54 protein-coding genes (2 of these 54 cut by a window edge) are annotated in these 57,671 nt (G+C 34.2%); 33 read left to right on the top strand and 21 right to left on the bottom strand.

The features are described 5' to 3' along the window. From DPQ89_RS07590 to DPQ89_RS07580, 3 genes are all read left to right on the top strand, one after another. Positions 1–32, top strand: the 3' portion of a protein-coding gene (locus DPQ89_RS07590; RefSeq protein ID WP_127716326.1) for a phosphatidylserine/phosphatidylglycerophosphate/cardiolipin synthase family protein. It extends 1,405 nt beyond the left edge of the window; only the last 32 of its 1,437 coding nucleotides appear in the window; the start codon falls outside the window, past its left edge; it ends in the stop codon at positions 30–32. Positions 33–159: 127 nt separating this feature from the next. Next, positions 160–579, top strand: a complete 420-nt coding sequence (locus tag DPQ89_RS07585; RefSeq protein ID WP_164848301.1) for an SRPBCC family protein — start codon at positions 160–162, stop codon at positions 577–579. An 81-nt stretch (positions 580–660) separates the two neighbouring features. After that, positions 661–1,335 carry a glutathione S-transferase gene (locus tag DPQ89_RS07580; RefSeq protein ID WP_127716324.1) on the top strand — a complete coding sequence of 225 codons (675 nt, stop codon included), beginning with the start codon at positions 661–663 and terminating at the stop codon, positions 1,333–1,335. Positions 1,336–1,342: 7 nt separating this feature from the next. Here the strand turns inward: DPQ89_RS07580 and DPQ89_RS07575 are convergent, their stop codons facing one another. Further along, positions 1,343–1,846: a hypothetical protein gene (locus DPQ89_RS07575; protein WP_127716323.1), complete on the bottom strand. Its 504-nt coding sequence runs from the start codon at positions 1,844–1,846 to the stop codon at positions 1,343–1,345. A gap of 373 nt (positions 1,847–2,219) precedes the next feature. Further along, positions 2,220–3,731 (bottom strand): bacteriohemerythrin, encoded by a 1,512-nt coding sequence (locus DPQ89_RS07570; protein ID WP_127716322.1) that lies wholly within the window; start codon positions 3,729–3,731, stop codon positions 2,220–2,222. Between the two features lie 240 nt (positions 3,732–3,971). On the opposite strand from DPQ89_RS07570, the gene DPQ89_RS07565 reads away from it, so the two are divergent. From DPQ89_RS07565 to DPQ89_RS07555, 3 genes are all read left to right on the top strand, one after another. Beyond that, positions 3,972–4,373, top strand: a complete 402-nt coding sequence (locus tag DPQ89_RS07565; RefSeq protein ID WP_127716321.1) for a hypothetical protein — start codon at positions 3,972–3,974, stop codon at positions 4,371–4,373. A 16-nt stretch (positions 4,374–4,389) separates the two neighbouring features. Further along, complete coding sequence (locus DPQ89_RS07560) at positions 4,390–4,860, top strand: hypothetical protein (RefSeq protein WP_127716320.1); 471 nt, start codon at positions 4,390–4,392, stop codon at positions 4,858–4,860. 108 nt (positions 4,861–4,968) lie between these two features. Beyond that, positions 4,969–5,316: a hypothetical protein gene (locus DPQ89_RS07555; RefSeq protein ID WP_127716319.1), complete on the top strand. Its 348-nt coding sequence runs from the start codon at positions 4,969–4,971 to the stop codon at positions 5,314–5,316. 61 nt (positions 5,317–5,377) lie between these two features. On the opposite strand, the gene DPQ89_RS07550 is transcribed toward DPQ89_RS07555, so the two are convergent. Together DPQ89_RS07550 and DPQ89_RS07545 are read right to left on the bottom strand one after the other, a co-directional pair. After that, entirely contained in the window at positions 5,378–6,022 is a 645-nt protein-coding gene (locus DPQ89_RS07550; protein ID WP_164848300.1) for a Fic family protein, read from the bottom strand. Next, the gene (locus tag DPQ89_RS07545; protein WP_127716317.1) at positions 6,015–6,527 is read right to left on the bottom strand and encodes a hypothetical protein; all 513 of its coding nucleotides are present in this window, start codon (positions 6,525–6,527) and stop codon (positions 6,015–6,017) included. The genes DPQ89_RS07550 and DPQ89_RS07545 overlap by 8 nt, the downstream gene beginning before the upstream one ends. A 101-nt stretch (positions 6,528–6,628) precedes the next feature. Between DPQ89_RS07545 and DPQ89_RS07540 the strand changes: the two genes are divergently transcribed. Further along, positions 6,629–7,522 (top strand): LysR family transcriptional regulator, encoded by an 894-nt coding sequence (locus DPQ89_RS07540; protein ID WP_127716316.1) that lies wholly within the window; start codon positions 6,629–6,631, stop codon positions 7,520–7,522. A 552-nt stretch (positions 7,523–8,074) separates the two neighbouring features. Here the strand turns inward: DPQ89_RS07540 and DPQ89_RS07535 are convergent. Next, entirely contained in the window at positions 8,075–8,908 is an 834-nt protein-coding gene (locus tag DPQ89_RS07535) for a hypothetical protein (RefSeq protein ID WP_127716315.1), read from the bottom strand. A gap of 243 nt (positions 8,909–9,151) precedes the next feature. Between DPQ89_RS07535 and DPQ89_RS07530 the strand changes: the two genes are divergently transcribed. Continuing rightward, positions 9,152–10,345: a DcaP family trimeric outer membrane transporter gene (locus DPQ89_RS07530; RefSeq protein ID WP_127716314.1), complete on the top strand. Its 1,194-nt coding sequence runs from the start codon at positions 9,152–9,154 to the stop codon at positions 10,343–10,345. 41 nt (positions 10,346–10,386) lie between these two features. Then, complete coding sequence (locus tag DPQ89_RS07525) at positions 10,387–11,160, top strand: phytanoyl-CoA dioxygenase family protein (protein WP_127716313.1); 774 nt, start codon at positions 10,387–10,389, stop codon at positions 11,158–11,160. Here the strand turns inward: DPQ89_RS07525 and DPQ89_RS07520 are convergent. Both DPQ89_RS07520 and DPQ89_RS07515 read right to left on the bottom strand, forming a co-directional pair. Then, the gene (locus DPQ89_RS07520) at positions 11,144–12,073 is read right to left on the bottom strand and encodes a hypothetical protein (protein ID WP_127716312.1); all 930 of its coding nucleotides are present in this window, start codon (positions 12,071–12,073) and stop codon (positions 11,144–11,146) included. The genes DPQ89_RS07525 and DPQ89_RS07520 overlap by 17 nt on opposite strands. A 141-nt stretch (positions 12,074–12,214) precedes the next feature. Continuing rightward, complete coding sequence (locus DPQ89_RS07515) at positions 12,215–15,247, bottom strand: LamG domain-containing protein (protein WP_241558809.1); 3,033 nt, start codon at positions 15,245–15,247, stop codon at positions 12,215–12,217. Positions 15,248–15,642: 395 nt separating this feature from the next. On the opposite strand from DPQ89_RS07515, the gene DPQ89_RS07510 reads away from it, so the two are divergent. Beyond that, positions 15,643–16,620 carry a S8 family peptidase gene (locus tag DPQ89_RS07510; protein ID WP_127716310.1) on the top strand — a complete coding sequence of 326 codons (978 nt, stop codon included), beginning with the start codon at positions 15,643–15,645 and terminating at the stop codon, positions 16,618–16,620. 56 nt (positions 16,621–16,676) lie between these two features. Here DPQ89_RS07510 and DPQ89_RS07505 read toward each other — a convergent pair whose 3' ends face one another. Then, positions 16,677–17,654, bottom strand: a complete 978-nt coding sequence (locus DPQ89_RS07505; protein ID WP_127716309.1) for an HAD family hydrolase — start codon at positions 17,652–17,654, stop codon at positions 16,677–16,679. A gap of 116 nt (positions 17,655–17,770) precedes the next feature. After that, a complete protein-coding gene (aspA, locus tag DPQ89_RS07500) occupies positions 17,771–19,189 on the bottom strand; it encodes an aspartate ammonia-lyase (protein WP_127716308.1) in 1,419 nt (472 codons plus the stop codon). Between the two features lie 308 nt (positions 19,190–19,497). On the opposite strand from aspA, the gene DPQ89_RS07495 reads away from it, so the two are divergent. Further along, the gene (locus DPQ89_RS07495) at positions 19,498–19,965 is read left to right on the top strand and encodes a hypothetical protein (protein ID WP_127716307.1); all 468 of its coding nucleotides are present in this window, start codon (positions 19,498–19,500) and stop codon (positions 19,963–19,965) included. Positions 19,966–20,127: 162 nt separating this feature from the next. Next, complete coding sequence (locus tag DPQ89_RS07490; RefSeq protein WP_127716306.1) at positions 20,128–22,923, top strand: CHASE domain-containing protein; 2,796 nt, start codon at positions 20,128–20,130, stop codon at positions 22,921–22,923. A 3-nt stretch (positions 22,924–22,926) separates the two neighbouring features. Here DPQ89_RS07490 and DPQ89_RS07485 read toward each other — a convergent pair whose 3' ends face one another. The 4 genes from DPQ89_RS07485 to DPQ89_RS07470 all read right to left on the bottom strand — a co-directional run bounded on the left by DPQ89_RS07485 (position 22,927) and on the right by DPQ89_RS07470 (position 25,109). Continuing rightward, complete coding sequence (locus DPQ89_RS07485; protein ID WP_127716305.1) at positions 22,927–23,298, bottom strand: hypothetical protein; 372 nt, start codon at positions 23,296–23,298, stop codon at positions 22,927–22,929. Then, a complete protein-coding gene (locus DPQ89_RS07480) occupies positions 23,285–23,635 on the bottom strand; it encodes a hypothetical protein (RefSeq protein WP_127716304.1) in 351 nt (116 codons plus the stop codon). Before DPQ89_RS07480 ends, DPQ89_RS07485 begins: the two co-directional genes overlap by 14 nt. Then, complete coding sequence (locus tag DPQ89_RS07475; RefSeq protein WP_127716303.1) at positions 23,632–24,462, bottom strand: TIGR02147 family protein; 831 nt, start codon at positions 24,460–24,462, stop codon at positions 23,632–23,634. Before DPQ89_RS07475 ends, DPQ89_RS07480 begins: the two co-directional genes overlap by 4 nt. A gap of 161 nt (positions 24,463–24,623) precedes the next feature. Further along, positions 24,624–25,109 carry a hypothetical protein gene (locus DPQ89_RS07470; RefSeq protein WP_127716302.1) on the bottom strand — a complete coding sequence of 162 codons (486 nt, stop codon included), beginning with the start codon at positions 25,107–25,109 and terminating at the stop codon, positions 24,624–24,626. A 317-nt stretch (positions 25,110–25,426) separates the two neighbouring features. On the opposite strand from DPQ89_RS07470, the gene DPQ89_RS07465 reads away from it, so the two are divergent. Together DPQ89_RS07465 and DPQ89_RS07460 are read left to right on the top strand one after the other, a co-directional pair. Further along, entirely contained in the window at positions 25,427–27,448 is a 2,022-nt protein-coding gene (locus DPQ89_RS07465; RefSeq protein WP_127716301.1) for an ATP-grasp domain-containing protein, read from the top strand. A gap of 7 nt (positions 27,449–27,455) precedes the next feature. Then, positions 27,456–28,553, top strand: a complete 1,098-nt coding sequence (locus DPQ89_RS07460) for a P1 family peptidase (RefSeq protein WP_127716300.1) — start codon at positions 27,456–27,458, stop codon at positions 28,551–28,553. A 47-nt stretch (positions 28,554–28,600) separates the two neighbouring features. On the opposite strand, the gene DPQ89_RS07455 is transcribed toward DPQ89_RS07460, so the two are convergent. The 3 genes from DPQ89_RS07455 to DPQ89_RS07445 are packed head-to-tail and all read right to left on the bottom strand — an operon-like array spanning position 28,601 to position 30,244. Continuing rightward, positions 28,601–28,903, bottom strand: a complete 303-nt coding sequence (locus tag DPQ89_RS07455) for a hypothetical protein (protein WP_127716299.1) — start codon at positions 28,901–28,903, stop codon at positions 28,601–28,603. Positions 28,904–28,922: 19 nt separating this feature from the next. After that, complete coding sequence (locus DPQ89_RS07450) at positions 28,923–29,594, bottom strand: hypothetical protein (protein ID WP_127716298.1); 672 nt, start codon at positions 29,592–29,594, stop codon at positions 28,923–28,925. Beyond that, positions 29,591–30,244 (bottom strand): response regulator, encoded by a 654-nt coding sequence (locus DPQ89_RS07445; RefSeq protein WP_127716297.1) that lies wholly within the window; start codon positions 30,242–30,244, stop codon positions 29,591–29,593. Before DPQ89_RS07445 ends, DPQ89_RS07450 begins: the two co-directional genes overlap by 4 nt. A 147-nt stretch (positions 30,245–30,391) precedes the next feature. Between DPQ89_RS07445 and DPQ89_RS07440 the strand changes: the two genes are divergently transcribed. Next, on the top strand, positions 30,392–31,264 hold the full coding sequence (locus tag DPQ89_RS07440; RefSeq protein WP_127716296.1) for a mechanosensitive ion channel domain-containing protein: 873 nt from the start codon (positions 30,392–30,394) through the stop codon (positions 31,262–31,264). Between the two features lie 8 nt (positions 31,265–31,272). On the opposite strand, the gene DPQ89_RS07435 is transcribed toward DPQ89_RS07440, so the two are convergent. After that, a complete protein-coding gene (locus tag DPQ89_RS07435) occupies positions 31,273–31,662 on the bottom strand; it encodes an Rrf2 family transcriptional regulator (RefSeq protein WP_127716295.1) in 390 nt (129 codons plus the stop codon). A 101-nt stretch (positions 31,663–31,763) separates the two neighbouring features. Here DPQ89_RS07435 and DPQ89_RS07430 point away from each other — a divergent pair, with 101 nt between their 5' ends. Beyond that, positions 31,764–34,058, top strand: coding sequence for a nitric-oxide reductase large subunit (locus DPQ89_RS07430; RefSeq protein ID WP_127716294.1), 2,295 nt, complete (start codon positions 31,764–31,766; stop codon positions 34,056–34,058). 49 nt (positions 34,059–34,107) lie between these two features. Here the strand turns inward: DPQ89_RS07430 and DPQ89_RS07425 are convergent, their stop codons facing one another. Beyond that, entirely contained in the window at positions 34,108–35,007 is a 900-nt protein-coding gene (locus DPQ89_RS07425; RefSeq protein ID WP_127716293.1) for a LysR family transcriptional regulator, read from the bottom strand. 92 nt (positions 35,008–35,099) lie between these two features. On the opposite strand from DPQ89_RS07425, the gene DPQ89_RS07420 reads away from it, so the two are divergent. The 5 genes from DPQ89_RS07420 (at position 35,100) to DPQ89_RS07400 (ending at position 40,332) form a co-directional block, all read left to right on the top strand. Then, entirely contained in the window at positions 35,100–35,378 is a 279-nt protein-coding gene (locus DPQ89_RS07420; protein WP_127716292.1) for a DUF1330 domain-containing protein, read from the top strand. Between the two features lie 155 nt (positions 35,379–35,533). Beyond that, on the top strand, positions 35,534–36,469 hold the full coding sequence (locus DPQ89_RS07415; protein ID WP_164848298.1) for a DUF2817 domain-containing protein: 936 nt from the start codon (positions 35,534–35,536) through the stop codon (positions 36,467–36,469). A 184-nt stretch (positions 36,470–36,653) separates the two neighbouring features. Further along, on the top strand, positions 36,654–38,879 hold the full coding sequence (locus tag DPQ89_RS07410; protein ID WP_127716290.1) for an ATP-binding protein: 2,226 nt from the start codon (positions 36,654–36,656) through the stop codon (positions 38,877–38,879). Then, positions 38,876–39,280, top strand: coding sequence for a response regulator (locus DPQ89_RS07405; protein ID WP_164848297.1), 405 nt, complete (start codon positions 38,876–38,878; stop codon positions 39,278–39,280). The genes DPQ89_RS07410 and DPQ89_RS07405 overlap by 4 nt, the downstream gene beginning before the upstream one ends. Then, a complete protein-coding gene (locus DPQ89_RS07400) occupies positions 39,277–40,332 on the top strand; it encodes an ATP-binding protein (RefSeq protein ID WP_127716288.1) in 1,056 nt (351 codons plus the stop codon). The genes DPQ89_RS07405 and DPQ89_RS07400 overlap by 4 nt, the downstream gene beginning before the upstream one ends. A 10-nt stretch (positions 40,333–40,342) precedes the next feature. Here the strand turns inward: DPQ89_RS07400 and DPQ89_RS07395 are convergent, their stop codons facing one another. After that, positions 40,343–42,742: a hypothetical protein gene (locus DPQ89_RS07395; RefSeq protein WP_127716287.1), complete on the bottom strand. Its 2,400-nt coding sequence runs from the start codon at positions 42,740–42,742 to the stop codon at positions 40,343–40,345. Positions 42,743–43,107: 365 nt separating this feature from the next. Between DPQ89_RS07395 and DPQ89_RS07390 the strand changes: the two genes are divergently transcribed. From DPQ89_RS07390 to DPQ89_RS07380, 3 genes are all read left to right on the top strand, one after another. After that, positions 43,108–44,112 carry a hypothetical protein gene (locus DPQ89_RS07390; RefSeq protein WP_127716286.1) on the top strand — a complete coding sequence of 335 codons (1,005 nt, stop codon included), beginning with the start codon at positions 43,108–43,110 and terminating at the stop codon, positions 44,110–44,112. Between the two features lie 219 nt (positions 44,113–44,331). Beyond that, complete coding sequence (locus DPQ89_RS07385; protein ID WP_127716285.1) at positions 44,332–47,376, top strand: AAA family ATPase; 3,045 nt, start codon at positions 44,332–44,334, stop codon at positions 47,374–47,376. Next, positions 47,366–48,178 (top strand): mechanosensitive ion channel family protein, encoded by an 813-nt coding sequence (locus tag DPQ89_RS07380; protein WP_127716284.1) that lies wholly within the window; start codon positions 47,366–47,368, stop codon positions 48,176–48,178. The genes DPQ89_RS07385 and DPQ89_RS07380 overlap by 11 nt, the downstream gene beginning before the upstream one ends. A gap of 86 nt (positions 48,179–48,264) precedes the next feature. Here DPQ89_RS07380 and DPQ89_RS07375 read toward each other — a convergent pair whose 3' ends face one another. Next, the gene (locus DPQ89_RS07375) at positions 48,265–48,837 is read right to left on the bottom strand and encodes a DUF4136 domain-containing protein (protein WP_127716283.1); all 573 of its coding nucleotides are present in this window, start codon (positions 48,835–48,837) and stop codon (positions 48,265–48,267) included. Between the two features lie 89 nt (positions 48,838–48,926). Next, the gene (locus tag DPQ89_RS07370) at positions 48,927–50,093 is read right to left on the bottom strand and encodes a BamA/TamA family outer membrane protein (protein WP_127716282.1); all 1,167 of its coding nucleotides are present in this window, start codon (positions 50,091–50,093) and stop codon (positions 48,927–48,929) included. Between the two features lie 466 nt (positions 50,094–50,559). Here DPQ89_RS07370 and DPQ89_RS07365 point away from each other — a divergent pair, with 466 nt between their 5' ends. From DPQ89_RS07365 to DPQ89_RS07325, 9 genes are all read left to right on the top strand, one after another. Then, positions 50,560–50,817, top strand: a complete 258-nt coding sequence (locus DPQ89_RS07365) for a DUF2999 family protein (protein WP_127716281.1) — start codon at positions 50,560–50,562, stop codon at positions 50,815–50,817. Positions 50,818–50,894: 77 nt separating this feature from the next. Next, the gene (locus tag DPQ89_RS07360; RefSeq protein ID WP_127716280.1) at positions 50,895–52,532 is read left to right on the top strand and encodes a protein-glutamine glutaminase family protein; all 1,638 of its coding nucleotides are present in this window, start codon (positions 50,895–50,897) and stop codon (positions 52,530–52,532) included. Continuing rightward, positions 52,526–52,786: a hypothetical protein gene (locus DPQ89_RS07355; RefSeq protein WP_127716279.1), complete on the top strand. Its 261-nt coding sequence runs from the start codon at positions 52,526–52,528 to the stop codon at positions 52,784–52,786. Before DPQ89_RS07360 ends, DPQ89_RS07355 begins: the two co-directional genes overlap by 7 nt. Positions 52,787–52,851: 65 nt before the next feature. Beyond that, entirely contained in the window at positions 52,852–53,973 is a 1,122-nt protein-coding gene (locus tag DPQ89_RS07350; RefSeq protein WP_127716278.1) for a hypothetical protein, read from the top strand. After that, positions 53,945–54,412 (top strand): hypothetical protein, encoded by a 468-nt coding sequence (locus DPQ89_RS07345; RefSeq protein ID WP_127716277.1) that lies wholly within the window; start codon positions 53,945–53,947, stop codon positions 54,410–54,412. The genes DPQ89_RS07350 and DPQ89_RS07345 overlap by 29 nt, the downstream gene beginning before the upstream one ends. 90 nt (positions 54,413–54,502) lie before the next feature. After that, positions 54,503–55,156 (top strand): AzlC family ABC transporter permease, encoded by a 654-nt coding sequence (locus DPQ89_RS07340; RefSeq protein WP_127716276.1) that lies wholly within the window; start codon positions 54,503–54,505, stop codon positions 55,154–55,156. Next, positions 55,149–55,484 carry an AzlD domain-containing protein gene (locus DPQ89_RS07335; protein ID WP_127716275.1) on the top strand — a complete coding sequence of 112 codons (336 nt, stop codon included), beginning with the start codon at positions 55,149–55,151 and terminating at the stop codon, positions 55,482–55,484. Before DPQ89_RS07340 ends, DPQ89_RS07335 begins: the two co-directional genes overlap by 8 nt. A gap of 63 nt (positions 55,485–55,547) precedes the next feature. Beyond that, on the top strand, positions 55,548–57,473 hold the full coding sequence (locus DPQ89_RS07330) for a hypothetical protein (RefSeq protein ID WP_127716274.1): 1,926 nt from the start codon (positions 55,548–55,550) through the stop codon (positions 57,471–57,473). Between the two features lie 15 nt (positions 57,474–57,488). After that, a protein-coding gene (locus DPQ89_RS07325; RefSeq protein ID WP_127716273.1) for a MarC family protein crosses the window boundary here: on the top strand, positions 57,489–57,671 show its 5' portion. Its footprint extends 444 nt past the window's final position; only the first 183 of its 627 coding nucleotides appear in the window; the start codon lies at positions 57,489–57,491; its stop codon lies beyond the right edge, outside the window.

Here is a 57,671-nt window from a genome sequence, read left to right as displayed (position 1 = left end):
CATTTGCGCGTTTATTTGACTTCTTGCTTTAGCTAAATTGAACTTTGCGTATCAAATGATAGAGGCTTATTGTGTCTTATTTAGAAATTTATTCTTTCAAATAAGTATATATCAATTTCTATCATGACAATAATTTTACTATATGCTATGTTTGAATATATGAAATTTGAACATGAAATTACAATAAACGCTTCTTTTGATCTTGTTTGGGACACAATTATTGATATAAATAATTGGTCTCAATGGACACCAACTGTTGAGTATTCATCTTTAGATGGTGATACATTTTCTCTTGGTAGTATTGCTACTATAAAGCAGCCAGGTACTCCTGCTTCTAAATGGAAAGTTACGGCGTTCAGTAATAGAGATAGCTTTACCTGGGATTCTGCTCAGTTGGGAGTAAGGATGATAGCAAGTCATGAAATTCGAAAGATTGACGAGAGTCACACAATAAATATACTATCTTTAGAATTAAAAGGCTTTTTGACCTTTCTTCTTTGGCCTATTTTAAAAAGAAAAATCGAAAATATACTTTCAGCGGAAAATGAAGGTCTTAAACTATATTGTGAGAATCAATAGAAACAGATTTATCTACTTCTAGCTTTTTTATAATATTTTTCTCAGACTAATAGAATTCCAATTTATTAAAAGGATAAAATTGTGATAACTGTGCACCACTTAAATAATTCAAGATCTCAGCGTATCCTATGGTTGCTGGAGGAGTTGGGATTAGCTTATGAAATTAAAAAGTACGAAAGAGATCCAATTACCTATTTAGCACCTGAAGAATTAAAGCAAGTACATCCTCTTGGGAAGTCTCCAGTAATTACTGTTGATGATATAGTTATTGCTGAGTCAGGGGCAATTATCGAGTTCTTAATCAGGGAATATGGTAAAGATGGTTTCAAGGAGTCTTCCGATAAAAAGCTAAAACAAAAGTTAAGTTATTGGCTACATTTTGCTGAAGGTTCTTTGATGCCTCCTTTTGTAATGAAGTTAGTATTTGATAAAATAAAAAACAGCCCTATGCCTTTTTTTGTAAAGCCTGTTGCTAGAATGATTGCTAATAAAGTCATGACTTCTTTTGTTGGTCCAAATATTAAAGGTAATTTAGATTTTATAGAGGCCCATTTAAAGAAAAATGACTGGTTTTTAGGAAATGAGATTAGTGCAGCAGATATCCAAATGAGTTTTCCGCTAGAAGCAGGTATGGGAAGGATTGAAAATAAAAATGATTACCCTTCTATTTTGAAATTTGTTCATAAAATACAAAAAAGAGCGGCATATATAAGAGCTCTGGATAAGGGGGGGAGATATGACTATGCTCAAAAATGAATAGTGTTTATTCTATTTTCCAATTTTTCCCATAATCTTGAGTTTCAACTTTATATTCTTTTTGTTTTATAAATGCTTTTGAAGTAATGATAAAGGATACATGTCCTTTTGATTTAGAAGTAATCATCGAATAGATAGGGCTATTTTCACCATTGTACTGTTGAGATAAACAATTCGTTCTCGCCCAATTTCTTGGAAGCAACCCTTTTACTTCCTTTGCTTTACTTTCTTCTAAACATTTTAAATATAAATTTGTATTGATTAAGTTATTGGGTATGTCGACAGGATTCCAGATCTTGAAAGAATTACACTTGTCCCAGGAGATTGCCAGGCCTTTTTGAATGGTTCTTAAAATAATTGAATCGTTATCTGTTACTGTGTATGCATTTTCGGCTTTTTTTACTAATTCTTTAAAGCTAAGTCTAGAGACTTGTTTTGATAATTCGTCAGCAATGTAAATATCTCTCCAATTTTCATGTTTCTTATTTTCTAAGCTTGAATTGCATTTCACCTTTATCTCCGGTCCTGTATAGTGGAGAGGGTAATGAACATCAAACAACTCTATTTTTAATAAAATATTTTCTTTTTCATGGAAAACGGCTTGATTGACTTTTATTTTGTAGGATCTGAAAATACTATAGTATGCAACAATGCCTAAGGCCAAAATGATTGTGATGGAGATGGCTAACTTTTTCAATTCTTGATCACTTCTTTGTATAATTGATCATTGTTATGTTCAAAAATAGTGATTGCTGAATAGAACATTTTACCAATAGTTTTCACTGTTTTATTATACTATAAGTCCATATAATATTAAATGCCTTTAAAGTTGATTTAATTGGTCGGGATAAGTGCGTTTTATCTTAGTTAGCTGGTTTAGTCTTTTATGATCTCACACTTGTTGCATGATGGTCTGCGTATTTCATGTCGACTCCCATTATATGGGTAACAAGCCAATTTTTTAAGAATGCCACGACCTTATCTTTATTTATTGTTCCAATTCGAAGGTCTGCACCATGTTTATTTAGCAATTGAATTAGATTTTTGTGAATTTTTTTATGGGCCTCATACTCTGGGTAGCTAATACTTTTCATATATTCTTCTTCATCTTTAAAATGTATCTCAGTGTAATCTAATAGATCATTAAAACTTGCGATTATTGCTCCTTCTTGAGCTGAGTTCAGATTGGTAACTAGAACATTAATTTTATCTACTAAAATTTTATGTTCCTTATCCATTTCCGCTACATTTAATTCAAGTTTATCATTCCATATAAATAAATCGATATCGTTACTTTTAACTTTTGAAATATTTGGAATAATTGACCTGAAACTTTCTATTAAAGTTTCAAGAGACTCTGATTCTTTGGAGACGCTATAAGCTACTTGCTTTGCTTGCCCAGAGATGAGAGTTGTTTTTTGATTAATTTGATCAAGTTGTCTTACTGCATCTGTTATCTCTTCTACGCCAATAGTTTGCTCTGTTGAGGCCCTAGATATGTCTTGAACTAAATGTCTTAGACCTTCAACTCCTCGAGATATACTTTCAAAAGATGATTTACATTCTTCTACAGCTCTTTGGCCCCCATCGATACTTGTTACACCTTTTTCTAATATTAATTTAATTTCGCTAGAGTTTTCCTCAACTATATTATTTACCGTTGTTATAGATTCTTCAAGCATAGATGATATTTCATTTGCGGCCCTACCACTTAGGTTTGCTAAATTTCCTACTTCCTCAGCTACAACTGAAAAACCTTTCCCGTGTTCGCCTGCTCTGGCCGCTTCAACGGAGGCATTAAAGGAGAGCAGTTTTGTCTGAAACACAATGTCGTTAATAATTTTAGTTTTCTCATTTATCTCGTTTATCACTTCGCTAATTTGCAAAATCTTGTTATTTGTTTCAGAGATAAAAGAGCTGAATTCCTCGTTTCCCTCTTTGATTGTTGAGAATGATTTAAGAAGGTGTTCAACTGCACTTCTGCCTTTTGAAGTTGATTCAACACATTCGCTTACTTCAGTGGTTGCATTCTTTGCATGATCAGTATTTTTTTGGGCTGTTGCAAATATTTCATCTAAAGCACTCGCTGTTTGATGAAGAGACTCAGACTGTTCAACAGAACCAAGCTCTAGCTCATCAGTAGTATTGAGAATTTGATCGCTCGTACCGCTAATAACCTCTCCTGTTCTCTCTAGATCTTCAAATAATTTAGTCATTTTTCTATGTTGGATTTTTTGTTTTATACTTATTCCAATAAATGGCAAGACTGCTAATATACTCATTAAGTAAAAGCTCTTATTTAATTCTTGATTAAAGAAGTATGTTCCAAGCATACATAGTAAGTAGAAAACAATCGCTCCAAGATTTTTTCTATCCAGTATTTCTAGAAATTGCATAAATATTCTCCTATATATATTTCTCGGTAAGTAATCTAGATATTTAAGTAAAGAAAGGTTAAGAAAATATATAGAATTGTATAGGAAAACACTTGGTTAATGGGTCTTAGGATTTTCTCTGCCACAGCTGAGACAAATATTATGATATCTAATAATTATATTTAGTTCAGATAATCTTTATGTTTTCTGTTTATCATCCAAAATGTTAGAAGTCTTAAAAATCAAAAAGGAGAGATGCCGGTGAAGTTTTTAATATTACTTATTTTAACAATTAATACTAATATCTTAGCTTCAGATCTTACGCAAAGTGATCAGATTGAGATTATTGAAAGTCTTGCAAAATCTGAAAGAAGAAGCCTATGGGTTCAAGGACATGAGAATGTTGTTTCTTCTATTGAACATGTGACTAAAACTTCACTAGTTGAGTATCTTTCTCAAAGTAAATATTATGAAAGTAATTTAGAGTTTGATGAAGAAGACAAACTATTTGGATGCTTAAAAAGAAAATCCTGTGAATTGTATCTTATTTCTCTATCTTCAGAATACTATAGTGGGTATGGAGTTGACTCAGTGTTTGTTCAACTTAATGTTAATACCGGCAATTATGATAATCGAATTAGACACAATATTTATTCAGAATAATTAAAAGGACCTATATATGAAAGCATTACTTATACTATTTTCAATACTATTAACGATGAATTTACACGGAGCTACTCTAAACTGCGTCCAAAACGGTCAAGAGACTCAAGGTATGTTAGTGAAGGCCGAAGTCGATGGAGATTTTTCTGTAGTTTCTAAAAAAGAAGTTATATTTACTCATGTTACCTTTGATTACACTATCGATGAAGGTGAGCATTATTCTTGGTCTAAGGGGAGAGAAACTTTGTCAAATCTCGTTAATAAGTTAAATTATAGACCTCGCAAATATATCGGTCATTTGAAATTTTCGGTACTAGTAAATGGATACGATAGGGAAGAGTATCCAGGTTTTGGATACTTAGAGCTAATCGTTCCAAGTGATAAGATAACAAGTTTTACTAGTGAGAGTTTCACTTCATATTTGATCTTAACTTCTATGGATGATCACTTTGGTGGAACTATTTCTCTTGATTGTAAAATTAAATAGTTAAAAGATAGGACTAGTCCTATCTTTTTTTCCTTCCTATCTAAAGTTAAGTGATTTTTTATACCTCTAATGTTAGATAATTGACTAATTTATATATAGGGGATTATTTTGAAATTATTAGCTTTAGCAGCTCTATTTGTACTTTCAACTACTATTTTTGCTCAATCAATTAGAGAACAATGTGAAAATGCATACTATGCAACAGGATATGTGTCGCTTCACCAATATAAAGTCACTATCGACTGGTCTATGATCTCAGATCATGCTCATGTACAACTTGATAATATAATCTACTCAGAGGGCTTTGATGTGCTTAACGAGGATGATTCAAGATGGCCAATTATGACATTAACACTTAAAGAGAATGGCAAAATTGACCCTTTTGATTATCAATTAGTGTTAGAAGAACTTAAGCAAATTCCTAGCTCAGTTGGTTGTCTGTATAATTATAATTAATTTCGTTAGAACTGATGATAAAGGCCCTGCGTGTTGATGAAGGGGCATCGACTTTTTTACTTTATAAGCAATAGCTTCTTATGAGCCCTTTGAAAAATGAGTTTATTTTTAAACAAAGATCGTCATTATCTAATTCTTCGAAGTAGGCACAGTGACCGCTTCGAGAGTCAGCAAAGCATAGAGGGAGATAGTTACTTTCTAAAAGAATTTTATCTGCAATAAGTCTTGCTGTTCTACCATTTCCATTTGTAAATGGATGAGTTGAAACAATCCAAATGTAAACTTTAAGTGCAAATTCAATAGGGTGAATGTTGTTTCTCATAGATAGAATCTTTTCAAAGTTATTAATTTCATCTTGAAGGAACTCTTTTTTTAAATACATTAGTCCTGCACCGAACACTTCTGTTGTTCTAATGCCAGATTTTTCTGTTAAGCACTCATTTACTTGAGTTATTAAATGAAAATCTAATTGATGACCGATCTTTGAAAAAACAAATTTATTAGCATCATCCCATTTTTCCAATTCACCTTTTCTCTTTAAAGTAGATGAGGCGACAACTCTATGCAGATTTAACCTTGCTAGTAGCTCAGGTGTGAGACTTATATTAGATCGTAGTGAATCCAATTCTATTAATTTTGTACTTAAAGTATCGAGCTCCTCGTTATTAAGGGCCCGATATAGAAATTTTAACTTAGAATTAATCAACTTTAATTTCCAGTAAAGATTCAACTAAGAAATTATTGGTTTTCGAAGTACTGTTTTTAACTTTTATTAACTTCCCTTGTGGAGTATTGAAGATATAGAAATCCGTATATCCATAATCTGCATAGCAGCTTGATGTGCTATCGCAGTCATATACTCTATATAAGTTCTGCCCAATTCTCTTAGCAAAAAAGAATGAATCACCATAGTAGTAAATATTTCTACCAGTCTCGTTGTCAATTACTTCTATATTCATTCCGATTGTAGGAGGAAGTTCCTCTTGTGAATTCCAGTAGAAGTCTTCGTCTTCATGGAATGATACCTTGACTGTTACTTCAGTCTTTCTGTCATAAATATTTAAAGATGTAGCCTTTGATATAAATTGAATATCAATAAGGTGATCTGTTGATAGGTTTGCTTCATGTATTATACTTGATGCATTTTGAGCAAAAGTTTTTGCTATTGGTGATGTTAATAGTAAAGTTGAGATTATTAATTCATTTTTCATACTGCCTCCGATGTTTAGTTGAGGCATTTCTAGCAAGTAATTTACTATGAAAATAATATATTAATATTATATTCACCATAACTTTTTGTTATAGTGTGTAGATGAGAACTGAACTTAATTTCAATCACTTAGAAGTTTTTTTGGCCCTAGCTAAGAGCCTAAGCTTCTCTAAAGCAGCAAAAGATCTTGGTATCGCTCAACCTGCAATCTCTAAGCAGATTAAATCATTTGAAGAATCGCTTCAAACACAACTCTTTTTAAGAGAAGCCAAGAAGGTATTTTTAACTAAACGAGGAGCTGAGCTTTACAAGTCAATGGGGCCCGTTTTTGGTAATATTAACAGAGAGTTTGTAGAGTTTAGAAAGGCTTCAGATGAACTCTCTGGAATAATTAGAATAGGTTGTCTTCAAGAAGTTGGAGAGAGATTGATCTTTCCTTTTATAGTTAAGTTTATGAAAAAACACCCTAGTGTTAGGGTTGAGCTCAAATATATTAAGACATTTGAGATAATTGATTTACTTAAAGCAGGAGAGCTCGATTTTGGTATCATCGCTAAGTCTATTGATCTAGAGAGTATTCGAACTTACAAAATCTTAGAGGAAAGAATTTCTCTTGTGTGCTCGTCTAAATGGCGACCACAATCAATAAAGACTTTTAATGAGTTACCCATGATTAAGTACAGAGATGATGACGTACTATTAGATATGTACCTAAAGAAAACAGCGCCTCATATTCGCCATGGAAAATTATATACAACTCTAGCAGTGAATTCCCATAAGAGTATGCTAACGGCATTACAATCAATTCCTTCTATGGCCGTGCTACCCGAACTAAGTCTTCGAGTTGAACTTAAAAAAGGAAGTATTGTGAAACTAAGAAAAGAACCTCTTGTTACTGACTTATATCTGGCCCAAACAGCTTATGATTTTCCTGATAGGGTAAATGACTCTTTTAGGACATATCTCATTAAAGAGTTGAAGTCACTTGTTCAGTAATATCAAGGTCTAACGACACAAAGTACCGCTAGAGGAAAGGTTAATACGGCCCTTAAGCACTCTTTATTACATAAGTCGAATTGCCTTAGCGAGTTTTGGTTTGAAGTAGGTCCTAGCGAACTTGATAACTTTACTAAAAAACTAAGAGATCTTGTTGGTGTAAATGTAAAAGGTAGAACAAGATTAATCCTTCAAAGTGTTACAGATCCATTATCAGATAAGAAAAAAGAGTTCTTAACATTTAGGTTATATGAGACGTGGAATAGTTGTGAAAATTTTAGGCAACAATATGGCAGTGAAAGCTCTAGATCTAAATTAGACTATTTTATGGATTATGTGACGATATCTGAAGTATCTTCAACTATTTTTCAGCAATAGGTTTTTATAGTATCTAGACTCAGTACTTAGTAGTCTAGATACTTCTTGTACCCCTTACGACTGTTCACTAGATGTTTGGGCTATTTTCTTTAATAAGTGTTTTTAATTTTTAGCGAAAGAAAGCGCCCTCAGCAAGAATGCTATGAGGGCAAGCTAACGAGAAGTTTTTATCGATTATTTGAACATGCTGTAGATAAAGTTATCAACAACTGGAACTATATTTAATGTTACGGCCCACTCTTGTCCGAAACGGTCATTTTTTTCAATAAAGTGATCAACACCTAGTTCAAACTTAACAGGAACTTTTTTGATTTGAGTTACTTTTCTAACTGATAAGTTCAATGGAATTGTTGCTTGATCATTTTTCCAGTCATAGAAGTTCTTTGGGTTTGTGAAGATTGTCCAAGCATTGTCTAGATACACTCCTGCAAATATCTCTAGCTGTGTTGTAGAGTAGCCACCAGGACCAGATAAGTTCCATTGGTGAGCTGGGAATACAGCAACGTAGTAATCTTTAGTTAGATATGCAACTAGAAGCTCTGGACCTAATCTCCACTGCTCTGTTGAAATATCTGTCTTTGTAGGGATAAGTCCTTGGAGACCAGTAACTGCAACGATCCCATTATTATAAGTTTTTCCGACCGCAACATCAAAGCCAATATCAGCTATGCCACCATCATCTTTGAAGGTACCATTTGCAGTAGTTGTAGGAGTATTCCATACAATTGGTAATGCAGGTCTAACAAAGAAATTTGTCTTATCTTCTTTACTTAATGGAAAAGGAAAAACTGGTTGGAAAAGAGTTAATGTAGAGCTTTGGTCTGAAGCAGTAGGTAGACTGCCGTCAAAAGAAGTATGTGTCGTTCTAAAGTTAAGTGTTGCCAAAGGTGTATTTGGATTTGAAAGTTCTTTAGAAATGTCCGCACTTGAGCTAGCACCTTCTGCAAAAGCAGTAGAAGTGAATAAAGTACTTACTACTAAAAGAACTAAAGTAAATTTCAGTTGCATATGATCTCCTCATTTATAAATATTGTAATATTTTTACCATTATTTTTTTGAATTGTAGGCTAAAATAATTTTTTTAAAAGATATTATTGAAATAAAAAGAAGCTAAAAAAAATGTTAATTCTGTCGGAAGCAGTGCGATAATCAATTCATAAAGAATGCGTATCGAAATAATTATTTGATAATAACTTCTCATTTGTTCTATACTCATAACATATTAGATACTTTTAAATATGGAGATTTATAATGGATAAATTTTATTCGAAATCACTTGTCGTATATATTGCTGTACTTATGATGTTTCAGTTTTCAGTTAGTGCCAAAGAAGATTCTTCTGAATTAATTGATGATAGCTTTGTGGGATCTTGGCCAATGTTTGGAACTGATCTAAGAATGAAAATTGGCGGTTACTTTAAAGTTGATCTAATTAAAGACTTTGATGGAACGACTGATAAAGATCAATTCTTAATTAGTAAAATCCCAGTAAAGGGAACTCCTAACTCTGATAATAAAGGATACTTTCATTTCACAGTCAGAGAAACCCGTTTTAACTTCGATATTAGAAATACTAAAAGTGACATAAAAGAAAGAGTGTTTCTTGAGATGGACTTTTTTGATGCAACTAATACTTCTCCACGCCTTAGACATGCATATATTGAATACGGTAATTTAGTTGTGGGACAAACTTGGACAAACTTAAGTGAGCTTAACTCCCTTCCTTTTATGATTGATTTTGCTTATGGGGATGCACTCTACGGTGGAAGAACAAAGCAAATTCGCTGGCAAGATAAAATTAATAGTAAGTTTAAATGGGCCGCTGCTTTTGAACAAATTACCGAAGCAGGAATCGATAATCCTTATAATTTAGCAGGAGCCGCAATTGCTGAGAACCCTTCAGTATCTGCTAGAATAGACTTTAGTCACTCGAGAGGATTTAATATGCTTGGAGCTTCTGTTTCTGAGATTTCTTGGGATGGACAGGGGACTGGTAAAGACGCTTCAATTTTTCAATGGTCAGCTGTATTTGCAGGTAGACAGTACTTTCTTGAGAAGAGAACTTTTTCTACGTGGAATATCTCATATGGAGACGGAACTGCTGCTAATGTAATTGCGCTAGCAGGTAGTAATGCGAACGCAGTTTTAAAGAGTGATGGTACGTTAGCGACAAACAAGGTTGTTAGTGTCTCTCTTGGTCAAGGCTATACAATTAGTGAGACTCTCTCGGCCAACCTAGCATACGCCTGGACTGAGTTAACGAAGTCAACTCATAGAAGTGCTAACTCTATGATAGGTGGATCAGTTCTTCACATCAACTTAGTCAAGCAACTTTCTAAGAGGGCTAAAACTGGTTTAGAGTATATGTGGGGAGAAAGAAAGAATAACGATGGTAAAAAGGGTGATGCTAATAGAATTCAGACAATGCTTATGTATAACTTTTAGGGCTTTGTTAAATGGATTTTTTCACCTTGGACTGAGTGGATATGCAAAAAGTATTTGATGACATTGAAAAAGAAAGAATTTTTAAGTCACAGGGTTATTCTCAAAAAATGTCCATTGGTGATGATGAGCTTCAAAAACTTAGAGAACTTATTGAAGCTCAGTTCTTCTCTGTAATTGAAGAAGAGTACCCTGAAAAGTTAGATTCCTTTAGTCGAAACGGTCTTGCTCTCTATCATGAGTTATCTTATGAGATTGACCACTCAGCTACATGGCCAAAGAAAACTCGCTGTTTATTACAGCCAGCATGCGAAACTATTAAGAAGCTTCCTTTTTGGAAGCAATTAGAAAATGACTTTGGCCCTTTTTTGCTAGGTCGAGTCGTTTATGAAAAAGATATTGAGTGGGATCGTGATGAGATGTACTGGCGTATAGTAAGGCCTAATGAGCCTACTGATGTAGGAACACTACATGCTGATAAGTGGTTTCATGATACCATGAAGATACGCGAACGTGTTTTTCCGCAAGGGGCACATGCTTTAAAAGTATGGATTCCTATCTATTGTGAGCCTGGTAAAAATGGGCTGGCCATAGTACCTAATTCTCATAAGGACCCCTCAAAGTGGCAGTATAAATCTGTAGAGATAGAAAATACAAGTAAGCCGCGATTACTATGTGATGAGTCTTTAGTAGAGACCGAACTTTTGAATACTCCTGCTGGTAATATAGTAATTTTTAATCAAGACTTAGTTCATGTCGGTGCACTAAACTCAGCAAGTACTACCCGAATTAGTTTAGAAATTACAATGATAGTTTGAGCTTTTCGTTTTCTTTTGCCGACTCTAACTCTAAGTTCTCAAGTAGGAATTTGACAAAATATGTTGTTCCTTCATTATTTAGATGATTGTCTGAAAAAAGACCGTCTATAGGAACTCTTTTCTTATCAATTAATGTTGATATTTGGAATTTTCTTAGAAGTGTAACCAATTCATTTGTGTAATGATCGTCACCACTTTCTACTAGAGGCATGAGGACTGCGACAAATTTTCCTTTACTATATAGGCTTAAGTATTTTTTCTTTAGCTCAAGTATAATTCTTGCAGCCTTATAGATACAAGCCGAATCATACTTGTACTCACTTGTTGCACTTTGTATTCTAGGGAACAAGCTCTCTAAAGCGGAGCGCACTAAAAATAGATGAAATTTGATAGAGTCTCTATAGAGTCCTCCATAGTATAAATTGTTGTTTCTTAAAATGTAATTTGGCGATGAGCCTTTGTTCCATGTAAAGCTAGAGTTAAAACCGCATACTCTTCTTAAGTGAAATAATGAAAATGCATGAATATGTACGCCTTTTTGATGTGGAATAATAGCTTTTATATCTTTGAATTCAAATTGAGCAAGAATATTGGATGATGACCAACCGGGAAATGAAATATTTACTATTTCATAATTGATTAAAGGTGTTTCATTTCTAAGTTTATTTGAAATTGTTTGATCATCACTTAAATGGTAGCCAAAAATATTTGAGTCACCAGAGATAATAAAGTGTTTATCAAATTTGTCTTTTTCAGTTTGATTAAGTATTGGCCTGAATTGATTAGCATCTAGAGGGTAGTAAATTATCTTTTTCTTATCTAGAGAGGGAAGTTTTATTTGGAATATACCTTCACTTGGATATCCCCATTTAGTGTCCGCGATAGAACTATCCGAGTCGCCATTAGTTACCATCTTTCCTATATAAATTAACAAGCAAAGCGTAAAAATAAATAGCAAAACTGTATTTACTAAAATTAATAATAGTTGTTTCTTTTTAGAGTTGTTCATCTACTAATACTATACATTACACTCTATAAATATTGCATGAAAATGTTAGTTAATAGTCTTAACTGATATTTTATCAATAGAACACGACTGTGTGGTGTCGGAGGTTAGGTATGCCTTTATATAGAGATTTCCTGCTCCGACTTGGGTTGGAAATAATGAAATCTTTTCAGCTAGTACACTTAGGTTACTCCTATCAGCACTAGAGGAAACTGGTGTCCATGTCGATGAATTCCAGAAGTAAAAATCTGTTCCATTGTTTGAGATTTGGTAACCGATCTGGCAGGTTCCAATCTCTGTTATAGAGATTGATTCAATTTTACTATAGCTTAGAGGAGTGTTTGTAACAATTGATGGAGAGTCTCCATAGTAGATATTGCTAGAAGACAGATTCAATGAAGTTATTTCGGGCATACAGAGCTTTCCAGCGCATAGACCAGATTCATCGTCACTCTCAAGGTATAGCCTATATTGAAAATATCGATTACTTGCCGGTGCTGTTACAAAATCTGTGAATGTAAACCTTGCCGAGTTCGCAACAACAGAACCAATAGGATTTCCGCTAGCATCTATCACACTATTGTTATGATATTCTGAAAAATAGGTTTTAGATGTTCCGTCTGGCCCTATAAAAACTTCGGAATCACAATTTGCATCATTACATGATCGTACTTGATACTTAATCCTATTTGCAACTCTTTGGTAGAGGTGCAGTACTTCACTATTGGAGAGGGCCCTATTCCAAATGGCCAGCTCATCAACCAGTCCGTTATAGTGATAATCATTAGGAGACCTTTTCCCTAGAATTACGTCATAAGAAGAATCAAATTGCACTGTTATAGAACTTTCTTGGCCTACAAGTACTCCATTTAAATAGATATTAACCGTTCCACTTTCATACCTAACGAGTATATGTGACCATTTATTCAATGGTATCGCAGTATTTGTACACGCGTGAAATCCACCATCACCATCACTAAAGTAAATTGCTCCATCTAGTCCTGCGCAGCTGCTAGTTGTTCCAATAATGCCTACTGCCCAACCTGCTGAGCTATAGTTTCCTTTAGATATTAGGTAATCCTGAGCTGCAGTCGGATAGCTTTCTAAATATACCCAAGTAGAAATTGTAAAGTCTGAGGCAAAGTCTAGTGATGCTGAACTCCCAAAGTTGATAGTATCCATATCTGTATCTTGCAATTCGACTGCTCCGCCAAGAACTGAGTTTGTTGAAAGAACAGGTGTGTTAACACCCACGCCATGGTTGCCATAACTTGAGCTATCTGCAAAGTCGGTTGCGCCAGGAGCTGTGCCAAATGAAGTTTCATTAAAATGCCAGTTACCAACTAGGCCAGTACTCAAATCTGCAACTAACGAAGAATAGCTGGTTGAGTTTTCAGATACTGGACCAACAATTTCTTTCATAAATGGAAGAGGTGTTATTGTTTCAAGAAATGGAATATTAGTATCTGCCCCTAGGTCTATAATAGGTGAGTCGTAGTGAGCCGCTGATTTTTGTTTTTGTCTATTGTAAATGAGGTTAATTTCCGCCTCGTCTAGGTTTGTATTAAAGACTGCGACATCATCAAGTTCTCCCGCATATTGGTTTGAAGAACCATTATAACTACCTATAGTCAATTCGTAAGATCCACCAGCACTTAAAGACTTTGTTGAGCATACTCCATCTTTGACACCATTTAGATAAGGTTGAAAACAAGTGCCATTATAAACGAGTGCAATATGTTGCCACTTATTTAAAATAGCTAATGAATCAAATGAAGTCGCACTTGTGTCAGCATGATTATAGTATTGAATTCTATTATTTGACCCTAGAGCCAGAGCAACAGTTGTTCCAGCTGTTGTGTCACGATGCAAATTGATAACTCTATTTACCACATTTCCTGTTCCGATAGAAGTAGGTTTTATCCATGCCATTAAGCTCAATGGTTGATTAGAGCTTGCAAGGTAAGTACTTGAAGCATTAGCAGTTGCGGTATCGTTAATACCATCAAATATACTTGAATGAGTTCCAAGTTTTTGTGCAGTTGAGAACAGAGGAGATCCTGAAGGTGTAGCGTGATTTCCATTTAAAGATGAGTCTAGCCAGTTGCCATTCATCTTCCAATATCCAATTAGATTTGAGAACTTTGGAGTCCATGTGGACATTAGTTCAGAAAAGTTTTGTGCTTGATTTTCATATAGCTTTCTAACTTCTGCTTCGCTAAGACCTCTATTCCAAAGAGCTACCTCATCTGTTTTTCCATCTAGAGAGCTAAATCCACTTTGATTTGACCCGATAACAAAATTATCACCTTTGTTAGAAATAGAGGCGCTACAGCTTTGCTCATGAGTTTTAACGGAATCTTTAAATACTTTTAGGTTTGCACCATCTAGAACAATTACAAAGTGTGTCCAGACACCTAGGACTACTTCTTGATTGTATGGTGTTGAACATGAGGTACTGTTGAAAGTAAATAATCCAGAACTATTTGATAAGAATTGAAAGTCAACATTAGCGTCATCAAGTCCTTTAGAAAATACTCTTCTAGACGAATTATGAGAGGTTACATTTATCCAAAAGGAGATCGATAATTGATTTGTTAGATTAGGAAATCCTGAAGCCCTAACTCCTGTCGGGTTACTTGAATAAGCATGGGAATGAGTTCCTATTTTAGAATCAGTACTAAAGCTTGAACCGGTAGAAGAAACTGTTGTTAAATTACTTGGTGAGCTGTCGGTTAGGTCGTTATCTAGTCTCCAATAGCCAACTAAGTTTGAAACGTAGTCCGGAAAGATATTCTTAACATTTAGAGCGCTACTATATTTATCTGAAATGCTAAGTCTATTATTTGAATTTATATAAGTGCCAACGTGAGTACCACTAGAGAAGTCTGAAGTAGAGTGATTGACATCAACTACTTTTAAACTTGCTGCTCCTGAGTTAACTTCTATGTAATTTGTAGGGAATGTATAGTCTGCAGAATTATCAAAGTTCCAAGATTGTTCTACACCTAGTACACAGGTGCCATTTTCTAATGGAGAGTTCGGACAGAGGCTTCTGCTTCGAATTGACTCTGAGTCCACTTTCAATTGGCTTTTACAACCGTAAAAGAAAACTTGGAAAGCTAATATTAATAGGATCTTATATCTAAGCAAATGTTCCTTCTTAGTAAATTTGCAAACACTTAACTCTACCATGCCCTAGGATTCTAAAGGGCTAATTTTATAGCTAAGTGTGAAAACAGGTACTTACATCTGTTTATTTAAGCTCATTAATTACTTTAAAAGTCTGTAACCACCGTAAAAATTGGCAAAATTACTCTTTGCTTATAAATATTCCAGTTTCCAACTTAAATTCACATATTTATATCGGCTTATCTAAATAATACTTTAGTAAAGCCACTCTGTTGGATCTATTCTTTTGTTATAAAAAATTCAAAAAACAAGATATTTTTTTTCAATATGATATCTATTATTTTATGAAAAGAACTTCCGTATTAGTCCTCATTATTTCCAATTTTTTCACTTTTACCATCAATGCTTCTTATACTAGCAAGCAGTGGGTTTATAAATCATTTGATGGAGATAAAATTGAATTGATTTGGAATAATTATGAATTCGACAATACTGTCGTCGCTGTAATCGATACTGGAGCAAATATTAATCATCCTGACCTTAGAGATCAGCTCTGGGTTAATGAAGCTGAGAAAAATGGAATTGTTGGAGTTGATGATGATAATAATGGCCACATTGATGATATTAACGGTTTTAATTTTGTAAGTAATAATAACACTCTTGAAGATACACATGGTCATGGTACACACGTTGCGGGCATTATTGGAGCTGCTCATAACGGTATAGGTATTAATGGTATTAACCCTAGTGCAAAGTTAATGATCTTAAAGGCCTTTGATGGTAAAACTTCCGATGCTCTTGCCTCTGTTCGAGCTATTCGATACGCCGTTGATAATGGAGCAAAAGTTATCAATTGCTCTTGGATTGAGTACAAAGATATTCCTGAATTAGAGCAGGCAGTGAACTATGCTACTTCGAAAGGTGTTATCGTTGTAGGCGCAGCTGGAAATAGTGGCAAAGATATTAATAGAAGAAGAATATTTTTAGCCAATTACAAAGATGTTATAATTGTTGGCAATTTAGCGATGAATGGAAGAATTCATGCTGAAAGTAATTACGGAACTAAGAAAGTTGATATCCTTGCTCCAGGGGAAAAAATCTATTCAACTGATATCACCGAAAGTGGTTATTCCTATAAGAGAGGTACCTCTATGGCCGCTCCATTTGTTTCAGGGGCCATATCATTATTATTATCAATAGATCCTAATGTAGACCCCTTTTCGATAAAAGAGAGATTATACAGAACAGGTACAAAGAGATCCAATTATAAGGTCAAATCTAAGAAAAGAATAAATGTATATAACTTTATAAAAGATGACTAAGTATGTTGTTAATGGAAATGAAAAGTAAGCGCGGCAGAAATCTCTCCCGCACTTTTCTATTCGAAAAGAATTTTAAAGTCCTTTTTCATTGAAATAATTTCGATTCCGTATTTACTAGACTCGTCTAAGACTTTGTCTAACTTTCCTACGTGAGTTTCTCTGTCGTATAGAAACTCTCTAGGTTCATCATCATGTCTGATAACGGCAGCGTATGTCTTGTACTTAGAATTAAGTTTTGTGTATTTTAGCATTGCAAAATCTCCGTCCGAGTTGCCAAATGCAATAGTAGGAACTTTACCGATTTTTTCGACAATGCTTACTATTTTCCCTTCTTTGTCGTTTAAAAAGAAGTCATCGTTTGTTCTTATAACCTTCATTTGTCCATCTTCTTCAATTACTTTCTTAGAGAAGGTTGTTCCTATAATATTTTGCTCTGGTAATTGATAAGATATTCTGTTTAGAACTCTCGCAAATTGTGTCTCCCCACCTGTTACCATGAAGACTTCGTAATCATTTTCTTTTAATATATTTAAAAGCTCAGTCATCGGTGCATATGTCATTTTGTAATATAGTTTTTCAAATTTCTTGTGCTTCTTAGTTGTTAACCAGAGCTTAACGAACTGCTCAAACTCTTCGTTTGTTGTACCTGACTGAATAGTCTTTAAAACAAAAACCAGATCTTTCTTAGATGCTTTATGGACACCATTTTTTAAAATAGTGTCTACACTTGAAATACCTTTTTTGTGCTTGATTACGATAATTTCTTTGTAAAAGTCGAGTAGGGCTTGAACTGGGTAATAGAAAGGTTGTTCAGACCAAAGTGTCCCATCATTATCAAAAACAGCAATTCTGTCTATTGGAGGAACATAGTTCTCATGTCCTTCAGTTGCTGAGTCTTTGATGTATTTTATTAGACCTTTAGTGTTTTCTGTTTCATTCCATTTGGTAAGCTCAACACTTGATCCTACATTTATCTCGACTTTAGAATTACACCCCATTAAGAGGAGAGTTAGTGAAAGAAGCACGATTTTCATAGATATCCTTGATTTAGTTATTTAGCTAAGAATATTGCCAAAAGAAATATTTAAATTCAAGTAAGAATATTTGAATTTCTAGGGAGCTGATGTGACTCCCTTAAAGTGCTTATGCCTTATTTGTACAGCTTCGCCTTATACTCAGGGTGCATTAAGTTTTGAACACTGAGAATATCATCAAGCTCTTTTTCTGAAAGGAGCCCTTTTTCAAGAACTAGGTCTCGAACATTCTTTCCTGTTGTTGCAGCTTCTTTTCCAATTTGATCACCCATGTGGTGACCAATATATGGGTTAAGAAATGTAATTATCCCTATGGAGTTTAGGACCATATTCTTTGTGTGTTCTTCGTTTGCTGTTATTCCATCAATACATTTATCACTTAAAGTAGTACATGCGTTACTAAGAAGTTCAATAGACTCAAAGATGGCCTGAGCTATAACAGGCTCCATAACATTAAGTTGTAACTGTCCACCTTCGGCTGCAAATGAAACAGCAACATCATTTCCAATAATTTTAAAGCAAACTTGATTTACAACTTCAGGAATAACTGGGTTGACTTTTGCTGGCATAATCGAAGATCCGGCCTGTAGCTGAGGGAGGTTAATCTCATTGAAGCCACATCTTGGTCCCGAAGAAAGTAATCTTAGGTCATTGCAAATTTTAGATAGCTTCACCGATGTCCTCTTGAGCGCCCCAGATATCATGACATACGCGCCGCAGTCTGAAGTTGCTTCTATTAGGTTTTCAGTTTTTATAAAACTAGCTCCGGTGAATTGAGCTAGATATTTAACAGCAATATCAGAATACTGCTTTGGAGCATTAACGCCGGTTCCAATGGCCGTTGCACCAAGGTTAATCTCTAGAATTAGTTCTCTCACGTTTTCAATACTTTTGATTTCTTCTTGAATATTTGTTTTCCAAGCACCGAACTCTTCACCTAAAGACATTGGTACAGCATCTTGTAGCTGGGTTCTACCCATTTTTAATACACTTTTGAATTCTAGGGACTTCTTATCAAAAGAATTTACAAGGTATTCAAGTTTTCCCATTAGGTCTGTGAGATAATAGTAAAGTGCTACTCTAAATCCTGTAGGGTAGGCGTCATTTGTTGATTGAGACTTATTAACATGATCATTAGGGTCTAAAACTTCATACTGTCCTTTTTTAAATCCATTCATCTCAAGAGCAACGTTGGCGATAACTTCATTTGTATTCATGTTGACTGAAGTTCCGGCGCCTCCTTGAAAACAATCTGAAGGAAAATAGGGAGCATACTTATTAATATCATCTAAAATCTTGTCACAGGCATGAATAATCATGTCACACTTATCAGAAGGAATTGTTCCAATTTCTTTATTTGCACTGGCACAGGCCTTCTTTGCTATTACCATGCCTTTTATGAAAATAGGGTAGTCTCCAATGATAGAGTTAGATATCTTAAAGTTATTTACTGCTCTTTGTGTGTGAATGCCAAAATATTTTGAATCATCAATTTCCATTTGTCCTAATAGGTCATGTTCCACTCGAGTGCTCATATTAATCTCCTAAGAATTCTTCTCTTATAATAAAGGGGGCCAATTAACCGTAAAGCTTCATTTTCTACGTATAGTTTATTTCTAAATTATCTGAATCACAATGATTGTAGCGTTTATTTTACAGATTAGATTTTCTCAAAGTTAGTGTCATTAAGATATTGTATGCAGGCCATTTAGGAACTTCTTTGGGGATAGGCCTATCTAACTGTAGTCTTATTCAATAAATATTGTAATTTCTACAGTTTGGATAGATTTAGGGGCCAATTCTTTGTTATAGGAATCAGATAATTAAATTAAAAAGGATACTTATGAAGTCAATAATAGCGAATTTAGGATTATTATCATCATTGATCTTATCGACGAATACATTCTCGGCCCCAATATCAACAACTAAAGAATTTATCAAAGTCTCAGTTAACAGTAAGAACTTAAAGTGTGAGTGGAAAGAGCAATATGCTCATGCAGGTACAATTAAAACCCCAGAAGCTACTCTAACAACTAGCGAGATTAAGGGAACATTATTTAAGCATACGATATTTACAGGTATTGGTTATACTTCTGGCGACTTTAGTTGCGATCCTGTTACTGAAGTTATTAGAAATGCTGATGCTAATGGTAAAACTGAAGTTAAGAAAATTGTTGAGCTTTTTAAACTGACTTATCAGAATGAAAGAAATGGACCTATAACTAAAGTTGAAACAATAGAAGTTGTTAAGCTGATCTTCGAAAATGGCAACTCGCTAGAATCTAGAAAAACAAAAGTAAAGAAATACTAAATTGATTATATAACCTACTGAGATATCTCTGTAGGTTATAGTTGCAACGATCCGTCTCTTTACTACCTCATAATATAATATATTAATAATTTTTTATCTTCTTTTACAACTATAAATAATCTCTCCGATAAATAGGTACTTAAATACCGCTATTGGATTTAGATGAATGTAAAAAAATGCCTACAGATACTCATGGTAGCTTTAGCCTATTACCTCTCTGGAAGAGTGGGGCTGCTGCTTGCCATTCCTCCTGGATTTGCTAGCGCCATATGGCCTGCCGCTGGAGTTGCTGTCGCTTCAGCCTTAATCTTCGGTTATCACGCTTGCATAGGTGTTCTTTTAGGATCATTTCTTGTTAATCTGTCTAACTCTTCAGATTATTCTTCATTTGAGGGTTTTGTAATTGCATCTCGACTACCTCTAAGCATAGCTTTTGGCGCATCATTGCAGGCAATATTAGGAAAAATTCTAATAAGAAAGTCACGATTGCAACAGAGCCGACTAGAAGACGCGAGAGATATACTACTCTTTTTAATGATTGTTGGACCTATATCGTGCTTAATTAGTTCTGTAATTGGCTCTGGTTCTCTTTATCTTTTTGGTGTCATAAATTTGGACACACTTTTATTTAGTTGGTTTACATGGTGGGTTGGGGATACTATTGGGGCGATTATTATTACACCAATAATTTTTTCATTTTTTAAGACCGATCCCTTGTGGAGTTCAAGAAAAGTATCATTCTCTATTCCAGTATCTTTAATGTTCATCTTAATCATCGTGTTCTTTGTCTTTGCTCGTAAATGGGAACAAGAGAAACAGTTAAATACTTTCAACTCAAGAGTAGATACAATTCGTACAAAATTTAAAATTAAAAAAGCTAGCTACGAAGCAGCATTAAAGTCTCTTGCTAGCTTTTATAAATCTTCCTCTAAAGTGTCTCGAAAAGATTTTAGAAATTTTGTAGAGAGCTCATTAGCTAGCTCTAGTGGAATTAAAGCTCTTTCATGGAATCCTATTGTTTACGAAAGGGATAGGAAGAACTTTGAAAAGACCACAGGGATAAGGATTAAGGAGCGTAACAAAGAAGGTCAACTTGTTTCTGCTGGAAAGAGAGAGTCATATATTCCTGTTCTCTATATTGAGCCCTATGATAGCAATATGCGAGTAGAAGGTTTTGATGTTTCTTCAAATAAGTTACGTCTGATGGCCCTACAACAAGCAAGAGATTCAGGGGCGCTGATTGCAACAAGTCCAATAAACTTAGTGCAAGAAAGCAAGGCAGAAAAAGGAATCTTGGTCTTTCAGCCTGTGTATAGTTACTCTAAGAAAATTGAAACACTCGAAGATAGAAGAAATCACATAAAAGGTTTCATGGTTGGTGTTTTCAATATTCACTCACTCTTTAGAGAAACTCTTAAAAACCTTGATACTGAAGGTCTTGAAATATTTGTATTAGAGGATGGAAATAAGGAGCTTCTTTATCAATATCCAGAAGGAAAGAGTGATGCTTTTGATCCAAAGGATCTCGAATTAAAGGTAAATGGTTTATTAAAAAAGTCAATTGAGATAGATTTTGATTCGAAGAAGTGGGTTATGGTCATAAATCAACTACCATTTTACTATATTAAGAAACAGACTTGGTATGCCTGGTTTGTACTATCTGCAGGTTTATTTGTTTGTAGTGTTCTTGGGGCCTTTTTGCTTGTGATAACTGGAAGAGAATCAAAAATTAAGCTTCTAGTTAAAGAGTTAGAAATTTCAAAGGAATTACTTGCTAAGTCAAATAACGAGCTTGAAGAAAAAGTTGTTGCTAGAACTCAAGGACTTATTGAAGCGAATAAAGCAAAATCAAAGTTTCTGGCCAATATGTCCCATGAGATTAGAACACCGATGAATGGTATCTTAGGCATGGGGGAAATACTTAAGTCACGCTTAAAAGACACGGAGAATTTAGAATCTATTGAAACTATAATTAACTGTGGAAACCATCTTTTAACAATTATCAATGATATCTTAGACTATACGAAGTATAGTACTAAGAAGTTTGAACTTGAAAAGATTGATTTTAATTTAAAAAAAGAGATAGAGGATATTTTGTTATTGTTTAAGTCCTCAAATACCAATACTGGAAATAGTTTTATTCTACATTGGAACCATGATGGAGGTGAGTTTGTATGTGGCGATCCTACAAAAGTAAAACAAATAATAAATAATCTTGTAAATAATGCTAACAAGTTTACAAGAGGTGGTGTGATTGAAGTTTTTGTTAGATTTGAAACAACCTCTGATGGCCGAGTCAACACTATAATAGAAGTAAGTGATAATGGAATTGGAATGGGAGAAAATATTGAAAAAGATATATTTAAGTCCTTTAATCAAGGAGACCCTTCTACGACAAGAAAGTTTGGTGGTACTGGACTAGGTTTAAGTATTTGTAAGTCATTAGTTGAATCTATGGAAGGGAGTATATCTTTTTCAACTGCTAAAGATCATGGAACAATCTTTAAAATTAATATCGTTTTGGATAGAGCTAGTTCTACTGCTGATACTAATACTAAGAAAGATCAGGATAGGAACTTTAATATCAGTGGTGTGAAAGTACTTGTGGCAGAGGATAATAAAATTAATCAAATTCTTACACTAAAATTACTAAAAAAATTAGGTATTGACGCTGATTTAGCAGAAAATGGTAAGATTGCAGTTGAACTTTGTAGGTCACATTCTTATGACCTTATTTTTATGGATTATCATATGCCTGAAATGGATGGAATTGAGGCCACTAAGGATATTAGAACGTTTAACAATCAAGAAAGTGTTCCAATTATTGTGGCACTAACTGCATCCGTAATGAGTGAGGAAGTCATTAAGTATTATGAAGCTGGTATGAACGATTGTCTAAGCAAACCTGTTCACTTAAATGACTTTATTATTACTTTAAACAAATACTTTCCGAGTTAGTTATTAGTATCTTCGGGTTCTTTCTTTACGACATTTTGTAAATTGATAAAATAATTGTGCTTTAAAGTATGGCCTAAACTCATTTGCTTCAAACGAATAGTGCTTATCTATATCTAGACTTCTAATTCTGATTTTCTTTCCATTGTCCCTTCTAACTCTAAATTCACAATCATGTCTGCGACCAAAAGAAATTACTTCGATAATTTCAGCATTTAATATTTGTGTCGCAATTTCTTGTGCCATTTCTACTGCTTCAGATTCGGTATTAGCAATGAAAGTCATCCAGTTTGTATGCTTATTGCTTCCTGCTAGAGTTTGAGAAGTATATAGTGTCATGATTAGTACAAGTAAGATTTTTACTTTATTTTTTGTCATTTTCGCACTCGCTTAGTTTTAGTGATATTTCACCAGAATAATGATTTAGTTTAAATGTATTTCTTTTTGATACAGGTAATTTCTTTTTTACTTTTAGGTCTATGATCTTAGATTTTTTGCAGTTTTCAACTTTAAGTAACTTAATAATTTGATCATTCTTACCTACTGAGATGCTTCTTTGAATATTGTTTACATACTCTATCAGTTGAAGTTCACTTGGAAAACTTTGTTCAATGTCGATGTTCACGACTCTTCCATTTCCAACATCAACACCACCTAGGGATGCATTTGATAAATTGGATATGCTTATAAGTATTAATAAAATAATCTGTTTCACGACAACCCTTCTGTTAAAGGGAAAAGTTGTATATTTAATTGATAGACATGAGTAGGCTCAGCATATGAACTCGCCATAGCGTTTATCTCTTTACGAAAGGTTCGTATCTTCTCTTTTAATAAAGGTAGCTTTTCCCTGCATATAGGTATTGTGGCACCATTAAACTCTCGAATTCCTAAGTCATCTTTTACAAGAGACTGCTTTGCTAATTCATTCATATTCTTATGATATTTATGAATGGCCATATCTCTTATATCCTCGCTAGTTGATAGGGCGCCACTTGTCTGTCTGTAGAAACCAAGATCATCTTCTTTTATAAGTTTTAGAATAGTAAGAACTGAGAAAGCATCTTCAAGTTCTTTTCGTGAAATCCTATTTTTTAATATCTTGATTAAACGTTGATCGTTCAATTTGAAATCACCCATATCTAATAAGACGTAGATCACAACATTGTACCAGCTTGCTAGAAAGTTAAACTGTGCCTGCTCAACCATCGTTAAATTTTTCTTTCTTTTTTCTTCCATTAGACTCGTAAAGATTTCTTCTTTCTTAGTAAGACATTTTTCTTGGTTATAGAGAACAAGTAGTTTGAAATAGTTCTTTTCGTTGCTCTTTTTGAGGTCTAATGATTTAGTATATTGTTCAATTGTTTTTAGGGTTAGATTTCTTTTTTGATCAATTATAGACTTTAAATGTGATGGAGATTTTATCCCACCCTTAGAGTTAAAAACTCTGTAGCTATACTCATTCTTTGCTGCTTTCTTAGCTAGAAAGAAGTCTTGCAAGTATTCTCTATAATCTAAGTAATCAATAACTCTTGGTATCAAGCTTTGGTCCTTTGAGTACGCTGTCTCTCACTAATTGACCTATTTATAACACCTTATTTGATATATTTAAATATTGTATGAAAATTATATGTACTCAATTGAGTACATGAGAAAACGGTAAGCTAGGGAAATTATAGCAACCACCTAGCTTACCGCACACACTAATTACACTCTGGAACAGTCTCTTCCGTTTTACTTAGGACCACTCCAGGATATCCCCAACGTCCACTATCTCTATTACCAATCCATCTTTGCTTTCTTACAGTTTTAATATAATTTGTTGGATATACATAGAATCTATCTTCATACTTTTTACATTTCTTTCTTCTTCTATCGTAATCAACACATTTACTCTTTTTATGTTCAATTGATGTTGCAAGAATCATTTTTTCATACTCTTTGCAGTTTAGAGAAGATCTTCTTCTTCCTCGTGAATCTCTTTCTTGATTAAATTCAACACACATCTTGTGCTCATTTATTGTTTCGAGCATGTCTCCTGACTTGCAGAAGTTTGCAAGTGGTAGGAATTTAATTTGCTTGTTAAAATAAACTTGAACTGTTGGCATTTCTTCAATAATTCTTTCCTCTCTCGCTCCAAAACTAGTTAGTGAAGTTAAAATCGCTAATCCTAATACTAATAATCTCATTTCTTTCTCCTTTCTAAGAAAATATTGCTTTGTTGGAGACAAGCTATAAGCATTGAAGAAAAATTTATATAACTTTTCTTTCTAGATGTGTATTTCTGTACTTTTTTGAATACGGCCATTAAATATTGGAGACACGTTGACACTACGTTAGTAAAGAATGTTTAGTTTTTCCTTCTCATGACAAATTTTAAATTAACTTTTTTAGGGAATGGTCGCGACTACTTAGGTATGCGCGCAGCGCAATGGATAACTATATACAAATATTTAAACTTATTACATTCTCTGTTTAGTGATATGTTAATAAAGTAGGAGATATTATGAAGATAGCATTTGTTCATAACTTAAAAAAGAGCTCGGCGATAGAAGAAGCCGAATTTGATACGGCCGAAGTCATTGAAGAAATTTCTGGTGGAATAATTGATGCAGGCCATGAAGTACTTAAAATTGAGATGTCTAAAGGAGGACGTTGGATTGATCAATTAATTAGCTCAGAAGCTGATTTAGTGTTCAATACTGCCGAGGGTTTTGCGGGAATTGGTAGAGAGGCCTTGGCGCCGACAGTTTTTGAGCAACTAAATATGAAATATGTTGGAAGTGGGCCATTTGCATGCTTCTTAACACTTGATAAGTACCTTACAAAGAATGTCTTAGAAAAAAAGGGAGTTATTACTCCTGAGAGTTACTTTATTTCTGACTCTAGAGAAATTGATTCTCTAGCATCTGAATTGAGCTATCCAGTATTTGTTAAGCCTAACTTTGAGGGATCAAGTAAAGGGATTACTAAGCGCTCTAAATGCGATAATACTAAGGAATTTGTCAGTTATTCTAAAGAAGTACTCGCCCAATTTCCTGAAGGCCTTTTAGTTGAAAAGTATATTGAAGGTAGAGATATTACAGTTCCTTATGTATTTGGTCTTGGTAATGAGGGTGTTCTTGAGCCAGTTGAGTACTCAGGTATAGAGACTGATGGAGTCACAATTTACGACTATGATTTAAAAAACCATAATGGGGATCAAGTCGGCGTTAATTGTCCGGCCAATATAGACAATGATGTAAAAAAGAGACTCATTGATCAGATGAAGCTTGTAGTAGAAGGTCTTGGTATTAATGATATGGCAAGAGCTGACTTTAGGGTTACAACAACTGGTGAAGTTTATTTTATAGAAATAAACGCTCTACCTTCTTTGCAAAAAGATGCAGGACTTTTTTGTGCAACATCTGTTGCCGGAAAGAATTACAGTGAAACATTGGGGGCAATAATTGAATCAGCTATCCAGAGGCAGTGTATTGCAGGACCAAGCCTTAGAAAATCTCGAGCACTTGATTTAAGAAAGCCAAATGTTGCTCTTGTTTACAATGTTAAGAGAAAGAAGACTGGTGAAGTAGGTTACGAAGAAGAGGCTGAGTTTGATAGCGAGGAAACGATTAATGCCATTGGGGAAGCTATCAGAAGTAATGGACATAATATGACCCTGATTGAGGCGGATCGAAACCTTGCAAAGAATCTACAAGATAATAAGATTGATGTAGTTTTTAATATTGCTGAAGGACTACATAAGAAGTCAAGAGAGGCCCAAGTTCCTGCGCTTTGTGATTTACTGGGAATTGAACACACAGGTAGTGATGCTGCTTGCTTATCTATTACCCTAAACAAGTCTCTTTCAACAAAACTAGTTCTCTCTGAAGGTCTTAACGCTCCTAGATCAAAGGTGTTTGAAGTTGGTACAAAAAATATTAAACATGACCTTCGCTATCCAGTGATTCTTAAGCCAAATTTAGAGGGAACATCTAAGGGAATTTACGATAACTCTGTGGTTAGAAATGATGAAGAATTTCAAAAGAGAATTACGCAATGCTTTGATGAGAATATGGGAGCAGTACTTTGCGAGGAGTATATTGTTGGTCGAGAGTTTACTGTTGGGGTCTGGGGCAATGGCGTTCCTTCAGTTATTGGTATTTCTGAAATTGAATTTAAGGAACCTATGGACTCTCTTCCTGTTTATTCTTTTGAAGCTAAGCAGGAAAGCGATCCCCTTGATAATAAGTACTTTAAGCTACAAAGCCCTCCTGATATTTCCAAGAAGCTTCATAGAAAACTTAGTAAGGCGGCAAAAGATATCTTTGTCATTACGGGTTGTCGAGATATTGCTAGGGCCGACTTTAGAGTTACTGAGGACGAAGAGGTTTATTTTATCGAAATAAATCCTCTTCCAGGTCTCTCTCCAGGTTTTAGTGATCTTTCTATTATCGCAGATAAAAATGGAATCAGCTATAATCAACTAATTGGTAAGATTATTCGTCCATCGATTAAGAGATGGCGTCAGAGTAAAAATAAATAGAGGACATATGGAACAAATCGATCTTAAAGATTTAGGCATTAGAATAGGTCACTTTGATCAAGGGACTAATAATAATATTACAGATGTTTTGGGTGTAAAAGTAGGTCACAAAACTTTGATCCAGGGTGAAGATGTTAGAACAGGTGTTACTGTCATTATGCCGAATGATCAAATATTCTATAATAAGTTCATTGGCGGAAAGTTTATTTTAAATGGAGCAGGTGAAGTTTCTGGCCTAACCCAGTTAACTGAGTGGGGAATTTTAGAGACTCCAATTGCTTTAACCAATACAATGTCCGTGGGAAGAGTTTCTGATGCTATGACCAAATGGATGAGCAAGAAGTATGAAAAAATTTGGAACTATCGTGACGTTGTTATCCCAGTTGTTGGAGAATGCGACGATAGTTTTTTAAATGACTGTATTAAATTTAATATCACTGATGAGGATGTCTTTGATGCCATAAGGGATGCAAAATCTGGAAGAATCGATCAGGGTTGTGTTGGTGCGGGTACAGGAATGATTTGTAGCGACCTAAAAGGTGGCATAGGTTCATCAAGTCGAATCATAAATATTGATGATAAAGAGTACACGATCGGAGTGCTGGTTCAAAGTAACTTTGGTGATATGGAAGGTCTCAGAGTAAATGGATATCCCATTGGGCTGTGCCTTGCTAAAGAGCAAGGAAATTATCAAAGACGAGTAGAGAATTATGGCTCAATCATTACTGTGATTGCTACTGATATGCCTTTGTCTACTCATCAATTAGACCGACTTTGTAAGAGAGCTGCATTAGGAATTGGAAGAATGGGCTCATACGCTGCCCATGGAAGTGGTGAAATTATAGTCGGTTTCTCCACCGCAAATAAAATTAAACATGAGTCAAAGAAATCTCAACATGGAATTCACCTTATCTTTGATAAGCAGTTAAACTTAGCTTATCAGGCCGTCATCGAGGCCACAGAAGAGAGTATTTTGAATTCGCTAATTCATGCTGAGGATATGAATGGAGCTAATGAACGCTTTGTTCCTGCCTTAAGGCATGACCTATTGAAAAAGTATTACTCTATGTATAACGGTATAACTGAAGATATTATACGAGATTAGGTACTTGCTTAGTATGTTGTGAGTATATTAGAAGGCTTTATGTGAATTTATTCTCTTGAATCTTGATATAAACTTTTGTCCCAAATAAAGTATACTAGTATTGCAATTGAACCAAGAAAAATAGTGCCAATTCCACAAAGGGTTATTGGTAAAATTGATTGCTTTGTCTTAACTCTATTCTTATAAAGTAGATAAATAACTAGGGACGCGCTTATTAATAAATCAATGAATATCTGTGTTGTGTTTAGATTGTCAAATGGTGGAAATGCTCCCCAATAGTTTGTTTCCTTTGTAACATAAACACTAAATGCTGTAAAAAGAACTAGTACTAAAATTAATATACTGCGCATAGCTTTCTTTCCTCTATCATTAAATATTCTTTAAACTGAAGCGGATTTCCTTGCGTAATCCTGGTGCAATTTCAAAATACTCTGCAAAGTACTTATAAGTTTCTTCAGTTTCATTTTTTTCGCAGATTGTGATCTTACATTTTATCTGACGAGTAGATAGCTTAAATATATTCTCAAAGTTGAATTTGAAAAACATACCTCTCATTAAAAAGTCAGCTGATTCAAAAGTTATTCCGTCTGTACTAACTTGGGAGAGTTTAATTGGACGTGATAACTTAACTGGAATCCCACCACTAGGCACATGGCGATAGTGGATAGGAAGAAAGCTATCCTTTTGAAGTCGATTTCTAATAAAGTCTTCTATGATCGTAAAATCAAGAGGTAGATAGAGGGCACTATCAGCACCAACATTGAGAAAATTTGCTACATTTTGGATCTTCGTCTTTGTATCGATTACAAAGATTAAAGGGAATGCTCCAAAGTACAATCTCAGATCTTTTATAAAGTCTAATATCTGTGTCTCAGATCCAATATCTGATTGAAGGATGAAGATATTTGATGGGTTTTCAACACAGTTTTTAAAAAAAGATTCTATACTGTCAGTTTTGAATATTTGAAAGCTCTTTCTTTGAAAGAATAGCTTTATTGGATTAATAATATCCTGCTTATCGCTTAAGAGTTGAACGTTCATTTTGCTCCCCATTCATGGATCATCTTTCTTATTTTATGTCGACTTTCTTCATGTAGATTGGAAAACTTAACTTCTGTTATAAAGCTTTTTTTCGATGTCGGATTTGATTTAGAGACTGAAAAATAGAAGTCTTCATTGAGCTGGAGTTGATCAAAAAGAGATGATGACATATCTACTTTCTCTTCTTGAGGATCAATAGAGGCCTTACTTATAACGAGACAACCTGTTTCTGATATATGGGTAAGGGAGCCGTCAAATTGAATGTCAAAGGCCGTATTATCGAAGTCTTTCTTAATGAGAAATTTCTCAGGATCATCGATCTCTCTTATTTTTTTTACTAAATCAGAATATTCAATATTTGGACTTATGTAGCCATCACACCCAAGCTCTAGTGATCTAAGTTTAATGATTTGCGATTTATGTGTAATTATTGAAATAATGACTTTGTCGCTAAAATTGAAATCATGATTAATTTTTTCCAAAAATGTGTACGCAAGGTCCATCGGATAGCCTAGATCACAAATGATGACGTTAAAGCTTGAGAGATCGGACGCAAGATCTTTTTTTTGAGCATTGATTGAAGACTTTCTAAATGTGTTGATAAGAGAGTCAAACTTCGCAGACTTCGTTATAAATGCAATATTTTTCATTACTAAACTATAATTGTTATGCCCATCTGTGTAAATATGAGTTTTGGAAAAATCGTAGAAGTTCTAAGAAGTTATTTTGCGTTTTACTCTAATTCTACTTTAATTAGATTGAAATTGTGAGTATATTAACTACTTACGGAGTCAATAATGGAAGTATACTTAGCAAGACTGATTCATATATTTGAGAGTTATCCCTATTTCAGAACAGCTCTTTTAAGCTTTATCCTCTTTCTTTTTTTCGGATTAATTCGGAAAATAATATTAAATTCGATAAATAAGGGAAAAGCAGTTAAGCAAGATAAGATCCTTTTGAAGAGAAAGGTATCACAGTATCTATTTTATTTTCTGGTCGTGTGTGTTTTCTCTCTTTGGTTTGCCCAGTTGCAGGTTTTCTTTGTTTCAATACTAGCTGTAGCGGCGGCCGTAGTTCTTGCTCTAAAAGAGCTTATCATGTGCTTCACTGGTGGCAGTCTTATAAATATTTCAAAATTATTTAAAGTAGGTCATAGAATTGAAATAGATAATTTTCGTGGATTTGTCATAGAGAAAAGTCTTTTAACAACTAAGATTTTAGAAATTGGTCCTGAGAAAAACTCACAACAAACAACAGGTGATATCATCTCTATTCCAAATAGTTTGATGCTATCTAAGGCCTTAAAGAATGAATCTTACTTCAAAGGATATTCAATTAAGTCTTTTACTTATAAAATTTCAGATGAGTCTAAATTAGAGGAATTTGAGCGTGAACTGCTAAAAGTCTCTGAAGAATTTTGTGTGGGCTATTTAGCTGAATCAAAAGATAGCATAAGTAAGTTCTGTGATAAAGAAGGGATCCTTGTTCCGTCCATCAACCCTAGAACAAAGGTCATTGTCGAAAATGGTAAAGATTTTTCTGTTTTAGTAAAACTACCTGTAAAAAGTACTGAGATTGCTGATGTCGAGCAGAAATTAAACCGCTTCTACCTTGAATGGAGAATTTTAAACAAAGATAAAGAAAGTAAGGTTGTTGCTGAAAAGTAATGCCTTATTTATATAAGATCCTTGATCTTATACTTCTTGAGCTCGTCTAAGAAAGCTGTTGTTGATTTAGCGAGCATCCCTTTTAACTTACAGTTTGAAGATAGGGTACATAAGTTATTTGCAGGATCAAAGCATTCGACAACTTGAAAGTCTTCAACTTTGGATATTAGCTCTGCAACAGTCCTGTCTCCTGCTGAATAATTAAACTCAATACCACCCTTAGGACCTTGCGTTGAGTGAATATACCCTAGTTCAGATAGCTTATTTACGGCCACACTTAAATGATTCTTAGAAACCTGTAGAGCATCAGCTATATCTTGAATTCTTAACTTAGAGTCCATTTTCTGTAGATGAATTAGCACTCTGATACAGTAATCAGTTTTTGTTTTTAATCGCATAATTATTAATACATTGATATTTGGTATTTACAAAGATATATTTAATATATATTAATATAAATTATAAATATTATAATAATAAACTGATAGATGAGGAATTTATGAAAAAGTACTGGCTACTCTTAGTATTTGTTCTAACTGGAACATTTACTATTTTAGGTTTTTTTGGCAGTGAGGTGTACAGAAGTGCTCCTCCTATTTACAGTGAGTTAAGGGTCGAATCAGTGGGTGTTATTTACACTGAAAAAGACATTTTAGATGGCCAAACTGTTTGGCAATCTATTGGTGGCCAGCAAATTGGTTCTATTTGGGGGCACGGAGCTTATCAGGCTCCAGATTGGACAGCGGATTGGTTACATAGAGAGTTAGTTAATTATCAAGATATTTTCAGCAAGCTAAACTTTTCAAAGAAGTTTTCTGAGCTTAATACTCATGAACAAATGATGGTTAAAGCATCAATGCTTGATGATTATAGAAATTCAAATGTCGTTAATTCTAAAGTGACGGTCTCAGAAATTCGTTACCAGGCCTTCGTTAAAACTAAGAATTATTATATGAGTTTATTTAGTAATACATCTGAACTAAGAGAGACCAGAAAAGCATATGCAATTCATGAAGAAGTTCTACCATCAGTAGAAAAACGTGAAAAAATGATGGCCTTCTTTCATTGGTCAACTTGGGCAGCATCTTCTAATCGACCAGGTAAAGATCATACGTACACTAATAACTGGCCCCATGAGCCGTTGATCAATAACGTTCCAACAGGTGAAAATATATTCTGGTCTGTTATTTCTTTTGTAATTCTTCTGTTAGCAGTAGGTCTACTTGTTTGGTACTATGCTTTCAAAAAAGAAGAAGATGAAATAAGTTCTACACTACCAAAAGAAGATCCGTTAAAGAATTTTAAGTTAACTCCTTCTATGAAGGCCCTATGGAAGTACTGGTCGACTGTCATTTTACTGTTTATTTTACAAATAGTTTTAGGTGGTGTTCTTGCTCACTACACTGTTGAAGGGCAAGATTTCTATGGTCTTCCATTATCAAAGATAGTTCCTTATTCGCTTGCTAGAACGTGGCATATTCAAATTGCACTATTTTGGATTGCAACTTCATTCCTGGCCGCTGGACTATTCATTGCACCAATTATAAATGGTGGTAAGGACCCAAAGTATCAAAGGTTTGGTGTTAACTTCCTCTTTGGTGCATTACTCGTGGTCGTAGGTGGTTCACTTACTGGTGAGGCGATGGCCATTCATCAGTTGATTGATCTAGACCTTAGTTTTTGGTTTGGTCATCAAGGTTATGAGTATGTTGACCTAGGGAGAGTCTGGCAAATCTTACTCTTAGTTGGTCTTGGTGTTTGGTTACTGTTGATGTTGAGATGTATCGCTCCAGCTTTAAAGATTGCAAAGGATTCTAAGCAACTTTTACTTTTATTTGCTGCTTCAACAATTGCAATTGGTCTTTTCTATGGCGGGGGCCTTTTCTATGGAGCAAGAACTCATATTAGTATAATGGAGTTTTGGAGATGGTGGGTTGTCCACCTTTGGGTTGAAGGATTCTTTGAGGTATTCGCAACCGTTGCTCTTGCCTTTATCTTTGTAACTCTAGGTCTAATAAAACCAAGGTCTGCTACTAAGGCGTCACTACTTTCAACTTCTATTTTCTTGGTTGGAGGGATACCTGGTACATTCCATCATTTATATTTCAGTGGAACACCTACTTCAGTTAGTGCGATTGGAGCATGCTTTTCTGCACTAGAAGTTGTTCCTCTTGTATTAATTGGTTACGAAGCATTTCATACATTTAGAGTTCAAAACCTAACTAGTTGGACTAAAAATTATAAATGGCCTGTAACATTCTTTGTTGGTGTTGCTTTTTGGAACCTTATTGGTGCTGGTGTCTTTGGATTCTTAATTAACCCTCCAATTGCTCTTTATTACCTTCAGGGGCTTAATACAACTGCGGTCCATGCTCATGGTGCAACTTTTGGAGTTTATGGACTTTTATCCCTTGGACTTGTTTTATTTATTGTTCAAACGGCGTTCAATGAAAGGAAGTGGAATGATAGAGCTGTGGGGATCGCATTTTGGGGAATGAATATTGGGTTAGGCTTAATGATTGTTCTTAGTTTGCTTCCTATTGGTATGATTCAGTTTTCAGCTTCTCTTGATGTTGGACTTTGGTATGCTAGAGGTGAGGAAGTGATGCAATCTGAGCTAATTCAAAATTTGCGATGGCTAAGAGCTATTGGAGATATTATTTTTGCTATTGGTGCTCTAAGTTATGCTGTAGCAGTGTTAGATAAAACTGGTCTCTATAAACTTAAAACAACTAAGGCCCAAGGAGGAGATATAGACTCTGAAGGTGAAAGTTGTTGTGGAAGTTGTTCTTGATTTACTTATTGAAGTAGGCCTTGTGCCTACTTTAATTTTTTTTATCATTTTAAGCGAGTTGTGATTTTAGAAAATAGTACTTCGCTAATTGATAAAAGCGATCTATGTATTTAGGTTTATCTTTATTGTAAGAGTGGAGAAACTTCACTTTCCAAGTATTGCCCTTGTACTCTTCAAAAACTGAAACTAGTTTGTCATTTTTTTGAAGACGCTCTTTAACAATATCGGGGAGTAATACTAGGCCGACATCATTCTCTGCTAAATGTAGAGAGCTCATCAGATTGTTGCAATTTGCAAAGACTTCTAGTTGGATCTTCTTTTTAGAGCCATTTGTGCTGGTTAAGACTAAATCCTTTTGCCATGGAACGGAAAGCCACTTGAGATCACGGATACTTTTTTCAATTGTATTTCCATTGATCTTAGCAACACTATTTTTTGATAAATAGAAATGTTCCGTAGTTGTCCCAACGTCTTGTACCTTGTAGTTACTGTCTGGAAGATTTCCAGCAAAGATAGAAGCATCTAAATCATTTTCTACAAGATCCATTAGTTGATCAGTCATTATGAGTTTATATTTAAGCTTTGGAAACTCTCTTGATAGAGCAGTAATTGCTGGAATTATTACAAATGACTCTAAGAAAAATGGAAATGATAACGCAAATACTCCCGAAGGTTCTTCTTCAAAGTCATTAAGCTCCTTAAGAGCGTTAGTTATCTGCCCATTTAAATGTTCTGTTTTTTTAAACAATATCTCTCCGGCGGGAGTGAGGCTGAGTCCTCTAGTGTTTCTTTTAATAAGCTGTTGACCAACTTCTTTTTCGAGCTTTGTGAGTTGTTGACTCACTGATGATTTACTAAGACCCATGTGTTTTGCTGCTAAAGTAAAAGACTTGAACTTGGCAATTTCAGTAAATATTATAAGTGAATTGAAAGACTTTAGATTGTTCATATATCAAAACAGTGTGTTTAAAATTGTTCTATTGTTTACATTTTTCTTTTTACCTATGATGTTGTCAATAGCAATAAAATAAAGGAGAAAGTATGGTTGCTCATGTCGTAATTGATTTAAATATTCTGGATACACAGTATTTAGCAAAGTATAAAGAAAAAGCTCCGGCCACAGTTCACAAGTATGGAGGTAAGTTCATAGCAATGGGTGAAATTGAAAGCCTTACTGGGGTAAATAGGTTTAGCAGGAAATCTATTATTGAATTCCCATCAAAAGATACTGCTCTGGCCTGGTATAATTCAAGTGATTATCAAGATTTAATAGAAATTAGAGATAAGGCCATAGATTGTAGGTTTGACCTAATTCTTTAGTCATATGCCTTAGTTTATTTAGGTAGAGTGTTTAATTATTACTCATAAATAAATGCTAAGGCCTATTTCTCTAAAAACCGAAATTAAGATACATATATGGAGATGTTATAAAACCAGTTACCTTTATTTTTCTATTGCTCGCTACACTTGTTCAATTGTCATGTTCTCATTCGACAATATCTAGAACTCCTGCAGCGTTAGAACAAAGCTGCAATGATTCGATTTATAATATATTGCACTCGAAAAAAGGGAGTGGAACCAACTACTTCTTTCGCTCTGTTGTTAAGTCTTCTGAGTATGTTGATTATCATTTAAATTTAGAAAGAGTGAGCAAGTATATAAGAAGTCTTCCTCATATTTACAGAAATGAATTGAGTGTTAAGTCTATTGGTCATTATGATGGTGAAGATATATTAAGAATTGATATTCCTGGCAGAGGAGCTACGCCAAGAAAAAAGGTTGTAATCACAGCAGGTGTTCATGGAAATGAGTCAGCAGGCGTTGTTACTAGTTTAGAATTTATAAAAAAGAATATCTACAACCCTCATGTCAGAAATAACTTTGATATTGTTATAATTCCTTATCTCAACCCTGGTGGTCTTAAGAATAATTCGAGGAGGCTGAATAATAATATAGACCTCAACAGAACTTTTAAAAAGTCTGCCGAGCAGCGTGTAACTAATATTTTAAGAAGTACACACGAGGATGAACATTTTGACCTTTCATTAGATCTTCATGAAGCACCAACTCGAGATAAATTCTTTATTATCAAGTCTGAAGTCGATGACAACTATCTTACAAAGAATGTTCTCTCTAATATAGATACCAATTACCTTGTTACTGATAAGTTAGGACAATACCCTGGGGAGATGATGTCGGCCACAAGTAATAAAAAGGCCTATGATCTCTACGCTCCAGGTGAAGTGGCTTCAAGTAATATTGGGACCGTTAAGGGCTTTTATAGGCATAATATGAATGTATTCTATTCTTACACTTTAGAAGCACCAGGTAAGTTTGACTTAGATAAGAAGATCGATATTTATACTAATATCGTAGAGTATTACTTTTCTGAGTTTTTAAAAATAAAATAATAGTGCACTTCTTTGTTCGAAAATATGACCTTTTACTGATTTAATCTTAAGAGTTTCTATCACTTATTCATAATAATCTTACTATGTATTTAAACTTAGCTTAAGTATAAAATGATTTTAATTTACTGATCAGCTTAACGATAAATTGGTAAAATATACCTTTAATCTTTTACTGAGGAATGCTGTGAAGTCAATTGGAAGTAAGATATTCTATAAGCTTATTAGCATTGTTTTAGGGTTACTTCTTTTCTTTATTGTATCGCAGTCTTATTGGTCATATAAATCTAAGTTACAGTTATATATTGGCGAATGGACCAAGAATTCACAAATAATTGAAAGGGTTTTTAACGCACGAATTAAAGAGCTCTCCAATGATACAGAGTTTGTTGCAGACTTAAGTGAAGTTCAAAAGCTCGTTGATTATGAAATTGAAGATAAGCGTCTCTACGAGCAATTTTCAAAAATAATGACGGCAAAAGAGATTTATAAGCAAATTAGGATTGTAAGCTTTAAGAAAGGGCGAGAGGTCTTTAGAATTAACTATTCTGATGGAAAAGTTAGTAGAGTTAAAGGTTCTGAGTTACAACAAAAAGAAGATGAAATTTACTTTAAAGAGTTAAAAAGTTTTAGTTCTAGCGATGTTTACTTGTCTCCAGTAAATTTCAATAAAGAAAATAATGAGTTCTCTAGACCTTTGAGCTTAATGTTGCGATCAGCGAAAATTCTATACACAAAGTCTGGTACTCCTTATGGTTTCATAGTCATTAATATGTCGTTACATCATTTGTTTCATAGTTTTGAGACTCTGTTGCAAAAGGATCAAAATGTTCTTTTTATGAATTCATTAAAGGAGCTTGTCTATGATTCAAATAATAGGATCACACTTGATGATAAGACAAACACGTTAACTGTTCCTCCTAAAGAATTTTTAAAGCTTGTTCAAGGTTTAGGAAAAAGTAAAATGGTAGAATTCGACGAAATTGAAGGCATGTATTACACCTTTGGTTCTATCGAATATGGAAGCACAAAATTACAACAAAGAATTTATGTAATATCCTCAATGAATAAGGTCATTTTCTTCAAAAAAGTTTTAGGTGAATTCTTTAAAGATCTTCTTCCAATAAGCATTATGTTTATAATTGTTGTGACGATAACTTATTTTACTCTTAGAAGAGTTTTTAGACCAATTGCTAAGCTTGGTGAACTTGTTTCGAAGTACTATAGCAATAGCGAAATAGGTGCACAAAAATATGATAATGAAGTTGAGGCAATATCCGACTCTCTAATCCAACTCTCTGAAAAGCTAATTAAATCTAATCAAGACTTAAAGTTTCAAAAAGATGCCCTAGATGTGTCAGCAATTGTAGCAGAGACTGATTCAAAAGGGGTTATTACTTATGTTAATGATAAGTTCTGTGAAGTATCTGGATATGAAAAGCATGAATTAATAGGTAGGACTCATCGAGTAGTTAACTCTGGTTTTCATTCTCAATCATTTTTTCGTGATTTTTGGAAAACTCTTAATGAGGGAAGGGTTTGGTCTGGTGTTATTAAAAATCGTACTAAAGAAGGTGAGTACTATTGGGTAGATTCAACTATTGTTCCATTTCTAGATAAAAATGGTCAAATAGTAAAATTTATTTCAATTAGATTCGATATAACGCGTGAGCATCAACAGAAGATGAAGTTGACTGAAGCAAATAGTGAGCTAAAGAAATTCAATTATATTGTGTCTCATGATCTTCGTTCGCCTCTTGTCACAATTGGAGGATTTTCGAAAGTTCTTCGTACCGAATTAAAAGATATCTTGAATAAGAAGCAGGATAGATTCTTTGAAAGAATTACTTACAATATTTCAGTTGTTGATTCTTTACTTTGCAGTTTGCAAGATTTTTCCATGGCCCTTTTAGCAAACCTTAAAATTGAAAAAATAGATACGCGAGAGCTTCTAAAAGAGGTTTTGTCACAAGTTGAAGTTGAATTGGTCTCCGTGAATGGAAGTGTTGATATTCAGATAGAGTGTTCTTATATAACAGGTGATAAAACAAAAATAATGCAAGTTCTATCAAATCTAATAATAAATTCTATAAAATATAAATCTAATGAAAGAAAATTACGATTAATTCTAAGAGTTACTGAAGAAGATGGAAGTTGCATATTTGAAGTCATTGATAATGGTGTTGGCCTTGAGGACGATGAACTGGATATTGTCTTTGATATATTTAAGCAAGTTGGAGATGACTATAATATTAAGGGAAAGGGAATAGGGCTAGCAATTTGTAAAGAGATTGTTTTAGCTCATCATGGAGAGATTTGGACAAGCAGATGTTCTCCTTTTGGAATTTGTGTCACTTTCAAGATTCCTGTTGTCAACGCAGATTCACTTACTCCGTTACCGGAGGCATCATGATGAGCTTTGTGGGCATTGTAGACGATAATTTAGATCATGCAGATCTTTTTTCTGAAATGATCAAAGTTATTGATGATGAAATAATAGTTAAGCACTTCATCAATGGACAAGTTTTTTTAGACTACTTGGACGGCGAGCTTAAACCTGATTTAGTGTTTTTAGATATAACTATGCCCGTTTTAGATGGAAAGAGCACATTAAAGCGTATTCGAGAAAATAATGAAATATCATCAATTCCCGTTGTTATTCTAAGTTCTTCAATTATTGAGGAAGAACGTAATGAGTGTTTAACAATAGGAGCAAATGATTTTCTCATAAAGTCTGTGACTTCTATTGGATTTGATTTGAAAATGAAATATATAATTGAAAAATTTTTATTTAAACTAGGTGATCAAGTATGAAGATATTGTTGATTGAGGATAATATAGACCACTTGGAATTAATTGAGTCTATGCTAGAAGGAATTGCAGAAATTGAATCTACTGGACTAATTTCTAACCTGCAGGAGACAATTGAGCGAGTGAAACCTGATATTTTACTTTGTGATCTTTTCTTAGTAGATGCTACTTCTGCAATGACTCTTGAATTTCTAACTAATGTCTATAATCAATTGCCTGTTATAATATTAACTTCGCTTACTAACGAGGAACTTGGTGTCGAACAAGTTCGCTTAGGTGCGCAAGATTATATTGAGAAGAGTCGTCTTGATAAAGTTTTGTTACAAAAAACTATACAATACGCAATTGAGAGATTCTCTCATATTAGAGAATTAGAGAGCTTGAATGAGAAGCTTTCTGTCTTTACTAAAATGGTTTGTCATGATTTCTCTACACCCCTTAGAAGTATGGAGTCATATCTAAATTATTTTATTGATGAATACAGAGATTGCTTGCCTGAGCAGGCTGTAAAAGACTTAGAGCATATTGAATCACTTTCTAAAAGAGCTCATGAAACTCTCGATGATCTTTACGACTTTTCTACAAGTGTAGGTATCAAGAAAGAGTTATCTCCAATAGAGCTCCACCCATTGGTCGAGTCAGTACTTTTTGATTTGAAGTCTAGAATCATTGAAACTGGGGCCAATATCACATTTTCACAACTTGGATCTGTCAGAAGTTCAAAAAATGAGTTGGCGGTTATTTTCCAAAATATCATTAGTAACGCTATGAAGTTTCCTAAGACCGAGGATATTCCAGTTATTACAATAAAGGGAAGTCAGTTAGCTGATGATGTATATCGTGTAACAATTTGTGATCATGGACAAGGTATTGACCCTGAAGATCAAGCAAAAATATTTGAGCCATTCTACATAGGTCACTCTAAATCTAGTGTTAAAGGAACCGGGCTTGGCCTGGCCACAACTAAGAGGCTATGTGACTACCTTTCCATCGATATCTCACTCGAGAGTGAGCTCGGAAATGGAACATCTTTTCATTTTGATTTTAAGAAGTAATTGATTTTCATTATGGAGTGAAGCCCATCATTATTGTCTCATCTTTGTCCGCACCGGGTCCTTCGTCATCATAAATCATAAAGCACGGATTGGAGCAAACTAGTCTTGTTCCTGCAGCAATTGAAGCACCATCAGTATACTTATAAGAATAAGGGGCAAGTTCGTGGGCCGTTGCATTTCTTGTTAGCTCAAATGTACCTTTATCACTTCCATCTGGTGCCGTTACTGTTATTGTTGTGCCTTGTGCGATAGCAATTACTCCAATATAATCAGCCGGTCTAGGAATACCAAAATGAGTGGCCAGCATATTGATTGGTAAACTTGGAGTGGCGTTAATTCCGTCTTGGTCTGCAATTTGTAACATTGATACTGGCCTATCTGATTTAACTCTTGTGGCCCATCGATTTAGTGAACTTTTAAGGGTTCTACCAGACTCTACTCTTTGATTTATATTTATTGTTGCACTTATATGAACGGCATTATCATTTCTATAGGCATCAACCTTTGTATTATTTTCAACTGATGTAATGTAGTAAGAGTATCCTAGTATATCATTCGCCGCTGGTGTTAGAACTCTGGCATCTTTATCATAGTTAATATTATCAGAGGTTGCTAGGTAATAAACATTGATATTCTGAGTGCTCACAACTTGCCAAGGCCTACCGTCAACGAGATTAACCGTAAACTCATGTACCGTGCCTGCAGGGATATTATAATAATCAACAACATCTAATATCGTGTCTCCGTCTGTGTCTTGTAAAATTTGAACAAACGAAGTTGAACTGATTGCAGCAACGTATACCTTAGGGCTGTTGCCACCATAACGATATTGATAACTCGTAAACTTTGTCCCTGCATAAGCTTCACTGGCCCAAGGAGCTGTTCCATAACCTTGTGTAACAACATAGCAAGCTTTTGTTGACTCTATTTTGTCCCCGTAATCAACCTTGATAGACGAGTCATTAGGGTCTTCAATATTTATGACTTCTCCAGCGTTAACTGTTCCAAGATCTATTGGGTTATTAGGATCTTTTCTTTTAGTCCAAGTTATTTGATTTCCATTTTCAAGAGAAACAAGCTGAGAAGGAGAGTTGTCTCCAACCATTGCCAACTTCGGTAATGTCGCAAGTCCCCCTCCACTTAGAGTAAAGCTTAAGCCGGTGCTAAAGCATGCTGATTCATTTGAGGCTTTATCCTTAACTTTTAGATAGAATTGATTAAGGCCGTTCTCACTACCATCTACTGCCAAACTTGTTAAAATACTAAACTCACCAGATGAGACTGTTCCACTACCAATATTATCTGTGCAGGTCATATCTCTATAAGCCGTAATAATGGCCCCCTCTTCAATTGCACTAATTGTACCAGTGAAAATTGGTGTTGAGTCATTTGATATAGAACCATCATTTGGAGAGTTCATATTCACTGTTAGAGGAGAGCTCGGAGCAGTATGATCCTCAGTATATACTTTAGGTCCAAGGCAATTTGTTACATTCGATAGAAGATCAGTAACTGTGAAGTAGTAAGAGTAGACTCCTTCTGATGCAGGAGTAAAAGTCATATCATGAGTTGTTCCTAGAGACGATTCCGTGCGTATCAGTGTCGAGCAAGAACTATCTGAATAGACCGATATTGTATGGCCACTACTTAGTGCTCCGATACGAATAGTAACACTATTTTGATTTCCATATCCACTGACTGGAGAGATGAAGTCAATGGGTGGCAGTGAAAGGGTTGTATTTTTCTCAACTGTTGCTGTAGCTGACTCAGAGGAATTTCCAAATGAGTCTGATGTTGATGCAGATATTGAGTAATTCCCATCAACCAGGAATGATAGGTTTACTCCAGACTTTACCCATGTTCCCGAATTACAGACGCTAGAATAGGGAATAATATCAATCATTCCAACTATAGGACGACCTTCATCACTACATGTGCCACTTAGTGTATAGAATGATTCGCTAATTTGGCTAATGATCGCAGGTGTATTGATAGTAATTATTGGAACTGTAGTGTCTTTTATTATATTGAGCGAATCACTCTCTCCTGTACTGTTTTCTAGGTGAAGCTCAGTGCTACCTTCGCTTATCCAATTCGAATCAAGTGTAAATGAGAACGAGTCTGACGAACAAGGGGTTGTACTTATTTCAGATGAATCAATTAGAATTCTAACAATATCACCAGAGCATTCTCCAGATATTGTACTATCCTCTGTCGTGTGCCCAGTGATGGAAATACTCGTTAGTGGGCTTGTAATCCTAATATGGCCAGTTGTGGTCTCAATGTAGCTTGGCGTTGGTGCAGGAGCTGGCGTTTGCTCAACACTCTCACCTGAGCCACCACCACTGCATCCATATATAAGACCCAGTACTAAGATGTTTAAAATATAGTAAGTTTTTAAAATATCCATATTCACTCTTTATACTCTATCCTTAGGTTAAATGACCTAGAGTCAAAATATTTGATTTACTTAGATTACAAAAGTTATGACGCTTTGCTTGGGTCGAGCTAAAGATATTTCAATGAAGAATTTGACTTTTTCGCCATGAATAATTGGAGCTATTTACCAGGTATAAGTAATCATTGGAGTTAAGAGTTTTCTTGATTTTAGAAATTTAAGCTAACCTTTATCTAACTATAAGAATAATCCTATAAATTTAAGCTTCTCACCCTTAGAAATTCATTATTAAACTATTGAAACAATCTCAGAACACTTGAAGTTGGCATAGACTTTGTATATATAATTGCATATCTACTTAATAAAACGAGGATTTGATGAGAAATCAACTACTTAGCCTAGCAATTATTTTGACACTGTTTAGTTCTTTTACACTAGCAACTGAGTGTAGTTCTATCGACACAAAAGTAGATATCACTAGTAGTTTTAAAGATGTATATGACATTGCTAATTACACTGCGGCTAATCTTAAAGCTGGTGAGACTATTTATATAACAGATACTAATAGAATGCTTGCTAATGACAAAAGAAAGGTGAAAGACACTCATAATCCAAAATATTTAAATGCTGTTGGTAAACTCAAAGTTATGGTTAATGGAAAATTAGCAAATTGCTCAGCGACTCTTACTGATACAGAAGAGAAACGTTCATCTAGTATTATAAATTCGGCCGAGCATTGTTTTAATGGTAAAGATTTTGATCCTGCAGATATCTCAAGTATCACTTGGGAAACATTTGACAATGATGGAAATAAAATAACTAGAGAAGCCAGAATATTACAATTAGACGAAAAGACTGATACGGCCATCTTAAAGTTGGATAAAGTTGTTCCATTTAATAAAGTTAAGCCACTTCTTGTGCTTGAGGATCTTTACTATCCTACAGAGGGAGATACTATTGAAGACCTTGTTGATATGTGGGGAACTAGTGCAACTTTAGCAGGGTACTCTGCTGATGATCTTAAAGGAAAAGGTGGTAAGGTATTAACATACACAGATAATCTTCTTTTTGAAGACATGGAAGCCACTTATGGTTCTGAAGATGAGGTTGTTACTGAAGTTAAGGCCGTTTCGTTTGGTGGAGCTAGTGGTGGAGCTCTTATTCTAAGACTAAATGAAGAAGCTAGAGAGGAATTATATCTAGACCCAAAGAATGATCAAGAGCTTTACCTTGGTGTCTCAATCTCAGTGAAGTCTTTAGGTGAGGATAGTACAGTCTTATTTCGTTCAGGAATCGCACATGGTTCGTCGCAGACCAATGTTGCTGGTTTTGATAGATTTCTTAAGAATGATTATAAGAAGTTTTATAATTATAATAAGTAGTATCTCTTATGGAAAAAACTTTTATAAGTCTATAATTTCATCGTTTTAAGTGGGGGTTATTATTTCCACAGTGTAAAACCCCTTACTTTTTTGAAATCCAATATTTTCGTTCCGAACTACTTCCACATAAGCTATATCTATTTCCATTTTATCAAAAATATCTTTTACTTATCCTGATATTGTTTAGATAATACCTATAATTTAAACAACTGGAAACTTATGAAAGTATTTATAATTCTTCTTCTATTGTCGCTTCTTACAAATATCGAAACAGAAGCAGTGGCTAACTGTTCTAAGGATGCTGTTTTAAAGAAGTATGAAGCATCTCTTTCTTTGATAGTTACTCAAAATGATAAAATAAAAGACTTCTTAACACATACCAAAACGGAGTCATTCTCTTATTCGCAATTCTTTGGACATGATTTTGATTTATCAAAAACAGCTGATAAAATTGTCACTATAAATGATGTTATCAATAAAGATAATGGGATTCCTAGTGAGTACCAAGGTCTAAAAAACTGCTTAGTCTTACTTAAGATGGAGAAAAGACTGAGCTTGTTAACTAGTATTTCTACAGAATTGCAGAGAAATAAAATTATTTTACTTCAACGTAATGAAGCGCTGAGAGATAGCCTTAGGACTAATCAACTTGCGAAAAATGAGTTACCAGCTTTAAGAGATCAAATTGAAAAAGAAAGTGTCGATACAAAGAATTTACGAGAAAGATTAGAGAATAACTTAATTAAAAGTGAAACAAAGGCCAATAAAGAAAAGGATAATCAAAAGAAGTTACTCCTTAATTATGAGAGTGAACTGACAAAAACTAAGATTGAGCTTCTTAATTTAAGAATAAAGAGCAATGAAGAGTTGCAAATTAAGATTTCAACTTTTGAAAGTGCTACTGCTGAGTTAGCTTCTCTTTCGACTCGATTAAATTTAAAGAATGAAAAAAATATAATTGAGAACTTTGAAGAACTTGAAAAACTTTGGCTTAAGCTTTCGAAAGAGAATTATTCACAACTATTTCATAAAAGAGTGGGATTGAATTTACCATATATTCCTGCTGCACTTAGCGAGGCGAATTTTTCTACTGATGTTAAGGGTCTAAATCTTCAGCGTGAAGAGTTAAATAAGCTTAGAATTGAGATTGTTAAAGAGTATTCAAATAAGAAGAATCAAGAAATAAAACTTCTTAATCAAATCATTTCTAGTAGTAACTATTTAAGAAGCGCTTACTTTAAAGAAATTGGAGGTAGTTACTTATATAAGAAAATGCTATCCCTTAAGTTTTTTACATTGCTTCGAGGAGAGATACTTTCATCTCCACATAGAATTTTAAGTTACTTTTATAGTAAATACTTATTTATCAGTGAAAAATTATCTCTTGGGAAAGAGGGCTACGTTGATATTTCTCTAAAGGTAGGATTTTTTGCACTCCTCTTTTTTGTCTTTGTTACTTTACGTATGCTCTTTTCTAAGTTTAATCACTTTATAGATCAAGTTCTTGGAAAGTTTGCTTCTCACTCTAGAACAAATATTCTTGTTCGAAAAATTATTCTATTTTGGAATAAGATCAGAGATAACTCTGTTTCGTTTTTGTGGCTTCTTACCTTAAGTGTTGGTCAGTATTTTGACCTATTTGAAGGTTTCTATTTGGTTGTGGAAGTCTTTCAGGTTTATTTATTCTCTAAAGTTTTAAAGTCTTTATTAACACTATTTTTAGGTTCTGTTTCAAGATTGGATGTTAGTAGTTTTTCCCAATTTAAAATAAAGGCGAATGAAACTTCTGATGTCTTTAAAAACATTTTTCTCTTTTACTTTTTTACTATGATTGTTCTTGAGGCTTCGGTGGGAAGGGTCTATTTATACACTTTGACAAATTCTATCGTTTTTCTCTACTCCATTTATAAGGTAATAATTGAGTCTTCAAGGTGGGAAGATGAATTTACAAGATTTGCTGAAAAAAAGTTTTCTGGGGCAATCGTCGAGAAGTTCACTATTGCTGTTAAGTATACACCTAAGAGTCTAAGAGCACTGCTCACTTTGCTTTTTATTTTGGTTCTAATGATCTTTGATATTTTTATAAGTCTTACTGAAAACTTTGAGTTATCTAAGAAGATTTCTGCAAACCTATTTAAAAAACAAATTGAGAATGTCGAAGCTGAAGACGGTTCTGATACTCAGATCCCTGCAGATTATTTGGAGCATTTTTCCTTATACTCTCTTAATGAAGAAGCAGAGTATGTAATGTCTTCAAATAATATTGAGCAGACTATTTCTAATGAAATTAAAGAGTGGATTGATTTAAAATCTGATGAGCACTCGCTAGTTGTTTATGGTGATAAAGGTGTAGGAAAGACAACTACTTTGAAAAAGGTAAGTTCTGACTTAGCTTCTACAGAAGATGTCGATATTAAGTATGTGAAGTTACCATCAAAAATAGTTGATAAGAAGACTATACACAAGTTTATAGAATCAATCTTTGGTGATGAAGAGGGCAGTGAGAGCTTTGATATTTATAAATATGATAGAAAGCTTGAAAAGAAGACTGTAGTTGTAGTTGATGAAGCCCAGAATATTTTTCTAACACATACAGGCGGTTTTGAAGCTTATTATGCTCTAGTTAATGTAATAAACTTGAATACAGAAAATATTTTTTGGTTAATGTCATTTAATAAGTATAGCTGGCTTTATTTAGATAGAGCTTTTGGCCGTACACAGTACTTTCGAAATGTTTTTGAAATTAAAGGCTGGAATGATATTAAAATTAAAGAATTGATCATGAAAAGACACACTAAAACTTCTTTTAGGTTGTCGTATGATCTATTAATTAGTGCAACTCGTTCTCAAGATGAAATTGATCGCTATGCCTCAATTGAATCAAAGTTTTTTAAATTACTTTGGGAGCTTTCTAGTGGCAATCCTCGAACAGCAATCTTTTTGTGGATCTCAGCTCTCTCTAGAAAGAATCGAAGTGTTTTTAACGTAAATATTCCAAAGGAGATTGATTTACATGGAATTGAGAAGCTGCCTGATGATTTAATGTTTGTTATTGCTCACGTCCTTAAGCATGAGAATTTGTCTTCTTCAGAAATTGAATCAACAACAAATCTCTCAAAAGGTCTTGTTCGAAACTCAATTAAGCTGGCCCTAGAGAAGAAATTCTTTTTCAAAGACGAACGAAATAGATACATGATTGATATATCAACGCAATATGGAATTATCCGTTATTTAAGAGTGAAAAATTTTATTTATGGAAACTAAGAACGAAGTATCCTTACTCATTTTCGATTTTTTTAAACTAGATAAAGTAGTCCTCTTTATCTTTCTATTTGCCTGTATTTACTTTGTTGTAAAGATAGTCTCTCTATGGTCTGAAAGGCTGCAGTTTAAGTTTGCAGGTAAAAGACTTGTTATTTTACAGATAACTACAGTTTTTTCTTTTGTTTCTTATTTACTCGGCTTCTTAGGATCTTTCTATTATGTATTTCAGCCCTCAAGAGAGCTTTTAGTCGCGGTAGGTGGTTCTGCCGCAGTAGCATTTGGTTTTGCTCTAAAAGATTTGGTCGGATCTATGATTGCTGGATTCATACTTTTATTTGATAGACCGTTTCAGGTAGGAGATAGAGTCAGTTTTGGCGACGTATATGGTGAAATTAAAAATATTGGTCTGCGTTCTGTGAGACTTGTTACTTTAGATGATAATCTTGTCACCATTCCAAATTCAAAGTTTTTAACTGATGTTGTCTCAAGTGGTAATTCTGGTGCACTGGACATGATGGTCGTTGTTTCGTTTCATTTATCTATATTTCAGGATCTTGAGAAAGTGAAGAAACTCTTGCATGAAGTAGTAATAACAAGTAGGTTTGTTTTTCTCGAAAAGCCTGTTTCGATAACTTTTGAAGAGACCCCAGTCTGTAATAACTTTGTCATTAAGGCGAGTGTTAAGGCCTATGTTCTAGATGTTAAGTATGAAAAAGCTCTCATGAGTGATGTAACAGCTAGAGGGAGTAAGATTCTATTAGATAACGGAATAACTAGACCGATTGTGAATACATCGGTTTAACTATGATAATGAGAAGTTTTTTGAATTCTCATATAGCTCCTACTTCGTATAGGAGCTATATAATCCATAAGTTAATTTTGTTAGACTTATTTTTTAGGTGGGTACTTTTTAAATAATTTTTCTATTGTAGACTTGATTACATCGAGTTGCTTTTTCATATTATTACTACGATCAATTGTCTTTGAAGCATGTCCTCTCCAAGCAATTCCTCTAGTGTTCTTATCTAGCATATCAATAACAAAGGAAGCTTGTTCATATTCCATTCTTGTAGAATAGTATGGACCACCTGAACCATAGTAGCCATATGGTCCATGGCCTCGACCCATCCGTGCCGTTGCCCCTCCAATAGTGTAGTAGTCGTAATATTGACTTTGCATAACTTTATTCGAAACATTGATCATATAATTAATATGGACATCCGCTTTATCATAATTGGTTTTTTTAAGTCCTTTGCTCTCTAGCGCCGTCTCAATAGATCTAATAACTTCGGAGTGCATCAGGTCATTAAATTTATTTTCTTTTGATTTTGGTCCTGATTTAATCCAAGAATAGGTTTTGTATTGTGAAAAATCTATCGATTGATTGAAGTTGAAGTCAGTTTTAACACTAGCGCACGACGATAGAAGTAAGACAGATAGTATTGTAAGTAAGTAGTTCATTTCTCTCCATTTAATTTTGAGCAATTAATCTTTATAATTTCTACGATAGTACTGCTTTTTTTGTGGATTTAAAACAGCGTTGTTTTGATTTATGGCCTCATTCCAACACTGAATGATATAAATGATCCTTGGAACTTATCATTCTTACCTACAACAATACCTACTCCTGGTATGGCAACTTGTTTTAAGTAGAGGTAACCACCGATGCCAAAAGAGGAATAGTTAGAAAAAGGACTGTATTTTGAATCGATAACTCCATAATCAAAATAAGGTGCAACTGTCCAAACTCCAAAGTTAGAGAATGCGATAGGGATTTGATAATCTATGGATAGGCTTCCAATATTTTCTGCCCAAAGTCCATTTTCTTGAATACCTCTATAACCTTTGTTACCGCCTATTTTTATTACATCTTTTACACTTGCATTTTGAGAGATACTTGACTTAAGGCCCAGCTGAAGCGCATGTTGCATTAAATAATTCTTTTGATATCTTAAGTTTAATAGCCCTACAGAAACATCATTAAGATCATCAGTTCTTTTGATGTCACGTAAATATTCGAATTCCCCGTCGAATCCTTCATTGAAATAAAACTTGAAATCAGAATTAACATATCTCAGCTTAAGCTCCATTCCATATGATTCATTTGCAGTAGGGACGCTAAAACCACCGAATTCTTTATATTTCTTTTTTAAAAATGTAGCAGATGCACCTAACTCAAAGTCAGTTAAGATCTTATGACCGAACCCTAGCTTGAATCCTGTTTGGGATTCGTTGTAGCTATGGATGATATTCTCTCCCGAATATGATTTTAGGTCTTCGCTTGAGCTAAAAAGTAAAATTTGTGATGTCCAGTCTGTGAGGAGTAATTCTGGGTCTCGGTAAAGTAGAAAGTATGAGTTCACATCACTACCAACTGACGCTCCCAGTATCGCAAATTTTCCTCGGCCAAGAAAATTCCTCTCCATTACAAAAACTCCGTAGGAAGAGGAGTCAGAGCTAACATTTACCTGGGGGATTGGTATAAGTGTCCATCTCTCTTGAACGATTATTTCATCATCTTTAATCTCTACTTTTGAAAAAATTCTCTTATTCATTAAGCATTGTACAAGGTCACTTTTCTTATCTTCAATACATTCTTTGATGAGATGCTTAATATAATCATCTTTAGTTCTCGTGTTGCCAGAAATTTTATATTCCTTAGCAATAGGTGAGAAACAGCAAATGAAGAGAACAAGAGCGAAGAAAATATTTATCATGACATTACCAGTTGATTGCTTACTATTTAGTAAATATTAAAGTAATGCATCTACTAATGAAAGTATTTTTAGCGGGAGAATACAATGTCTAAGCTTTGGATAATGAAACTTGTGTAGTGGCAATATTTTGAAAAAAAGGCCCTGAATAGGGCCTTAGAATAATATTTTAGAAATTTAAGTTAATTAATAGCTGCCAGGCGGACTGCTCGATGCAATAAGTTCTTCGGTAAACGACCTAGCTGAAATTGATAGTTTTAAAAGTAACATTCGGTAATTCCCCTTTCACGTATAGCAAACGTGTAGATTGTAAAAAAGGTTTTGTCCCTTTTGTGTACGAACACTATAACTCGAATTCAGATATTTCGAGTATTCAGCTATTTAGAATATTTTTGAGACCACATTTTTGGCAATTATTTGTGGTTTTAATTTATAATATGGGAAATCAATACTATTTATAGGAATTATTATGAATCCAATTTTACAAACTCTTAAAGAGTTAAACATTAGTGAAGAAAAAATTAGAGAACTATTTAAGGCCCTAACTGAGAACCCTATGATGGCCATGGGTTTAATTTCTCAATTGGGAATTCCACCTGAAAAGCTTCAACTGATCATGAGTACTGTTTTGTCTTCTCCTTCGATTATCAAAGAGGCAGTAGAGGAGTTAGGTCTAGATTTTGATGCTGTAGAAAAGGCCAAAGAAGCACTAAGACCGAAAGAATAGTTTAATAGCTATTAGGGGAGCATTTTAGTCTTCTTAGTTCTTCTCATTCTATTTGAAAAGTATCCGATACTATTTCTATGAAATTAGTATTGTTTCTACTGTTATTATTTCAAATTAATTACTCTTTAGGTTATAGCATTAATCTTGAGGGAGTAGCTTCTTTGAATGATTGCTCTTCGACTAGAGATGAAAAATTCTTTTACTGCAAAGGCGCAGATGGCTCTGTGTACTTAATAAAAGAAAGTCGATGGTCTTATTCAGCTGTTAGAAAGTTGCCCAATGGCAAGCTTAATAGCCTAAAGGTTAATGAAATTTACCATAAAAATGGTGAAGAATTATTTGTTGCCGACTTCTCTAGATCTTCACTTTTTCGACAAGAACAAAGGCCCGAGTTTGTTGGAGACTTGGCCCGATACACTGATGATTTGCGCTCTGTACATAATGATTTTTTCTCTTCAGATGAATATGCGTTGATTGATGGTGATCACAATGAAATCAAAGAGCTTGCACTAAGCATAAAGAATGAAATTGATAGTAAACATGAGTTTTTTGAGAACGCTCTATCACATAAAAATCTTCAATTGGAGCTTGAAAATGGAGATAAGCTGACTTGCACAAGAGATGAAACACTCAAGCAATGTTCATTGTTAGATTGTGGAAAGGATTCTTATGGAAATGATGTTATTTTAATAAGAAATAAAAATGTCTACACAAGTAACTTTGAAACGTTCTTTTTACGAAATGGAAAAATTGCAAAAGATCATGATAATGTTACAAAACTTTTGTCACATTCTAGTCAGCTCTTATTAGAAAAAAATGGGCAAGTTGAGAATAAATCTACTTTCACTAAAGGAATGCTTGTTCCTGCTAAGTATAAGAATTCTCCTGAGTTATATGAAAAGCTCTTAGATAGCTCCTATAAGAAATTTTTAGAAAATCAGGCAGCAAACTGTGGTGATAATACTAAAAAATTATTCTCAGATCTTATCGATCAGGCCCTAGACGATAAAGTTAATGCACAGATGGTCCAGCTTATTGATTTAGCAAATGGGAATCTGGAGAGTAATTACGTAAATAAGGAGTCTTTGCCAGATTACGCTTGTATTTACAATGGAGTTTACTATAGTCCTGAAGGTCATACTATAGCTAGAAATATTGAGAGAATGTCTAAGAAAACGATCTCTATTGATAGAGCAAAAGAGTTATTTAATAAGGCCAAAGCTAGAAAGGATATCGCATGGAATTATACTTTTGATGGTTGCTATGCGCGTGCACATCTCATGGCGCGTATGTTCGAGGAAGAAGGAGTTCATGTTGATAAGGCATGGCTCAGAGGTTCTTTGCAGATTCCTTCAGGCACCCCTCAACAAACTTGGGGGTATCATGTGGCCCCTTTAGTTCATATAGAAAATGACGATGGCAGTGTTGTTGAAATGATTATTGACCCATCAGTGGCGCAAGGTCCTATTGGCCCGAGTGAGTGGGCCGCCATGATGAAAGTCGATTTAAATCAGAGTGATAAAGTCTCCTATCCAACACCGATAAATACAAAGAAATATTCCGGAAGTAGCTACACTGTTACTAATTCTGTTCCTTATTGGCCTGATTTAGATTTATCACTTACTGAAGAGATGAAGACCAAGAAGGCGGTTGAAACTATGGAACAATACACTAGTGGATTAGACCATTGGGGACAGGAGTTTGAGCAGTGGTAAAGTTAGTTCTTCTAGTATTTTTGTGTTTACCCTATAGTTTACAAGCAAAGACCATAACAAAGAAGCTTCATGTTTCTTCTGTTAAAAAAAAATCAGATAATAAGAGCTATAGCGTGCTATTTAAAGAGATGGCAGCTTACTATAGTGCTGAAAAAACTATCGTTAAGTGTTTGTCGCATTCGATTAAGCATAATGTTCCAATCCTAATTATGTGGGATAGCAAGAATTTAAAAATTTTAAAATGTAAGAAGTAGAGCTTATATTTATCTAAATACAATTATTTCTTTAAGAAAATATTCGAAAATCCGATAAAATTGTTATGAATAAGCTGTTAATTCCTATACTTATACTTTTATCATCAAAAACATTATCATGGGAGACTGATAACTTCACTTCAAGAAGATTGATCGAGAAAGTCTCTGAAAAAGAAAAGCTAGATAACCTATTTAGCTTAAATGATAAGATGAATAAAGATATTAGAAAAACTCTAGAGGCATTTTCAAAAGACTATAATTGTCTGGAAGATCAAGAGAAATTAAAAAATAAAAAGGTTCCGCTGATCTATTCTTGGATTGATGACGCCCTTGGTGGAACACATGCTGTGATAGAGCAATTTGCTGAAGAAGGCGGTGTGATGCTCTATGATCATAATAGAGAATGGTTCTCCATGGAGGCCAATTTGATGGGAAAGAACTATGGTCTTCAAGGTGCTTTTAACCTTGATGGTCACGTTATTGGCCCAGATAAAGTAGGTCACTTTGTAGATCAAGGTTTTGATCTTATAACAGAGTTTATAGAAAATGGATCTGATAAAGATGCTTTTAAGATTGCTATGGAAGAAAGTAATGATATGGAAGAGGGTGGATTTGGATTAATGATTTCTGGAGTTAAGTCCTATGGTGATATGGGGGCCAATTTTTCAGGCCTAAAATTCTATCATAATCTATTAAGTGGAGAAAATCCTCAATTAACTTGTGATCCAAAGACAAAGAAGTACAAACTTAATTATGATTTTAATTGGTCTGATTATGTTAATGATAGTTGGGATGAAGGTCTTAATTGTTCATTTTTCGAATCGGTTGATAATCCTTACAAGAGAAAGAAGTTAAAAGATTCAAAAGGCAGAGAGATTGCAACATCTGATATTGAGAAAATTTATCCACCAGCTGATAATGATGAGAAAAATTTTAGAAAGAAATTGGCAGACTTTAAGCCACCGATGTCTTGTCCTGCTTCAAAGGACAAGTGTTCTGCACTAGCTGATATAAATTGTTCTAATTACTTTATTTCGCCGAAGTGTATCAGGCAAGTGGATAAGAAAGTTTCTTGTGAAATAGATACCTTTGATAAACTCTTCTCTGTAGAGAGAAAGAAAAATTATAGCTTCGCCCGTGGCGAAGAGGAGAAGCGAAGTGAAAAACGTCGCGATTATGCTAACTAGTATTTTATTATTTTTAAGCTTTAATGGCCTTGCTAAAGAGTTTAGCTACAAAACTAAAGTAGGGCGTAAAATAGCCTCAGTTTACCAAGAAGAGTTGGGAAATAAGGTCTTTTCTAAGATTCTTCAATGCAAGTCAAAAGAGAAGTCAAAGACTTACTTGAAAGATAGTGTTGAATGTATGTCTAGATATATTGAAAGAGATATCAGTGAGTCTAAAAAAGTGGATTATGTGGTCTTCTTACTTGCTGGTAAGAACTTTTCTTCTTTGGCCAAGTGTGACTTTGAGACTCTCGAGAGACACCCGAGTATAGTTAATTCTGAAAATGAATTTGTTCTTTGCTCTGAGTACGAGAGAGGATCTAGATCAAAGTCTGATACTGCGATTTTTGTTTTCGAAAGATTTGGAAAAGATCTTAGAATAATTAGAATAGAAAACTAATAAATCAGTTATCAAGTTCTGTAAAATATGTAAAAATAGCTTCATAAATTAGATATTGGAGTTATTATTTATCTTAAAGGCGTCTTCGGCATGTTGCCTATTTCAGCAGGTGTCATCCCATTTGGCTTGGTCATGGGGAGTTTAGCGTATTCAGCGAAGCTTACTCTGTTGCAAACTATGTCCATGAATATCTTTGTGTTTGCTGGAGCATCTCAGCTCGCTTCAGTTAATCTTCTTAAAAATGAGACTTCAGTAATTATAGTTATCATAACTGGTCTTATTATAAACCTTAGGTTCGTGCTATATAGCGCAGGGTTAAGTCAGTACTTTTCTAGAAGTAGAATTCTTAGCAAAATTTTTCTTTCTTATTGTATTACCGACCAGTCATACGCATCTCTTGTATCAAATATTGATAAACTAAAGTCAAAAACAGAAGTATTTCAGTTTTATATAGGCACTAGTTTGATGATGACTTTAGTTTGGCAGGTTTCAGTTTTAATTGGCTTTAGTTATGGAAATATTTTGCCAAAGTCTTTTTCCTTAGAATATGCCGTACCTCTTAGCTTTGTCGCACTAGTCATGCCCACAATAAAAAATAAGAGGTATCTTTTTGTTGCGCTTTTTTCATCTTTTCTATCAATTCTATTATTCAAGCTTCCAATGAATCTTGGACTTTTGTTATCTTCTCTTTGCTCCATTTTACTTGCCTACTTTATTTCTAGAAAGCGAGTGTCTAATGATTAGATCAGTTGATTTTTGGATCGTTGTGGGATTTCTGAGTGTTGGAACATTAATTATTCGTTCTAGTGTTATTTTATTATCAAATAAGTTTACTTTTTCAGATAGAGCTAAAGAGATATTTTCATTTATTCCTGCCGCTGTAATTCCGGCCATAATTATGCCTATGGTCTTTTTTCATAAAGGTGAGGTTGATGTACTACTTGGGAAGGAGAGAATGCTAGTTCTTACATTTTCTGCCATTATTTGTTACCTAACTAAAAGTATGCTCATTACTATTTTATTCGGTCTAATCTGTCTTTATCTCACTCTAGTCTTCAATTCTAGTTTCTAATTATTATTTGTAATTTGAGAGTAAATAACTGTAAAATATCATATATTTAACACTCTGGGATTTATGAATAATAAAAATACAAATTTACTTTTCACCATTGCGCAATTTTTAAAATTTAAAGTAGAAAGATTTCTAATACGAGGTCCGTTTTTTCAGGTTATTTTTATCGCTCTTTTAATTGGATTAATTTCAATTATCTCAGGGCGTATTTTATCAATTATTGATCCATCAGAAACCGATTTGATTAAAAACTCTTGGTGGGCATTTTTAAGGTTGAGTGACCCAGGCTATCTAGGGGATGATAATGGTCTTGGACGTCGAATCTTGGCCACTTTTGTTACTCTCTTAGGTTATGTTCTCTTTATGGGATCTTTGGTCGCGATTATGACTCAGTGGTTATATCGAATTATGAAAAAGCTAGAAAGTGGCTTTACACCGATTACTATAAAAGGGCATATTTCTATCTTGGGTTATACAAACAGAACACCGATTATCGTTAAGCAGGTTTTGAATTCTAAAGGTCGTCTACTTAGATTTTTAAAAAGAAATAGAGGTGCTGACCCAACTATTGTAATTTTAAATAAAGAAGTTAGTCACGAACTTACAGAAGATCTAACAACTCAATTAAGTTCAATTTCTAAGATGAAAAAGGTCATATTTCGAACAGGTGATCCAATGAAAAGTGATGACCTTGCAAGAATTAGTGTTGAAAATAGCTCTGCTGTTATCATTCCATCTACTATCTATGGCGGTAGTACTGGGGAGAGTTCTGATACTAGGGCCATAAAATCATTAATGTCCATTAAAAATAGGGCCGAGCAAAAGTCTATAAATTTGCCCAAGGTTGTTGTCGAAATCCTAGATCCTAATAAGGCCGATATTGCAAAAGCTGCTTATGACCACAATCTTGAAATTGTTTTAAGTAGAAGTATCATCGCCAGAATGATGGCACAGAATATTCAAAACCCAGGACTTTCATTTGTTATTTCTGAATTATTAACTCAAGATCATGGGAGTCAGATTTATCTTAAAAGTTTCCCTCAATTAGATGGTAAGACATGGGGAGATATTAGATATTGTTTTGGAGCTTCGTTAGCGATAGGTTTTATCAGTTCCCACTCAGGCAAGTGTCTTATAAAGCCACAAATGAATGATATTCTTGCTAAAGATGATACTATTGTATTTATTGCAACATCATTTGAGTCGATTGAGTATAAGGCCATTAGTAGTGTTGTCAATAACTCTAAGTCTTTTGAGCTTGACTTGGGTTCTAAGGACAAGAGAAAATTACTAATTCTAGGTTGGAGTGAGAAGGTTCCATATCTATGCTATGAGTTATTAGTTTCGAACAAAACTGACTATTCAATTGTTGTTCTTTCCTCCTTTAATAAAGATGTTAGAAAAAGATCACTTGATAATTATCTTGATAAGGGAATGTTAGGTAAGATCGTTAATATTGAAGCAGACTTTACTTCTTCTAAAGATATGGCGAATATCAATATTTCTGAGTTTAGTAATATAGTTTTTCTTGCTAGTGATCGTGCAAATCATGGTGAAGATGCAGATGCTAGGTCAATTTTTGGAATATTGCAGTTGAGAAATTTATTTAAGAATAAAATTCATGCACCTGTACTTGTTGAGCTGGCACAATCTGAAAATGAAAAACTTTTCTCTAATCGACCAGGCGAAACTATAATTAGCCCTATTATAGTAAGTTATATTTTGAGTAATGTCGCTTTGAGACCAGATTTAAATATTGTTTTTGACAGTCTCTTCAACGCCGGTGGAGCTGATTTCAGGTTCGTTGAATCTGCTAAGTTAGGTCTAAGTGGAGATATACGCTTTAGTGATATTTCGAAGATTTGTGATGAACACTCGATGATTGCTATTGGTGTCGCTGGATCTGACGCGAGTAGTATCGATCTAAATCCAACCGCGCAAACAGTATTTAAGTGTGTTGAAAATTTAAAAATAATTGTAATTTTTTAGAAAAGTAAGGTCGTAATGAGCGTTTTCAATTTAGATAATTTTATATCAAGTTTCGTAATCCTTTGGGCCGTTATTGACCCATTTGGAACTGTTCCAGTTTTTATAACTGTAACAAAAGGCTATGATGAGATTGAAAAAAGGAAAATTGCGAGATTCTCTTCTATTGTTGCTTTTTGTATCTTACTTTTCTTTATGATC

The organism is Halobacteriovorax sp. HLS, from assembly GCF_004006665.1.
In the GTDB taxonomy this organism is placed as follows: Bacteria; Bdellovibrionota; Bacteriovoracia; order Bacteriovoracales; family Bacteriovoracaceae; genus Halobacteriovorax.
This window is presented reverse-complemented; position numbering and strand designations above follow the sequence as displayed.

Coding starts and splice junctions, on each gene's coding strand:
- DPQ89_RS07520 (WP_127716312.1), bottom strand. CDS start 12,073: ATGGTAACTAATGGCGACTCGGATAGTTCTATCGCGGACACTAAATGG.
- DPQ89_RS07425 (WP_127716293.1), bottom strand. CDS start 35,007: ATGAACAATCTAAAGTCTTTCAATTCACTTATAATATTTACTGAAATT.
- DPQ89_RS07375 (WP_127716283.1), bottom strand. CDS start 48,837: ATGAACTACTTACTTACAATACTATCTGTCTTACTTCTATCGTCGTGC.
- DPQ89_RS07380 (WP_127716284.1), top strand. CDS start 47,366: ATGGAAACTAAGAACGAAGTATCCTTACTCATTTTCGATTTTTTTAAA.
- DPQ89_RS07560 (WP_127716320.1), top strand. CDS start 4,390: ATGAAAGCATTACTTATACTATTTTCAATACTATTAACGATGAATTTA.
- DPQ89_RS07455 (WP_127716299.1), bottom strand. CDS start 28,903: ATGCGCAGTATATTAATTTTAGTACTAGTTCTTTTTACAGCATTTAGT.
- DPQ89_RS07540 (WP_127716316.1), top strand. CDS start 6,629: ATGAGAACTGAACTTAATTTCAATCACTTAGAAGTTTTTTTGGCCCTA.
- DPQ89_RS07545 (WP_127716317.1), bottom strand. CDS start 6,527: ATGAAAAATGAATTAATAATCTCAACTTTACTATTAACATCACCAATA.
- DPQ89_RS07450 (WP_127716298.1), bottom strand. CDS start 29,594: ATGAACGTTCAACTCTTAAGCGATAAGCAGGATATTATTAATCCAATA.
- DPQ89_RS07485 (WP_127716305.1), bottom strand. CDS start 23,298: ATGACAAAAAATAAAGTAAAAATCTTACTTGTACTAATCATGACACTA.
- DPQ89_RS07335 (WP_127716275.1), top strand. CDS start 55,149: ATGATTAGATCAGTTGATTTTTGGATCGTTGTGGGATTTCTGAGTGTT.
- DPQ89_RS07535 (WP_127716315.1), bottom strand. CDS start 8,908: ATGCAACTGAAATTTACTTTAGTTCTTTTAGTAGTAAGTACTTTATTC.
- DPQ89_RS07465 (WP_127716301.1), top strand. CDS start 25,427: ATGAAGATAGCATTTGTTCATAACTTAAAAAAGAGCTCGGCGATAGAA.
- DPQ89_RS07360 (WP_127716280.1), top strand. CDS start 50,895: ATGAAATTAGTATTGTTTCTACTGTTATTATTTCAAATTAATTACTCT.
- DPQ89_RS07430 (WP_127716294.1), top strand. CDS start 31,764: ATGAAAAAGTACTGGCTACTCTTAGTATTTGTTCTAACTGGAACATTT.
- DPQ89_RS07435 (WP_127716295.1), bottom strand. CDS start 31,662: ATGCGATTAAAAACAAAAACTGATTACTGTATCAGAGTGCTAATTCAT.
- DPQ89_RS07530 (WP_127716314.1), top strand. CDS start 9,152: ATGGATAAATTTTATTCGAAATCACTTGTCGTATATATTGCTGTACTT.
- DPQ89_RS07365 (WP_127716281.1), top strand. CDS start 50,560: ATGAATCCAATTTTACAAACTCTTAAAGAGTTAAACATTAGTGAAGAA.
- DPQ89_RS07405 (WP_164848297.1), top strand. CDS start 38,876: ATGATGAGCTTTGTGGGCATTGTAGACGATAATTTAGATCATGCAGAT.
- DPQ89_RS07505 (WP_127716309.1), bottom strand. CDS start 17,654: ATGAAAATCGTGCTTCTTTCACTAACTCTCCTCTTAATGGGGTGTAAT.
- DPQ89_RS07385 (WP_127716285.1), top strand. CDS start 44,332: ATGAAAGTATTTATAATTCTTCTTCTATTGTCGCTTCTTACAAATATC.
- DPQ89_RS07395 (WP_127716287.1), bottom strand. CDS start 42,742: ATGGATATTTTAAAAACTTACTATATTTTAAACATCTTAGTACTGGGT.
- DPQ89_RS07460 (WP_127716300.1), top strand. CDS start 27,456: ATGGAACAAATCGATCTTAAAGATTTAGGCATTAGAATAGGTCACTTT.
- DPQ89_RS07390 (WP_127716286.1), top strand. CDS start 43,108: ATGAGAAATCAACTACTTAGCCTAGCAATTATTTTGACACTGTTTAGT.
- DPQ89_RS07495 (WP_127716307.1), top strand. CDS start 19,498: ATGAAGTCAATAATAGCGAATTTAGGATTATTATCATCATTGATCTTA.
- DPQ89_RS07445 (WP_127716297.1), bottom strand. CDS start 30,244: ATGAAAAATATTGCATTTATAACGAAGTCTGCGAAGTTTGACTCTCTT.
- DPQ89_RS07400 (WP_127716288.1), top strand. CDS start 39,277: ATGAAGATATTGTTGATTGAGGATAATATAGACCACTTGGAATTAATT.
- DPQ89_RS07570 (WP_127716322.1), bottom strand. CDS start 3,731: ATGCAATTTCTAGAAATACTGGATAGAAAAAATCTTGGAGCGATTGTT.
- DPQ89_RS07490 (WP_127716306.1), top strand. CDS start 20,128: ATGAATGTAAAAAAATGCCTACAGATACTCATGGTAGCTTTAGCCTAT.
- DPQ89_RS07470 (WP_127716302.1), bottom strand. CDS start 25,109: ATGAGATTATTAGTATTAGGATTAGCGATTTTAACTTCACTAACTAGT.
- DPQ89_RS07510 (WP_127716310.1), top strand. CDS start 15,643: ATGAAAAGAACTTCCGTATTAGTCCTCATTATTTCCAATTTTTTCACT.
- DPQ89_RS07370 (WP_127716282.1), bottom strand. CDS start 50,093: ATGATAAATATTTTCTTCGCTCTTGTTCTCTTCATTTGCTGTTTCTCA.
- DPQ89_RS07340 (WP_127716276.1), top strand. CDS start 54,503: ATGTTGCCTATTTCAGCAGGTGTCATCCCATTTGGCTTGGTCATGGGG.
- aspA (WP_127716308.1), bottom strand. CDS start 19,189: ATGAGCACTCGAGTGGAACATGACCTATTAGGACAAATGGAAATTGAT.
- DPQ89_RS07420 (WP_127716292.1), top strand. CDS start 35,100: ATGGTTGCTCATGTCGTAATTGATTTAAATATTCTGGATACACAGTAT.
- DPQ89_RS07350 (WP_127716278.1), top strand. CDS start 52,852: ATGAATAAGCTGTTAATTCCTATACTTATACTTTTATCATCAAAAACA.
- DPQ89_RS07330 (WP_127716274.1), top strand. CDS start 55,548: ATGAATAATAAAAATACAAATTTACTTTTCACCATTGCGCAATTTTTA.
- DPQ89_RS07585 (WP_164848301.1), top strand. CDS start 160: ATGAAATTTGAACATGAAATTACAATAAACGCTTCTTTTGATCTTGTT.
- DPQ89_RS07525 (WP_127716313.1), top strand. CDS start 10,387: ATGCAAAAAGTATTTGATGACATTGAAAAAGAAAGAATTTTTAAGTCA.
- DPQ89_RS07440 (WP_127716296.1), top strand. CDS start 30,392: ATGGAAGTATACTTAGCAAGACTGATTCATATATTTGAGAGTTATCCC.